The 52,211-nt window shown below is 64.0% G+C and carries 58 protein-coding genes and 2 tRNA genes (2 of these 60 running past the window's edge); 26 read left to right on the plus strand and 34 right to left on the minus strand.

Annotated elements, in window-relative coordinates; translation table 11 throughout:
* A protein-coding gene (locus AC0L3U_RS01355) for an amino acid ABC transporter permease (RefSeq protein ID WP_473360400.1) crosses the window boundary here: on the minus strand, window positions 1–591 show its start. The gene continues 615 nt to the left of window position 1, outside the view; the window shows 591 of its 1,206 coding nt (coding positions 1–591); it begins with the start codon at window positions 589–591; its stop codon lies beyond the left edge, outside the window.
* Window positions 592–616: 25 nt separating this feature from the next.
* Window positions 617–1,633: an amino acid ABC transporter substrate-binding protein gene (locus tag AC0L3U_RS01360; protein ID WP_473360401.1), complete on the minus strand. Its 1,017-nt coding sequence runs from the start codon at window positions 1,631–1,633 to the stop codon at window positions 617–619.
* Window positions 1,634–2,028: 395 nt separating this feature from the next.
* On the opposite strand from AC0L3U_RS01360, the gene metC reads away from it, so the two are divergent.
* Entirely contained in the window at window positions 2,029–3,213 is a 1,185-nt protein-coding gene (metC, locus tag AC0L3U_RS01365) for a cystathionine beta-lyase (RefSeq protein WP_473360402.1), read from the plus strand.
* A gap of 155 nt (window positions 3,214–3,368) precedes the next feature.
* A complete protein-coding gene (locus tag AC0L3U_RS01370; RefSeq protein WP_473360403.1) occupies window positions 3,369–5,060 on the plus strand; it encodes a Na/Pi cotransporter family protein in 1,692 nt (563 codons plus the stop codon).
* A 6-nt stretch (window positions 5,061–5,066) separates the two neighbouring features.
* Here AC0L3U_RS01370 and AC0L3U_RS01375 read toward each other — a convergent pair whose 3' ends face one another.
* The 6 genes from AC0L3U_RS01375 to AC0L3U_RS01400 all read right to left on the minus strand — a co-directional run bounded on the left by AC0L3U_RS01375 (window position 5,067) and on the right by AC0L3U_RS01400 (window position 16,251).
* Window positions 5,067–5,405, minus strand: coding sequence for a lipid-A-disaccharide synthase N-terminal domain-containing protein (locus AC0L3U_RS01375; protein WP_027517911.1), 339 nt, complete (start codon window positions 5,403–5,405; stop codon window positions 5,067–5,069).
* Window positions 5,402–6,148: a glycosyltransferase family 2 protein gene (locus AC0L3U_RS01380; RefSeq protein WP_473360404.1), complete on the minus strand. Its 747-nt coding sequence runs from the start codon at window positions 6,146–6,148 to the stop codon at window positions 5,402–5,404. Before AC0L3U_RS01380 ends, AC0L3U_RS01375 begins: the two co-directional genes overlap by 4 nt.
* 63 nt (window positions 6,149–6,211) lie before the next feature.
* Window positions 6,212–7,057: a phosphatase PAP2 family protein gene (locus tag AC0L3U_RS01385; protein WP_473360405.1), complete on the minus strand. Its 846-nt coding sequence runs from the start codon at window positions 7,055–7,057 to the stop codon at window positions 6,212–6,214.
* 1 nt (window position 7,058) lies between these two features.
* On the minus strand, window positions 7,059–8,801 hold the full coding sequence (locus tag AC0L3U_RS01390; RefSeq protein WP_473360406.1) for an ArnT family glycosyltransferase: 1,743 nt from the start codon (window positions 8,799–8,801) through the stop codon (window positions 7,059–7,061).
* A gap of 50 nt (window positions 8,802–8,851) precedes the next feature.
* Window positions 8,852–10,960, minus strand: a complete 2,109-nt coding sequence (pbpC, locus tag AC0L3U_RS01395) for a penicillin-binding protein 1C (protein ID WP_473360407.1) — start codon at window positions 10,958–10,960, stop codon at window positions 8,852–8,854.
* 86 nt (window positions 10,961–11,046) lie between these two features.
* Entirely contained in the window at window positions 11,047–16,251 is a 5,205-nt protein-coding gene (locus tag AC0L3U_RS01400; RefSeq protein ID WP_473360408.1) for an alpha-2-macroglobulin family protein, read from the minus strand.
* Between the two features lie 402 nt (window positions 16,252–16,653).
* On the opposite strand from AC0L3U_RS01400, the gene AC0L3U_RS01405 reads away from it, so the two are divergent.
* Window positions 16,654–16,730: transfer RNA gene (locus AC0L3U_RS01405), tRNA-Arg, on the plus strand.
* A gap of 155 nt (window positions 16,731–16,885) precedes the next feature.
* The gene (locus AC0L3U_RS01410; protein ID WP_473294165.1) at window positions 16,886–17,128 is read left to right on the plus strand and encodes a hypothetical protein; all 243 of its coding nucleotides are present in this window, start codon (window positions 16,886–16,888) and stop codon (window positions 17,126–17,128) included.
* A 63-nt stretch (window positions 17,129–17,191) separates the two neighbouring features.
* Here the strand turns inward: AC0L3U_RS01410 and AC0L3U_RS01415 are convergent, their stop codons facing one another.
* On the minus strand, window positions 17,192–17,509 hold the full coding sequence (locus tag AC0L3U_RS01415) for a hypothetical protein (protein WP_231170941.1): 318 nt from the start codon (window positions 17,507–17,509) through the stop codon (window positions 17,192–17,194).
* Window positions 17,510–17,572: 63 nt separating this feature from the next.
* Window positions 17,573–18,856 (minus strand): hypothetical protein, encoded by a 1,284-nt coding sequence (locus AC0L3U_RS01420; RefSeq protein ID WP_473360409.1) that lies wholly within the window; start codon window positions 18,854–18,856, stop codon window positions 17,573–17,575.
* Between the two features lie 148 nt (window positions 18,857–19,004).
* Here AC0L3U_RS01420 and AC0L3U_RS01425 point away from each other — a divergent pair, with 148 nt between their 5' ends.
* A complete protein-coding gene (locus tag AC0L3U_RS01425) occupies window positions 19,005–19,232 on the plus strand; it encodes a DUF2171 domain-containing protein (RefSeq protein ID WP_063994351.1) in 228 nt (75 codons plus the stop codon).
* Window positions 19,233–19,580: 348 nt separating this feature from the next.
* On the opposite strand, the gene AC0L3U_RS01430 is transcribed toward AC0L3U_RS01425, so the two are convergent.
* Window positions 19,581–19,730, minus strand: coding sequence for a hypothetical protein (locus AC0L3U_RS01430; RefSeq protein ID WP_197031201.1), 150 nt, complete (start codon window positions 19,728–19,730; stop codon window positions 19,581–19,583).
* Between the two features lie 245 nt (window positions 19,731–19,975).
* Between AC0L3U_RS01430 and AC0L3U_RS01435 the strand changes: the two genes are divergently transcribed.
* Window positions 19,976–20,137, plus strand: a complete 162-nt coding sequence (locus tag AC0L3U_RS01435; protein ID WP_473360410.1) for a hypothetical protein — start codon at window positions 19,976–19,978, stop codon at window positions 20,135–20,137.
* A gap of 106 nt (window positions 20,138–20,243) precedes the next feature.
* Here the strand turns inward: AC0L3U_RS01435 and AC0L3U_RS01440 are convergent, their stop codons facing one another.
* The 3 genes from AC0L3U_RS01440 to AC0L3U_RS01450 all read right to left on the minus strand — a co-directional run bounded on the left by AC0L3U_RS01440 (window position 20,244) and on the right by AC0L3U_RS01450 (window position 21,784).
* Complete coding sequence (locus AC0L3U_RS01440; RefSeq protein WP_473360411.1) at window positions 20,244–21,020, minus strand: hypothetical protein; 777 nt, start codon at window positions 21,018–21,020, stop codon at window positions 20,244–20,246.
* 184 nt (window positions 21,021–21,204) lie between these two features.
* Window positions 21,205–21,453: a membrane protein gene (locus AC0L3U_RS01445; protein WP_473294161.1), complete on the minus strand. Its 249-nt coding sequence runs from the start codon at window positions 21,451–21,453 to the stop codon at window positions 21,205–21,207.
* A gap of 94 nt (window positions 21,454–21,547) precedes the next feature.
* Complete coding sequence (locus AC0L3U_RS01450) at window positions 21,548–21,784, minus strand: hypothetical protein (protein ID WP_247286132.1); 237 nt, start codon at window positions 21,782–21,784, stop codon at window positions 21,548–21,550.
* 268 nt (window positions 21,785–22,052) lie between these two features.
* Between AC0L3U_RS01450 and AC0L3U_RS01455 the strand changes: the two genes are divergently transcribed.
* A complete protein-coding gene (locus AC0L3U_RS01455) occupies window positions 22,053–22,400 on the plus strand; it encodes a DUF6481 family protein (RefSeq protein WP_007591299.1) in 348 nt (115 codons plus the stop codon).
* A gap of 137 nt (window positions 22,401–22,537) precedes the next feature.
* Here AC0L3U_RS01455 and AC0L3U_RS01460 read toward each other — a convergent pair whose 3' ends face one another.
* Window positions 22,538–22,780, minus strand: a complete 243-nt coding sequence (locus tag AC0L3U_RS01460; protein WP_007591301.1) for a pentapeptide MXKDX repeat protein — start codon at window positions 22,778–22,780, stop codon at window positions 22,538–22,540.
* Window positions 22,781–23,136: 356 nt separating this feature from the next.
* On the opposite strand from AC0L3U_RS01460, the gene AC0L3U_RS01465 reads away from it, so the two are divergent.
* The 3 genes from AC0L3U_RS01465 to AC0L3U_RS01475 are packed head-to-tail and all read left to right on the plus strand — an operon-like array spanning window position 23,137 to window position 26,065.
* A complete protein-coding gene (locus tag AC0L3U_RS01465; RefSeq protein WP_247286133.1) occupies window positions 23,137–24,159 on the plus strand; it encodes a TRAP transporter substrate-binding protein in 1,023 nt (340 codons plus the stop codon).
* On the plus strand, window positions 24,156–24,710 hold the full coding sequence (locus AC0L3U_RS01470; protein ID WP_473294159.1) for a TRAP transporter small permease: 555 nt from the start codon (window positions 24,156–24,158) through the stop codon (window positions 24,708–24,710). Before AC0L3U_RS01465 ends, AC0L3U_RS01470 begins: the two co-directional genes overlap by 4 nt.
* Window positions 24,707–26,065 carry a TRAP transporter large permease gene (locus tag AC0L3U_RS01475; RefSeq protein WP_473346103.1) on the plus strand — a complete coding sequence of 453 codons (1,359 nt, stop codon included), beginning with the start codon at window positions 24,707–24,709 and terminating at the stop codon, window positions 26,063–26,065. Before AC0L3U_RS01470 ends, AC0L3U_RS01475 begins: the two co-directional genes overlap by 4 nt.
* Before the next feature lie 119 nt (window positions 26,066–26,184).
* On the opposite strand, the gene AC0L3U_RS01480 is transcribed toward AC0L3U_RS01475, so the two are convergent.
* A complete protein-coding gene (locus AC0L3U_RS01480) occupies window positions 26,185–26,877 on the minus strand; it encodes a GntR family transcriptional regulator (protein ID WP_473360412.1) in 693 nt (230 codons plus the stop codon).
* A 204-nt stretch (window positions 26,878–27,081) separates the two neighbouring features.
* On the opposite strand from AC0L3U_RS01480, the gene AC0L3U_RS01485 reads away from it, so the two are divergent.
* From AC0L3U_RS01485 to AC0L3U_RS01500, 4 genes are all read left to right on the plus strand, one after another.
* Window positions 27,082–27,690 (plus strand): TRAP transporter small permease, encoded by a 609-nt coding sequence (locus tag AC0L3U_RS01485; protein WP_473360508.1) that lies wholly within the window; start codon window positions 27,082–27,084, stop codon window positions 27,688–27,690.
* Window positions 27,690–28,955 (plus strand): TRAP transporter large permease, encoded by a 1,266-nt coding sequence (locus tag AC0L3U_RS01490; RefSeq protein ID WP_473360413.1) that lies wholly within the window; start codon window positions 27,690–27,692, stop codon window positions 28,953–28,955. Before AC0L3U_RS01485 ends, AC0L3U_RS01490 begins: the two co-directional genes overlap by 1 nt.
* Before the next feature lie 24 nt (window positions 28,956–28,979).
* On the plus strand, window positions 28,980–29,963 hold the full coding sequence (locus AC0L3U_RS01495) for a TRAP transporter substrate-binding protein (RefSeq protein ID WP_473360414.1): 984 nt from the start codon (window positions 28,980–28,982) through the stop codon (window positions 29,961–29,963).
* A gap of 73 nt (window positions 29,964–30,036) precedes the next feature.
* Window positions 30,037–30,963, plus strand: a complete 927-nt coding sequence (locus AC0L3U_RS01500) for a dihydrodipicolinate synthase family protein (RefSeq protein WP_473360415.1) — start codon at window positions 30,037–30,039, stop codon at window positions 30,961–30,963.
* Window positions 30,964–31,076: 113 nt separating this feature from the next.
* On the opposite strand, the gene AC0L3U_RS01505 is transcribed toward AC0L3U_RS01500, so the two are convergent.
* The 4 genes from AC0L3U_RS01505 to AC0L3U_RS01520 are packed head-to-tail and all read right to left on the minus strand — an operon-like array spanning window position 31,077 to window position 36,754.
* A complete protein-coding gene (locus AC0L3U_RS01505) occupies window positions 31,077–31,988 on the minus strand; it encodes a hydroxymethylglutaryl-CoA lyase (RefSeq protein ID WP_473360416.1) in 912 nt (303 codons plus the stop codon).
* A gap of 1 nt (window position 31,989) precedes the next feature.
* Window positions 31,990–33,993 carry an acetyl/propionyl/methylcrotonyl-CoA carboxylase subunit alpha gene (locus tag AC0L3U_RS01510; protein ID WP_473360417.1) on the minus strand — a complete coding sequence of 668 codons (2,004 nt, stop codon included), beginning with the start codon at window positions 33,991–33,993 and terminating at the stop codon, window positions 31,990–31,992.
* Between the two features lie 4 nt (window positions 33,994–33,997).
* Entirely contained in the window at window positions 33,998–35,602 is a 1,605-nt protein-coding gene (locus AC0L3U_RS01515) for a carboxyl transferase domain-containing protein (protein ID WP_027517803.1), read from the minus strand.
* 24 nt (window positions 35,603–35,626) lie between these two features.
* Window positions 35,627–36,754: an isovaleryl-CoA dehydrogenase gene (locus AC0L3U_RS01520; protein ID WP_473360509.1), complete on the minus strand. Its 1,128-nt coding sequence runs from the start codon at window positions 36,752–36,754 to the stop codon at window positions 35,627–35,629.
* Window positions 36,755–36,911: 157 nt separating this feature from the next.
* On the opposite strand from AC0L3U_RS01520, the gene AC0L3U_RS01525 reads away from it, so the two are divergent.
* Window positions 36,912–37,940 (plus strand): AraC family transcriptional regulator, encoded by a 1,029-nt coding sequence (locus AC0L3U_RS01525; protein ID WP_473360418.1) that lies wholly within the window; start codon window positions 36,912–36,914, stop codon window positions 37,938–37,940.
* A gap of 73 nt (window positions 37,941–38,013) precedes the next feature.
* On the opposite strand, the gene AC0L3U_RS01530 is transcribed toward AC0L3U_RS01525, so the two are convergent.
* The 3 genes from AC0L3U_RS01530 to AC0L3U_RS01540 form a co-directional block, all read right to left on the minus strand.
* Window positions 38,014–38,313 (minus strand): DUF3551 domain-containing protein, encoded by a 300-nt coding sequence (locus AC0L3U_RS01530; protein WP_027569935.1) that lies wholly within the window; start codon window positions 38,311–38,313, stop codon window positions 38,014–38,016.
* A 208-nt stretch (window positions 38,314–38,521) separates the two neighbouring features.
* Window positions 38,522–39,007 (minus strand): Lrp/AsnC family transcriptional regulator, encoded by a 486-nt coding sequence (locus AC0L3U_RS01535; RefSeq protein ID WP_456769635.1) that lies wholly within the window; start codon window positions 39,005–39,007, stop codon window positions 38,522–38,524.
* Between the two features lie 261 nt (window positions 39,008–39,268).
* Window positions 39,269–39,574, minus strand: a complete 306-nt coding sequence (locus AC0L3U_RS01540; RefSeq protein ID WP_007591346.1) for an ETC complex I subunit — start codon at window positions 39,572–39,574, stop codon at window positions 39,269–39,271.
* Between the two features lie 259 nt (window positions 39,575–39,833).
* Between AC0L3U_RS01540 and AC0L3U_RS01545 the strand changes: the two genes are divergently transcribed.
* Window positions 39,834–41,003 carry an OpgC domain-containing protein gene (locus tag AC0L3U_RS01545; protein ID WP_456764429.1) on the plus strand — a complete coding sequence of 390 codons (1,170 nt, stop codon included), beginning with the start codon at window positions 39,834–39,836 and terminating at the stop codon, window positions 41,001–41,003.
* A gap of 41 nt (window positions 41,004–41,044) precedes the next feature.
* On the opposite strand, the gene AC0L3U_RS01550 is transcribed toward AC0L3U_RS01545, so the two are convergent.
* From AC0L3U_RS01550 to AC0L3U_RS01570, 5 genes are all read right to left on the minus strand, one after another.
* On the minus strand, window positions 41,045–41,239 hold the full coding sequence (locus tag AC0L3U_RS01550; protein WP_007591350.1) for a hypothetical protein: 195 nt from the start codon (window positions 41,237–41,239) through the stop codon (window positions 41,045–41,047).
* 822 nt (window positions 41,240–42,061) lie between these two features.
* Window positions 42,062–42,138, minus strand: a tRNA-Pro gene (locus AC0L3U_RS01555).
* 112 nt (window positions 42,139–42,250) lie between these two features.
* Complete coding sequence (locus tag AC0L3U_RS01560; protein WP_456764431.1) at window positions 42,251–42,736, minus strand: DUF192 domain-containing protein; 486 nt, start codon at window positions 42,734–42,736, stop codon at window positions 42,251–42,253.
* A gap of 111 nt (window positions 42,737–42,847) precedes the next feature.
* On the minus strand, window positions 42,848–43,480 hold the full coding sequence (locus tag AC0L3U_RS01565) for a cold-shock protein (RefSeq protein WP_018457757.1): 633 nt from the start codon (window positions 43,478–43,480) through the stop codon (window positions 42,848–42,850).
* Between the two features lie 198 nt (window positions 43,481–43,678).
* Window positions 43,679–44,440 carry an SIR2 family NAD-dependent protein deacylase gene (locus AC0L3U_RS01570; protein WP_473360419.1) on the minus strand — a complete coding sequence of 254 codons (762 nt, stop codon included), beginning with the start codon at window positions 44,438–44,440 and terminating at the stop codon, window positions 43,679–43,681.
* 307 nt (window positions 44,441–44,747) lie between these two features.
* Here AC0L3U_RS01570 and AC0L3U_RS01575 point away from each other — a divergent pair, with 307 nt between their 5' ends.
* A complete protein-coding gene (locus AC0L3U_RS01575; RefSeq protein ID WP_007610153.1) occupies window positions 44,748–44,912 on the plus strand; it encodes a hypothetical protein in 165 nt (54 codons plus the stop codon).
* A 67-nt stretch (window positions 44,913–44,979) separates the two neighbouring features.
* Here AC0L3U_RS01575 and AC0L3U_RS01580 read toward each other — a convergent pair whose 3' ends face one another.
* Window positions 44,980–45,273, minus strand: a complete 294-nt coding sequence (locus AC0L3U_RS01580; RefSeq protein WP_247398192.1) for a hypothetical protein — start codon at window positions 45,271–45,273, stop codon at window positions 44,980–44,982.
* Between the two features lie 281 nt (window positions 45,274–45,554).
* On the opposite strand from AC0L3U_RS01580, the gene AC0L3U_RS01585 reads away from it, so the two are divergent.
* Window positions 45,555–45,785 carry a hypothetical protein gene (locus AC0L3U_RS01585; RefSeq protein WP_473360420.1) on the plus strand — a complete coding sequence of 77 codons (231 nt, stop codon included), beginning with the start codon at window positions 45,555–45,557 and terminating at the stop codon, window positions 45,783–45,785.
* A gap of 77 nt (window positions 45,786–45,862) precedes the next feature.
* Entirely contained in the window at window positions 45,863–45,988 is a 126-nt protein-coding gene (locus AC0L3U_RS01590; protein ID WP_106943514.1) for a hypothetical protein, read from the plus strand.
* On the opposite strand, the gene AC0L3U_RS01595 is transcribed toward AC0L3U_RS01590, so the two are convergent.
* Both AC0L3U_RS01595 and AC0L3U_RS01600 read right to left on the minus strand, forming a co-directional pair.
* Window positions 45,985–46,182 (minus strand): hypothetical protein, encoded by a 198-nt coding sequence (locus tag AC0L3U_RS01595; protein WP_473360421.1) that lies wholly within the window; start codon window positions 46,180–46,182, stop codon window positions 45,985–45,987. The two genes, AC0L3U_RS01590 and AC0L3U_RS01595, sit on opposite strands and share 4 nt — an antisense overlap.
* A 760-nt stretch (window positions 46,183–46,942) precedes the next feature.
* On the minus strand, window positions 46,943–47,095 hold the full coding sequence (locus AC0L3U_RS01600; RefSeq protein WP_197031199.1) for a hypothetical protein: 153 nt from the start codon (window positions 47,093–47,095) through the stop codon (window positions 46,943–46,945).
* Window positions 47,096–47,388: 293 nt separating this feature from the next.
* On the opposite strand from AC0L3U_RS01600, the gene AC0L3U_RS01605 reads away from it, so the two are divergent.
* Window positions 47,389–47,616: a hypothetical protein gene (locus AC0L3U_RS01605; RefSeq protein ID WP_473360422.1), complete on the plus strand. Its 228-nt coding sequence runs from the start codon at window positions 47,389–47,391 to the stop codon at window positions 47,614–47,616.
* A gap of 251 nt (window positions 47,617–47,867) precedes the next feature.
* Here the strand turns inward: AC0L3U_RS01605 and AC0L3U_RS01610 are convergent, their stop codons facing one another.
* Entirely contained in the window at window positions 47,868–48,044 is a 177-nt protein-coding gene (locus AC0L3U_RS01610; protein WP_007610132.1) for a DUF2934 domain-containing protein, read from the minus strand.
* 173 nt (window positions 48,045–48,217) lie between these two features.
* Window positions 48,218–48,514: an HU family DNA-binding protein gene (locus AC0L3U_RS01615; RefSeq protein WP_007591377.1), complete on the minus strand. Its 297-nt coding sequence runs from the start codon at window positions 48,512–48,514 to the stop codon at window positions 48,218–48,220.
* A 409-nt stretch (window positions 48,515–48,923) separates the two neighbouring features.
* Here AC0L3U_RS01615 and AC0L3U_RS01620 point away from each other — a divergent pair, with 409 nt between their 5' ends.
* The 5 genes from AC0L3U_RS01620 to AC0L3U_RS01640 all read left to right on the plus strand — a co-directional run bounded on the left by AC0L3U_RS01620 (window position 48,924) and on the right by AC0L3U_RS01640 (window position 51,200).
* Window positions 48,924–49,109, plus strand: a complete 186-nt coding sequence (locus AC0L3U_RS01620; protein WP_007591378.1) for a hypothetical protein — start codon at window positions 48,924–48,926, stop codon at window positions 49,107–49,109.
* 246 nt (window positions 49,110–49,355) lie between these two features.
* On the plus strand, window positions 49,356–49,658 hold the full coding sequence (locus AC0L3U_RS01625) for a hypothetical protein (RefSeq protein WP_473360423.1): 303 nt from the start codon (window positions 49,356–49,358) through the stop codon (window positions 49,656–49,658).
* A gap of 176 nt (window positions 49,659–49,834) precedes the next feature.
* Window positions 49,835–50,107, plus strand: a complete 273-nt coding sequence (locus AC0L3U_RS01630) for a hypothetical protein (protein WP_473294119.1) — start codon at window positions 49,835–49,837, stop codon at window positions 50,105–50,107.
* Between the two features lie 186 nt (window positions 50,108–50,293).
* On the plus strand, window positions 50,294–50,470 hold the full coding sequence (locus AC0L3U_RS01635; RefSeq protein WP_007610124.1) for a hypothetical protein: 177 nt from the start codon (window positions 50,294–50,296) through the stop codon (window positions 50,468–50,470).
* Between the two features lie 220 nt (window positions 50,471–50,690).
* Window positions 50,691–51,200 carry a hypothetical protein gene (locus tag AC0L3U_RS01640; protein WP_473360424.1) on the plus strand — a complete coding sequence of 170 codons (510 nt, stop codon included), beginning with the start codon at window positions 50,691–50,693 and terminating at the stop codon, window positions 51,198–51,200.
* A gap of 22 nt (window positions 51,201–51,222) precedes the next feature.
* On the opposite strand, the gene AC0L3U_RS01645 is transcribed toward AC0L3U_RS01640, so the two are convergent.
* A complete protein-coding gene (locus AC0L3U_RS01645; protein ID WP_473294117.1) occupies window positions 51,223–51,603 on the minus strand; it encodes a hypothetical protein in 381 nt (126 codons plus the stop codon).
* A gap of 415 nt (window positions 51,604–52,018) precedes the next feature.
* On the opposite strand from AC0L3U_RS01645, the gene AC0L3U_RS01650 reads away from it, so the two are divergent.
* A protein-coding gene (locus tag AC0L3U_RS01650) for a DUF3072 domain-containing protein (RefSeq protein ID WP_473360510.1) crosses the window boundary here: on the plus strand, window positions 52,019–52,211 show its 5' portion. Its footprint extends 11 nt past the window's final position; the window shows 193 of its 204 coding nt (coding positions 1–193); the start codon lies at window positions 52,019–52,021; its stop codon lies off the right edge, out of view.

Here is a 52,211-nt window from a genome sequence, read left to right on the forward strand (position 1 = left end):
CGCCAGCACCGCAAGAAAGGCCTCGAAGCCGCTCTCGCCGATCGGGCGGGGAATGACGAGACCGCGATTGCTGACGAAGGCGATGCCGAGCAGCGAAATGCTCTGTCGTGGATTGGGCAAGGCCGCGAGCACCGCCAGGTACCAGAACAGGATCTGGAACAGCACCGGCAGGTTGCGGATGATCTCGACATAGATTTCGCCAATGCGCGCGAGCAGCCAGTTGGGCGACAGCCGGCACAGCGCAACGATGAAGCCGATCACGGTGGCAAACACGATGCCCACCACCGAGACCACGAGCGTATTGAGGAGCCCGACCAGGAACACGCGCAGGAACGTGTCCGAGCCGGTATACGAGATCAGCGTCTGATTGACGTCGAAACCGGCGTTGTTCGCGAGGAAACCGAAGCCCGCGGCAATGTGCTGGTTCTCGAGGTTGGCGCGGGCGTTGGAGACGATTTCATAGGCAATCCAGCCCAGGACCGCAGCGAAGGCAAACTGGACGGCGATGCCGTTCCAGCCTGTCTTGCCTCCCAGCACGCGCCTAATCTTCAGCGCGATCTGGGGCGGGGGTTTGCGAGCCTCGATGCTCATCGCCGCGAGCGCGGATCAGGCGGGGTCAGCGGATCGGCGGCGCGTACTGGAGACCGCCCTTGTTCCAGAGATTGTTGAGACCCCGATTGATACCGAGCGGCGAGCCTGCGCCGACGTTGCGGTCGAACACCTCGCCGTAATTGCCGACGGCCTTCACGATGCGCACTACCCAGTCCTTGCTCAGGCCGAGCTGTTCACCGAAATTGCCGTCGGTACCCAGGACGCGCTTCAACTCCGGATTTTCCTGTTTCGTCTTCTCGTCGACGTTCTTCGCGGTCACGCCGAGCTCCTCAGTGGTGATCATGGCAAACAGCGTCCATTTCACGATGTCGAACCATTGGTCGTCGCCGTGGCGCACCATTGGTCCGAGCGGTTCCTTCGAGATGATTTCCGGGAGCACCATGTGATCGCCGGGATTGGCAAGTTTCAGGCGGTTGGCGTACAGGCCCGACTGGTCGGTGGTGAAGACGTCGCAGCGTCCGGCCTCGTAGGCCTTGACCGTTTCGTCGTTGGTGCCGAACGCGATCACCTCGTACTTCATGTTGTTGGCCTTGAAGTAGTCGGCGAGATTCTGTTCGGTGGTGGTGCCGGTCTGGACGCAGACCGAGGCGCTGTTGAGCTCGAGCGCCGAGTTCACCTTGAGCGACTTCTTCACCATGAAGCCCTGCCCGTCATAATAGGTCACGCCGGTGAAGTTGGCGCCGAGCGAGGTGTCGCGCGAGATGGTCCAGGTGGTGTTGCGCGACAGCACGTCGACTTCGCCGGATTGCAGCGCCGTGAAGCGGTCCTTGGCGGAGAGCGGCACGTACTTGACCTTTGTCGGATCGTTGAAGATCGCCCCGGCGATCGCGCGGCAGACGTCGACGTCAAGCCCGGTCCAGTTGCCCTTGTCGTCCGGCGAGGAGAAGCCGGGCAGGCCCTGACTGACACCGCAGGACAGCATGCCCCGGTCCTTGACGGTCTTGAGCGTTTGCGCATCGGCGGCTTGGGCAGTCAGGCCGGCGGCGAGAGCGAGAGTGAGAGCCAGGATTACGCGTTTCATGGGCTTTGGGCCTTTCAAAGTCGTCTCAAGGTCAGGAACGTTGTCTTTGCGATCGTCTCTGCCAGGGCTAGCCGTATCAAGAGCAGCCCTGCAAGAGTCATGCTGGAAAACCTTGCCGATCACCCGCCGATCCCGGGAGGCCCTACCTTAATCCCCGCCGATGGCGCCCGCCGTTGCGGCTGTGGCGCTTGGTCCGGTCAGGCGATGGATCGAAGGTCGCGGCAGGCCCCTCAACATGCGGCGACTGAATAGCACCTGCGATAACAGAACGACTGGCGTGCCGGGTCAAGGGGTTGACGGGACTCTTCTGTGTTCTGTTATTAACAACAGCGGCCTTTCGGCCTGCCCGCGGGCGTAGCGCGCCTGGTGGAAACGCGCTTTTTGAAAGCAGACGCATGGATTCCTCACACCCCTCCGAACAGCACGCCGAGACCCGACTGGTCACCTCCGGCCGCGACACCAAGGCGCAGAAGGGGTTCGTCAACCCGCCCGTCTTCCACGGCTCGACCGTGCTTTATCCGACCGCCGAGGACCTGCACGCCCATCGCGGCGAGTTCCAGTACGGCCGGCACGGCACGCCGACGACCCGTGCGTTCCAGGAGACCCTGATGGCGCTGGAGGGGCCGCAATGCGCCGGCGTCGGCATCGTGCCGTCGGGTCTGTCGGCGATCTCGACCACCCTGCTCTCGGTGCTGAAGGCCGGCGACCACATCCTGGTCTGCGACAACGTCTATCGCCCCTCACGCAATTTCTGCAACGGCATGCTCACCCGCTACGGCGTCGAGACCACCTACTTCGATCCGACGATCGGCGCCGGCATCGACAAGCTGTTCAGGCCCAACACAAGCGCCGTTCTGGTCGAGGCGCCCGGCTCGCAGTCGTTCGAGATGCCGGACATCCGCGCCATCGCCGAGGTCGCGCATGGGCGCGGCGCGCTCGTCATCGACGACAACACCTGGGCGACGCCGCTCTATCACCGTTCGCTCGAACAGGGCGTCGACATCAGCATGCAGGCCGCCACCAAATATATCGGCGGCCATTCCGACATCATGTTCGGCACCATTTCGGCTAATGCCAAGGCTTGGCCGCAGATCGCCGAAGGCATCCGCCTGCTCGGCGTTTGCGCCGGTCCCGATGACGTCTTCCTGGCACTGCGCGGCCTGCGTACGCTATCGGTGCGGCTGGCGCAGCATCAGCGCTCCGGGCTCGACATGGCGCGCTGGCTTGCGAGCCGTCCCGAGGTCGCGCGCGTGCTGCATCCGGCGCTCGAGACCGATCCGGGCCATGCGATCTGGAAGCGCGACTTCACGGGCGCGTCGGGCCTGTTCAGCATCGTCCTGAAGCCGGCGCCGCAGAAGGCGGTCGACACCATGCTCGATACGCTCAAACTGTTCGGCATGGGCTTCTCCTGGGGCGGCTTCGAGAGCCTGGTGATTCCCTTCGATTGCGACGCCTATCGCACCGCGACCAAGTGGGCGCCGGGCGGCCCCACCCTGCGTCTGCATATCGGGCTCGAAAGCGTCGACGACCTCAAGGCCGACCTCGATCGCGGCTTCGCTGCCCTCAAGGCAGCAATGTGAGCCTGCTCACAAGGCATCGCGCCTGCGGACGCGCCAACGCGCGCCGCAGGAACGCGTGGCCGCTGCAAACGTTGACGCCCCTGCGCCAAGAAATGGTTTGAACCTCAAGCATTTGGCGCTAGCCTCACCAATCGACTCCAATCCGGAATCGGAGCATGGGAACGTTGGTACTGCTCGATCTGATGGGCGGCGTGGCGCTGTTGCTGTGGGGCCTGCACATGGTCCACAGCGGGATTCTGCGCGCCTTCGGCCCGGACTTGCGACGGCTGCTCGGCAAGGCTCTTGGCAATCGCTTCAACGCGTTCGCCGCCGGTCTCGGGCTGACAGCGCTGCTCCAGAGCAGCACCGCGACCGCGCTGCTCACGAGTTCGTTCGCAGCCGAGGGCCTGCTCAGCCTGGTCACCGCGCTCGCCATCATGCTCGGCGCCAATGTCGGCACGACGTTGATCGTGCAGGTGCTGTCGTTCAACATCGCCGCCGTCGCGCCTGTCCTGTTCGTGCTCGGACTGGTCGCCTTCCGCGTGGGTCCTCGCTCGCGGATCAAGGATGTCGGCCGTGTCTTGATCGGTCTCGGACTGATGCTGCTGTCGCTGCACATCCTGCTGGACACGCTGGCGCCGGCCGAGAACGCGCCGGGCGTCCGCGTCGTGATGTCCTCCATCACGGGGGATCCCGTTCTGTGCATCGTGATCGCAGCGCTCGTCACCTGGGCGGTGCATTCGAGCGTCGCCAGCGTGCTGCTGATCATGTCACTCGCCTATTCGCAGTTCATCTCGCCTTACGCCGCGCTTGCACTGGTGCTTGGCGCCAATCTCGGCAGTGCCATCAATCCTGTGTTCGAAGGCGCCAAGCGTGACGATCCCGCCAGCTATCGCCTGCCGGTGGGCAATCTCGTCAACCGCGTGATCGGGATCGCGCTCGTCCTGCCCTTCCTGGGCCCGATCGCCGAGCACATGCACGCCTGGCAGCCGGATCTCGCCAGGATGACGGCGGCGTTTCATATCGCCTTCAACGTCGGCACGGCCGTGATCTTCATCGGCCTGCTCGACACCATGTCACGCTTGTTGACCCGGCTCCTGCCCGATCGCGTGCAGGAGGCCGATCCGGCCCGGCCGCGCTATCTCGATGAAACCGCGCTGGAGTCGCCGTCGCTGGCACTGGCCGATGCCGGCCGCGAAACCCTGCGCATGGGCGATCTCGTCGAGATCATGCTGCGCAAGGTGATGGCGGCGATGATGAGCGGCGACCGCGCGCTGGTCGACCAGGTCTCGAAAATGGACAACATCGTCGACGGCCTCGACGAAGCCATCAAGCTCTACGTGACGAAACTCATGCGGGGCAGCCTCGACGAGAGCGAGGGCCGGCGCGCCATGGAGATCATCTCCTTCGCCATCAATCTGGAACATATCGGCGACATCATCGACAAGAGCCTGAGCGAGCTCGCGACCAAGAAGATCAAGCGCCGCTTTCAGTTCTCGCCCGAGGGCGCCGAGGAGCTCGCTGCCTTCCACAAGCGCACGATGGATTCGCTGCGCATCGCCTTCGGCGTCTTCATGTCGGGCGACGCCAACGAGGCACGCAAGCTACTGGTGGAGAAGACGGCGCTGCGCAATACCGAGCTTGCCGCCGTCGAGCGCCACCTCGACCGCCTGCGCGAGGGCCGCCCCGAGACCATCGAAACCACGTCGCTGCATCTCGACGTGCTGCGGGACCTGCGCCGCATCCACTCGCATATCTGCTCGGTCGCCTATCCCGTGCTCGACGCGGCCGGCGAGCCCCATCGCAGGACCGAGACGGAGACCGCCGCCCTGCCCGCCTCAGGCGCGGCGTCAGTGGTGCCGCGCTAGCGTGGATCAGCGCTCCAGCGTCTTTGACGCCCGGCCGCGGTTCTTCACGATCAGCATGATGTTGCGGATGTAGATCACCGTGGCCAGCGCCTGGCCGAGGATGATGACAGGCTCGCGCTTGACGACGCCATAGACCAGCGTCATCAGCCCGCCGCCCATGGAGCAGAACCAGAACGCCATCGGCACCACGCTGTTGCCGGCACGCTCGCTCGCGATCCACTGCACCAGAAAGCGCGCGGTAAAGAACAGCTGCGCGACCAGTCCGAACGCGAGCCAGAAGTCGAACTTGGCCACGAAGACGTCGTAGAAATAGTTGCTCAGCGCCTGACCGTATTGGATGATCATGCCTTCACCTCAGTCACATCCGGCGTCGGCTTCTTGCGGCGGATCAGCCACCACACGCCCACGAGATCCATGATGCCGATCCACAGCCGGTCGAAGAAACCGTAGTTTGACACGCCGGAATGTCGCGGGCGGTCGATTACGTCGACATAGGCGATCTCGTAGCCCTCGCGGCGCATCAGCGCCGGCAAAAAGCGATGCAGCCCGTCGAAATAGGGCATCATCAGGAACACCTCGCGCCGGAACGCCTTCAGGCCGCAGCCGGTGTCGCGCGTACCGTCCTTCAGGATCGCGTTGCGGACGCCGTTGGCGACGCGCGACTGGAATTTCTTGAAGCCGGTATCCTTGCGGCCGACCCGTTGTCCGGCGGCAAGTCCGACCTTGCTTCCGTTCTCGACCGCCGCGATCAGGTCCGGCAGGAAAGCCGGATTGTTCTGGCCGTCGCCGTCGAGCGTCGCCACGATCGCGCCGCGTGCCGCACGCACGCCGCTGCGCACGGCCGCGGATTGGCCGCCTGATTTGGCATGGCGCAGTTGGCGCAGATTGTCCCGCTGCTTCATGACCGCGCCGAGCCGTTCGCCGGTCGCGTCGGTCGAACCGTCATTGACGTAAATGATCTCATAGGCCCAGCGGCCGTCGAGCGCCGCGCCGATCTCCTCGATCAGCGGCACAATGTTGTCGGCTTCGTTGCGCACGGGAACGACGATGGAAACCGAGGGCTGGAAAACCGAAGGCTGGGACGACAAATCGAAGCTCGTGGTTGGAATTGGCTTGGCTCGGGAACCGGCGGGCCCGGCAGGCAGCCGCTTTTATGGGGCGGATGCCCCGTGGGCAACCCTTTTGAGGCGGCCCGAGACCGCCCCTGCAAGAGGCACAATGGTGCCGTCGGCACGGATGGCAAAGCCGAGCCTGCGGGCCGCGAACCAGTAGCGCACCGCCATGGCGCCGACCATGCCGACCAGGGCGCCGGCCACCACGTCGCTCGGATGGTGCGCGAGCAGCACCAGTCGTGTCAGCAGGATCACGATCGCGTAAGTGAACATGAATACGCGCAGGCGCGGCCATAGCGCCGAGACCGCGAACGCCAGCGCGAACGCCGTCACCGCATGACCCGACGGCAGACTGGCATAGGCCCCCGTCCCCTCGAACGGGATGAAGTTGAACGGATTGGCCTTGCCGCCGACGAACGGACGTCCGCGGCCGATGAGATATTTCAGGATCTCAGCGACGAATATCGGCACGGCAACAGACAGAAACATGAACTGCAGCCGCGTGCCGAGGCCGAGCAGCAACGCGCGGCTTGTGCCGCGCAATCCCGCCGCAACCAGCGCCAGCACCACCAGCACGCTCCCGAGCACCGAGAGCACATACTCGTCCTTGCCGAAATCTGTGAGGATGCGGATCGGCCACAGACCGGGCGTGCCACGCGCTGGCATCAGCTGGATCTCGGTCAGGTCGAACACGACCATCAGCGCGATGACCAGGGCTGCGCCCGTCGCACTGAGCCACAGCGAATGCCGCGCCAGCTTTCGCGCGGCCTCGGCGCGGCGCGAATGCGAGGGCGTACGCACGAGTTGCGCCAAAGCGCGCCCCGACAGGGTGAGCAATTGCGCGGGATAGCTCGCGCGCGGCGCGATGTCGGTTGGCGCCGACATCCTACTCGGTGCCTTCCGAGCGGAAGATCGAGATCGAGATCGCACGCCCTTGGGAGAAATTATAGCCGTCGATGCGTGTGCCAACCTTGTAGCGCAGCCCGATCGCCTCGGCACGCTGCACGAAGCCGCGCTCCGAGCGCTGCTCGATCAGCGCGAACCGGCAGCTCCCCTGCCGCAGGAAATCCGCCGCGCCCGAACCGTCGGTGAGCACCGTCTGCGTACCCGTCAGGAAGACGAGGCTTGGCTCGTGATAGCCGGCCGCGGCTGCCTTCGGGCCGACGCAGGTGACGTTGCGAAGTGCGCGTGCGATCTCGATGCTGGGAAACAGCGGCGTCAGCGACGGCAGCACGATGCCGTAGACCGTCACCGCAAGCATCAGGGCGGCGACCAGCGCGTTGAGCAGCGAGCGCTCGGCGTGGTTGTTGTCGTGAAGCCACCAGGCGAACAGGCCGAAAATCAGCGAGGCCGCGATGAACGGCCAGGCCACGAAAGCAGGCTGCCGCGTCAGCATCACCGCGCCGACGACCGCGATGATCGAGCCGCCCACGGGGATTGCAAACCACCAGGCCGAGCCGCGCATCAGCCAGGACCAGGACAGCACGCGCCGCTCCAGCGCGCCCGCGGTGAGGATCGCGATCGCAGGGTACAGCGGCAGCACGTAATGCGGCAGCTTGGTCAGCACCACCTCGAACACGATCCAGGACGGGACCAGCCAGGCCAGCAGGAACTGCGCGCCGGGCTCGCGCCGCGCGCGCCAGACCGCGGGCGCGGCCATCGCCGCGAGCGGCGCGCCGGGCCAGAACGTGATCCAGAACAGCACCAGATACAGTCCGGGCGGCGCGCCGTGGGATTCCTGCGCGCCCAACTTGCTCAACATGTCGCCGCCGACGGAATCGGCGAAGAAGGCATCGCCCGCGCGCCAGAAGATCGCGACGAACCAGGGCAGCACCAGCACCAGCATCCACATCAGGCCCCAGAGCGGGCGCAGCTTCCAGAGCCAGGAGGCATCGCGGTCCTGGATCGCGAGCGCGACGATGGTCAGGCCTGCGAACATCAGGATCAGCGGGCCCTTGATCAGGATGCCGACAGCGAGAGCCGTCCAGAAGATCGCGGGCCAGCTCCAGGGCGGATGCGTCTCGTCCTCGGCGCGCTGCCACGACAGATACGCCCGTGCCATCGCGCCCATCGCGGCGACCACGCAGAACAGCAGCATGGCGTCGGTCTTCGCAAGCCGCGCCTCGACGCCGAGCAGCACGGAGGCGCACATCAGAAGGGCTGCAAGCACCGCGGCGCGCCGTGTGACGAAGCCGAGCGCCGTCCAATAGGTCATGAGCACGGCACCGATGGCGCCGATCAGCGACGGCAGCCGGTAGACCCAAATACGCAACTCGGCCTTCGGCAGACCGAGCGCCGATGCCGTCTCGACCGCGGCCGATTGTAGCCAGTAGATCCCGACCGGCTTCTTGTAGCGGACGTCCTCCTGGAAGCGGATATCGACATAATCGCCACTCTCGACCATCTGCTTGGTGGCTTGCGCAAAGCGCGCCTCGTCGCGGTCAACCGGCGGAATCGTGAAGAAGCCCGGCAGGAATAGCAACAGCGCGCACAGCAGCAGGAAGCTCACCGCGCGGACGTGGCTGGCCGTGGCGATATCGAACATCGACACGAGCCGGCTGCCCGGATTCACCGGGGATTTCGGCTCGCGCGGAGCTCCAAAACGGGGTGTTGGGTAGGTCTCGGCCATCGGTTCCGCTTACGCTGAAACCGCCATCGCCACAACCGCTTGAGGCAGGGTCATTGAATTCGAATGACGACTGTGTCCGCGGCGCCCGTGGCGTCGATGACGGTCAGCCGCGCAAAGCCCGGACCGGGCGGATCGATCAGCCGCTGGCGCCGTCCGTCGATCTCGCCTAGCGCCGTTCCGTTAACCATGACGGTCATGGGCAGGACACCGCCGGCGACCTTGACCGGCATGGCTGCGCCCGCCTCGCCACCTGAGCGATCGACGTCGATCCGCGAGCCGTTCAACGGAAACTGGATGTGCAGGGCCTGCTCGCCCCCCGTCCGCACCAGATCCCCGACTGGGCGGAACCGCCTCAAGGGCAACGGCAGCTTGGCGTTGTTGGCGACCAGGGTCCCCTTCGGTGGCTTCGGCAACGGCAGGAGCGTCTTGCCGGTGCGGGCGAAGGCGTCGAACAGGATAGGCGCGGCGGCGACGCGCCCGATCAGGCCTGGAACTGGGGCGCCGTCGGGCCGGCCAACCCAGACGCCGATGGTCATGCGCCCGTCGAAGCCCATCGACCAGGCGTCGCGGTAGCCGTAGGAGGTGCCGGTCTTGAAAGCGATGCGGTTGTGGGCCGCGTTCTCCGGCGGCGGGGTGCCGAGCAGCACATTGCCGACCTGCCAGGCCGCGACCTGATCGAGCAGCCGCAGCGGCTCGCGGTCGTCCCTTTCGCTCATGATCTCGCGCAGTGGCCTGGTGGTGCCGAGCCGGGCGAAGCCCGCATAGAGCTGGGCGAGATCCTGTAGCGTCACGCCGACGCCGCCAAGGCCCATGGCAAGTCCCGGCGCCTCGTCCTTGGGCAGCACCAGATTGCCGCCGGCCTGACGCAGCCGCGAGGCCAGCCGGCTCGCGCCGACGCGGTCGAGCAGGACGATCGCGGGCACGTTCAGCGACAGCTGCAGCGCCTTCTTTACCGCCACCGTGCCCTGGAACGTCATGTCGAAATTCTCCGGCGCGTAGGAGCCGAAGCGCACGGGCCGATCGTCGATCAGACTGTCGGGGTGGACGAAGCCGTCCTCGAAAGCGAGCCCGTAGATGAAAGGCTTCAGCGTCGAGCCCGGCGAACGGACCGCGCGGGTCATGTCGACCTGCCCCGCCCGGCGATCGTCGAAATAATCCGCCGAGCCGACGCGCGCGAGCACGTCGCCGCTCTCATTGTCGACGACGATGATGCCGACCGAGATGTTCGGCCCCAGCGCAATGGCACGGTCGCGCGCCAGCGGCTCCAGCACCTTTTGCAGGTTGGCATCCAGCGTCAGCTTGATGATGGGGGCGTCCTTGACCGTCGCAAGCGCCGCATCGGAGGCATGCGGCGCCAGGATCGGCATTGGCTTGCGCAGCTTCGGCACGGGTACGGCCTTGGCCTGCATGGCGTCGTCGAGGCTAATTTGTTGTTCCTCGACCATGCGGTCGAGCACGCGGTCACGCGCTTTGCGCGCCGCATCCGGATAGCGATCGAGCCTGCGGGTCTCCGGCGATTGCGGCAGCGCGACCAGCAACGCGGCTTCAGCCAGCGACAACCGCTTCGGCTCCTTGCCCAGATAGGCGATCGAGGCGGCGCGAATGCCCTCGAGGTTGCCGCCGTAAGGCGCGAGCGCCAGATAGAGGTCGAGGATCTGCTCCTTGCTCAAGCTGCGCTCGATCTCGATCGCTCGCACCATCTGCCGCAGCTTTGCATGGAGCGAGCGCTGCCGCCGCGGCTCCATCAGCCGCGCGAGCTGCATCGAGATGGTCGAGCCGCCCGAGACGATGTGGCCGCGCGTCCCAAGCTGAAACGCAGCGCGCCCCAGTGCCAGCGGGTCGATGCCGTCATGTGCGTAAAAGCGCTGGTCCTCATAGGCGAGCAGCAGCTTCAGATAGGTCGGATCGACGTTCGTTCTTGTCTCGACCGGCAGCCGCCACCGTCCATCCGCCATCGCATAGGCACGCAGCAGCTTGCCGTTGCGGTCGACGATGGTGGTGGAAACCTGGCGGGCTTCGTCGAAAGGCAGCGGACCAAGTGAGTAAACCCACGCGACGAAGCCGACGATGGTGAGGATAAACGCGAAGGCGGCTATCGACAAAACGCGACGGCCCCAGCCCCGCGCTCCGTCATGGCCGGGCTCGTCCCGGCCATCCACGTTCTTGCCAATAGCACCTAAGTCCGTGGATGCCCGGGACAAGCCCGGGCATGACGACTGAGTATGTGGCTCGGCTTTCATTTCACTCACTTCGCCGCCCGCACCTCGACCGTGCCGGTCCCGGTGCGGCCGTAGCGCGAGGGATTGTACATGTCCTCGACATGGGCTTGCGGCAGCACGTATTTGCCGGGCGAGACCACACGCACGACATAGGCCACCGTGAACACCGCCTTGGAATCCGAGGCGCGGTCGACGGCCGCCGTGAAGCGGTCGTCGCGGAACTCGGTATCCTCGGGCTCTTCGCCATCTTCGATCCAGCCCAGCGTGCCGCTGTCGCCCGACGACACCAGTTTCGGATTGTCGATCTCGAGGCCGGCCGGCAGATAGTCGGACACCATGATGTGGCCGTACTCGGGCTTGGCCTCGGTGATCTTCAGCACCACGGCGAAGCGGTCGTTCTGCTTGACCTTGCTGATATCGGCGGGCCTGCCGTCGAGCGTGAAGAAACTGCGCTCGATCTTGAAGCCGTTCGAGGCCGCGGGCTCCGGCGTCACCGGCGAGCCCGACACCGAGATCACCGCCTGCACTGGTGCATCGCCGGTGTTGGTGATCTTCAGCGGCTTGCCCTCGAGCGTCACAGCCTTGTAGCTGCGGTACAGCGCGGTCTTGACCGGCTGGCCATCCACCTCCATCGACAGATTCTCCTTGGCGAGCGCGCGCGCCGCCAGCACCAGCCACGCATTCTCCTGCGTGGAGGTGTAGGGCGTCAGCCCGCGCGCGGTCTCGACCCGCGACACCGCCTGCGTCAGCGTCGCCTTCGGCGCGTTGCCTTCGCTGGCAAGCGACACCAGCGCTGCGGCATCGCGGAGCTGCGAGCCGTAGTCGGTGCGGCCGAACTCCAGCACCGGTTTTGGCGCCAGACTGTCGAGCGCTGCGCCATAGACCCGCTCCGCACGGTTGCGGTCGCCGACCAGCGCGAGCGCCGCGGCGAGCTGCGACTTCGCGATGGGAGTTGCGAGGTTGGAGAGCTTGGTGTCGGCGAGATAGCGGAGGTCGCCGATCGGCGCTGCACCGTTGCGCGCCAGCACGTAGAGGCCGTAAGCGAGATCGCGGCCGCCGTCCTTCTCCGGCTCGTTGCCGTTGACGACCGAGTTGCGGATACGATCCAGCGCGGTCTTGAACAGCACATCCGGGACCACAAAGCCCCTTTCGCGGGCGCGGGTCAGGAAGTCGGTCACGTACGCGTCGAGCCAGGCGTCGTCACCGCCTGCGGACCACAGCCCGAACGAGCCGTTCGAGCCCTGGCGCGCCAAGAGCCGCTCGATGGCGTCGCGGATGCGCTGGTCGACCTCGGTGTCCATGGCCAGATGCGCGCCGGCCGCGAGGTCGTTGACATAGAGCAACGGCATGGCGCGGCTGGTGATCTGCTCCGAGCAGCCATGGGGATAGCGGTCGAGCGCCTTGAGGATCGTCGCCGCATCAAGCGCAGTCGACAGGCTGGCCGAGACCGAGACGCTGCCGGTGCCCGGCACGAGATCGGCGAACATATCCGAGGTCAACGTCAGGCTCTCACCCTTCGCCAGCGTCCGGATCGAGCGCCGCGCCAGGACTTGCGTCGCCGCCTTGACGTCGAGCGCATAGTGGCGCGCCAGCGCCAGGCCATTCGGCCCCTTGATGTCGACATCGAGCGTGGCCTGCCCCGCCGCAGTCGCGTCGATAGCGAGCGAGAAGGAGTTGCGCTGCTTGGCGGCGAGCTTGACCGTGGTCGCGGGATTGCCGGTCATCTTCACTGGCCCGCCCGTCTTCACGTTGATGACGTAGTCGCCGGCCTGCCCTTCGACATTGTCGATCTCGAGATTGACCGTGCCGTGGTCGCCGTTGAGCAGGAAGCGCGGCAAGGTCGTGGTCAGCACGACGGGATCGCGGATCACCACATCCGTGTTGGCGCGACCGAGCTTGGTCGCGGTCCACGCCACCGCCATCACGCGCGCGGTGCCGGCGAACTCCGGAATGTCGAAGCTCACTTCCGCTGTGCCGTCAGCGGCAACGGTGACGATGCCCGAATAGAGCGCGAGCGGCTTTTGCGCGGGCGGCGAGCCCTGGAGCTCGGCGGCACCGGCGTCGCCGCCGGACTTGATCTGCCCGCGCGTGCCCGACATGCCGTCGATGAGTTGCCCATAGAGATCGCGGATCTCCGCGCTCAGGCGGCGCTGACCGAGATAATAGTCGTCCGGCGCCGGCGGCTTGTAATTGGTGAGATTGAGGATGCCGACGTCGACCGCGGCGATCACGATCTTGGCGTCCTCGCCCGGATTGAGTCCGTCGAGCTTGACCGGGATCTTCAACATCGCATTCGGCCCGATCAAAGCCGGCGGCGTCAGCTTCACTTGCAACGTGCGGGTCTGCTTGTCGATGCCGAACCATTTGAGGCCGATGGCACGGCCCGGCATGCGTTGCGCGGCCGCATCGAGCGGCCGGCGCAGCGTCGCCACCACATAGGCGCCGGTGCCCCAGTCCTTGCCGACCGGGAGCTTCACCTGCGCGGTGCCTTCCTTGACGTCGATGGTCTGCGTCGTCAGCAGGCGATCGCCGAGCACGTTGACCGTCAGCTTGCCGGCGCTGCGGACGTTGACCGACACGGTCATCGTGTCGCCCGAGGCGTATTGCGGCTTGTCGATCGAGGTCTCCAGGAGGTCCGGCGTGTCGGCGCTGCCGTCGGAATACCAGCCGACATCGAACTGCACCGTAGTCACCGGGCCGTCGGCGTCGTTCGACTTCACGTCCAACCGGTAGCGGCCGGGCCGTGGGGTGAGCGAAATCCGCGACGGCTTGTCCGCGGCAACGGTCACGTCGCCGTCAGAGACGCGCGAGGTCGATTTGACCGGCTCGTACTCCCAGTAATTGCTCTGGCGATACCATTGGTAGCGCGACTCCATCTTCAGGAGCTCATAGCGCAGGCCGTCGCGGCGAAGCCTCTCACCCTCGGGCGAGACGAACACGACATCGAACTCGGCCTTGTCGCCCTCGGCGACGTTCTTGTCGCCGAATAGCGGCTTGATGCCGATCATGGCGGCAGCAGGCGCAACCGGCAGCACGATCTTGCGTTCGACGGCGCGGCCGCCGGTCTCGACCATGCGCACGAAGATCTGCGCCTCCTGCGGCCGCGTCGAGGCCGGCTGCTTGTCGAGCGTGACCGGGAAGGTCGCAACGCCATTGGCATCAGCTTCCGGCAGGTTCTCCAGCGGCGTGCGCTCGTTCGAGGTGGTCTCCTCGTCGGCGATGCCGAACTGGTAACCGGCGAAGCCCGGCCGCTCGGACGCGGGCGCGACCAGCATGTCGCCTTCGAGCGCCAGGCCCGAGGCCGGCGCGCCATAGAGGAAATGACCGTCTGCCTTAAGCTCCACTGGAGCGTTAGCTTTGATCAGCTTGTCCTTGGCAGACAAGTCGAATTCGATCCGATCAGGGACGTAGTCCTCAACCATGAACGTGGTCTCGCCGACCGAAGAGCCCTTCGGATCGGTGAAGGCGCGCACCCGCCAGGTCCCGGTCGGGACGGCCGAGTTGAGCGGCACGGACAGGGTGCGCCCGCCGGCGCCCTGGTCGGCCAGCACGGCGCGGCGGTATTCGACGCCATCAGGGCGCTCGATCACCAGGGTCATCGGCCCGCCGGTGACGGCATTGCCCTGCCCGTCGCGCAACAGCGCGGTCAGATAGACGGTCTCACTGGAGCGGTAGACGCCGCGCTCGGCATAGACGAAGGCGTCGGCGCCCGCAGGCACGGCCCTGCCCGAAACGCCACGGTCGGACAGGTCGAAGGCGGAGGACTTGAGGCTGAGGAAGGCATAGTCGGCCTTCTCACCGGTCACGGTGAGCATCGCCGGCGACAGGCCGCCCTCGCCGCGCGCAAGCCCTGCCTCGAACAGCAAATGGCCGCTCTCATCGGTCTTGCGGGTGGCCAGGATCTCGTTGTTGCGCGCGACCAGCCGCACCTCGGCTTTGCCGACCGGATCGGTCGACGCCAGCGAATTCACGAAGACGTGGATGCCGTCATTGCCGGAATAGGCCGTGACCCCGAGATCGGAGACGATGAACCATTGGGTGGCGAGCTGGTAGTCGTCGTCCGAGCCCGGCCCCTTGGCTGCGGCCGTCATCACATAAACGCCGGGCTGCAGTTCGCCGAGCGCCTGGTCGACCGGGAATGCGGTGGTGACGTCCTGGTTCAGCGTCATCGCGGTCGCAAGCTCGCCGGTCCAGACTTTCACGCCGCGCTCGCCGCCGAGATCACTGAGCTGGTATTTCGAAAGCGTCTTCTGGAAATCGCTGTCGACCACGGTGTTGATCAAATTGCGGTCGCCGATCCGGAACACGTTGATGTTGACGGCTGGCGTGTTGACGCTGACCACGGGAATACCGCGCTGGCCGGTCCTCGGCAGCACATAGGCGCGACTGTTGAAGCGCACGAAGGGCTTGCGGTCGCGCACATAGACGTTGAACTCGGCCGATTTCGGCAGACCTTCCTTCACGGTGGACGGCAGACCGGCGCGCAGATTGATGTTGTAGCGCTCGCCATGCTTGAGCCCATCGACGCAGAGTTGCTTGCCCTCGGCCGACAAAGCCGGCTTGTCCTGGCCCGCCAGCGCGAGGTACGGCGCGAAATCGGTGCGTTTTGCCAGCTCCTCCGAGAACTGAAAGCAGGCGCGTGGACTGGCGGAGTCCGAGTCCACGGTGTAATCGAGCAGCCGAAACCCGTGCTCGTCGCGCATCTTTTCATATTGGCCGCGGACATCGGCGACCTCGCGCATGTCGAGCGACAGCCGCAGCGCATCCAGCGCCGGCCGCCACAGCTTGCGTTCGGACAGCGACTTGCCGAGCACCGCGAGCGCGTCGGCCTCCTCGCCCGCATTGCCGGCGCGCTGGTAGGCGATGTAGGCGGCAGTCGAGGCGCGCTCCAGCAGGAACGTCTGCTCGCTCGAGCTCTTCGGCGATATCTGGAAGATGACCTTTGCCAGCCGCAGCCAGTTGCCGGCGTCCTCCGGCGTGGTCGCCGCGATCTGGCCGAGCACCGACAGGCCGGTGCGATAGTCGTTGCGCCGGAAGGCAGCATCGGCGTCGGTGCGCAAACTTGCGCCGGACTTGGCGACCGGCCCCGCCTCGCCCTTGATCTGCGCCTCCAGCTTGATCGCGGAATCGGCGAGGTCGTCGCGCTTGAAGGCTTTGTCGGCGGCCTGCGCTACGCTAAGGCCGAACGCCAGCGTGGCGCAGAGTGTGACGGCGCGAACAAGACCGATCATGGATGGACTCCCGGAAATCGCGGACGAACGCCGCTTGTCGCATGAAATGCGCGGAAAGGTGACGGACTCAAGGCGATGGAACCAAAGGTGGAGATCGTCGCATTCGCCATGACAAGGCACGCCCAGAGGAGACCGATCAAGCTACCGCCGCGCACGCCGTCCTGATGGCGCAGCAATACCCGACCAGTCGTCCGGCGGCCGTGTCCCGGAAGCTTTCCAGCGTTCCCGGCGATGTGATCCATCGTCCAGTCCGCTGCCGCTCAACCCGGCACCCTGACACCCCACCGTTCCGCTTTGTCGCGGCTTCGAGGAAAACGGTTCGGTTCAGGCTTGGCGAAAGACGATATTTTTCATAATGGCATGGTAGATGAACAGCCGGCCCCAACCAGGGCGGCTCAAGACGGTCCCGTAGCTCAACTGGATAGAGCATCAGATTTCTACTCTGAGGGTTGCAGGTTCGATTCCTGCCGGGATCGCCATTTTCAGTCTCGCACGTTGATCGTGGTCCCGATCTACGGCGCGCACCTGCAGAATCCGCCCTTCACGAACGCGTGGGCCGCCTCGCTCCGGGCTTTGATCTTGGCAAACGAGCCCTATCTATCCGCCGAGCGACGTGCGCCCGATAAGGACTTCGATGCCACTATCCGACTTGACGAGAATGGCTATCGCATCGGCGGTGGCGATTGTGGCAATATCGTTCCTGGCAGTTGACGCGGGAGTCGTGAACTCCGGTGTGGTCACAAAGCCCATCGCGACGGCGCGGGCCACTATCGCGGACGCTGCGGCGAGTCAGCACCAACTCGCCTTCGCCGTTCAGGCGTGGGCGCGTCGCGACCACCAGAAGCCTGCCGTGGAAGAATGCCTGGCGATCGATTGAAGCAGCGCAGTTTGTCGCCGCTCTCGTCTCGCGGATGTATGCGCAACGTAACAATCATGTTTGTTACAGGCCATTATTCCCCCGGATGAAGATCGTCCAAATCCAGCCGAACAGTGCGCTCAAGGCGGCGACCGATGCGGCGATTGCCGCGGTCCGAGTCCACCAGATCTGCCGCTCGTGCCGCTCGATATCCGCCTCGGATTTTTGATTATCTTTCCAGTTCAGCCATTCCTGGGCGAAACCGATCGTCATGACGGGCGCGGTTCCGATCGCAATCGCCCCTGCGGATGCCGCGTCGGTCTGGGCTAGGCGCGCTCGGACGTTGGCTGCACCAGTCTTTTCAAGCACCGCAAGCCATTGCTGGGACTGTTCGTCTGACACATGCCACGTGCATTCCCTGTAAGGAAACGCTTTCGGTCGCTCTGTCATGGCCTTGCACCGTACTCACCCTTCAGTGTCGCCCTGATGTCGCGCCCACCACCCGGCAATCGCCGCCGCGAGATCCTTCCACAACTCGGTCGGCAGATCCGGCACCGCCACCCGGACGCTGTACCGATCCGTAGTCGCGTCGTGAAACCACTCGGTCGCCGCGAAATCAAAACCAAAACTGCCGGCGTGGCGAATGGGGAAGCCTTTGCCGCCGAGGTCGCGGCTCATGTCGTCGGCGGCCCGCCGCGCGGTCGCCTCATCGAGGGCGCGCCTGCCGCGAAGCGTGACATAGAGGCCGTGGGTGAAATGCAGCTCGGCCGAGAGCGACGCGAGCTCGGAGGCGAAATATCGCGCCGTGTGGCGACCGTTACGCAGGATCGCCGCGACGCGCTTTTTCGTCAGGGCCCAATAGGCCGCTGAGCCCACGAATGGCGGAAAGTGCGCCGGCAGCGCCGCGCCACCGAGAAGCCGGACGGCATTGCGGGTTTCCGTCGCCAGGCTTTCAGACAGCAGCTGGCCTGCCTTGAGGTCCTTCCGGCTCCAATGCACGAAGACGGCAGAGCCGAGCCGGCCGTATTCCACCCCGAGCGAATCCAGCTTGTTGTGGCTTCGCACCAACACGACGGGAATGTCCCATCGCGCCGCCCATCTCAGGACGCGCCGGATGCGCCCCGATCTGCCGGCGAAACATGTCGTGTCGAAAATCAGCAGATCGAGCCCCGAACCGTCGCAACGCAGAGCCGCTTCGAACGCTCCGGCAGGGGCGCATGAATCCAGCAGGAGAAGCCGCGGCGAGGCCGCCGCAGCGAACGCTTCGCCCAGCGGGAGCCTGGCGGTCACAAGCCGTAAATGGGGAACGAGGCTCTCGATCAGCTCCAGTGTCTCGCCGTAGGTGCCCTCCAGCACCACGACGTCTGCCTTGCCGATGATTCGTGCGGACGCGAGCAGCAGCGCGGAAATCGCGGCCATGCCGGAGGCGGTATAGATCGCCTCGCTCCCGCAGCCCCGCTCGAGTTCATAGAACGAGGGACCGCGCACCTTGAGGTCCGCGCGCTGATAATCGTAGCTGAACACGAACGGACCGCTGCTGGGAGACGCCGCGTGCGACCAGGCCGTTTCCGTCGCCTTCCAGTCCTGCAGCGCATGTTCCGCGCGTAGCGCGGCGGCGAGCTGAAACTTGGAGTCCACGACCTCGTCGACCGATTGCGGACGAGCCAAATGCAGCGGGCTCCTCAGGCAATCGTTCAGCAGCCCGATTTCCCTGTGCTTTCGTTCGAGATAGGCCTCGGTGGTCTCCATGCGGATCTTGATAAGGGTCTTGATGCGGATCTTGGCAATTGCGACTGCCTTTCAACGTTCGGCGAACGCATTGGCTCCAACAGCAGGGTCCGCTCATCCTTGCAACGAAGACCGGTCCTCGCCGTTGACACTGCACAAGGAGAACAGCATGAGCGAGATCAGAGAGCACATGAAGATCATCGGCAAGGACGGCGCACCTGTCGGCACTGTCGACCGCGTCGAGGGCAACCGCATCAAGCTGACGCGGAAGGACAGCCCGGAAGGTCACAAGGACCATCATCATTACATCGACACGAAATATGTGGGTGCCGTCGAAGGCGATGTCGTCAAGCTCTCCGTGAATGCCGACGCGGTGCCGAAGTCGGAAGCTGCCTGACACAGTGCAGCCCTTCGGGGACCTTTTGTTTGTTCACGGTCCTGCTTCGCTTCGTTCCCCGAAACGAATCGCGATCGGAAAATCGTCGTCCGAACGAGTCTTAACGTAGCGTTTCGGCGGCTCGCGTCAGGCGTCGACCGTCACGAGCACGGCCGCAGCCGATGGGCGTCGATGGCGGCGTTCTGGCGCGAAAAGAATTGAGGGGGCGGGGAACGAACCTGCGATCGGCGCGTTCGAAATTCAGTGGTGCCGATTTGCCAGCCCCGATCGGCTCTCGAGAACCCCGTGCTTGTCCCCCCGAGCACGGGGTTTTTCTGTGAATACCGGTTCTCTCGTAAGAGCGTGGCCTCAGTCCGTCCGCTCTTCGCGCCGGTCGCGGGCGAGTTGATGCCAGGCCAGGGCCAGCTCGATGAGACGTTGCCGGTCAGGACCTTCCGCCGCCACGGCGCGCTTCATCGCCGCCTCGGCTTCATGCTGTGGATCGTACTTGGTACACATGAAGCCAATTCTAGCCGGACGATCTGGACAAGCGCGTGGCAATTTCGTCCGTATGATTGCGGGGTTAATGCCGTCGTCGTGGATTTGCGACGCGATCCAACTCACGCATCTGTCGAACGAGCGGCAACCATTGTGGGCTTGATGCCCGTCGATCTGTGAAGTGCGTCACAGCCGGCGCCCGGCGTCTCCGCTAAACAGTCCTCAGCGCTCCCAGAGAGCGAGAAGGCTTGGGAGATATTCCCGTCATGACGCAAGAAGCCGCAGCCGAAATTGCCGTCCCGACGCGGCGCGAACGATCCGACCCACTCGGCATTGCATATCTTGCGACCGTCGGCATCGTGATGCTGGCCTGGATCGCAGGCCTGGTCTGGGCCGCGATCGCGTTCTTCGGCTGGCTGGTGTCCTGACGCGGGGGCGATCCCCGTTCTATCCGCGCCGGCTGACGGCCAGCGCCAAAACGAAATGAGGCGGGCTCTTGGCCCGCCTCATCGCTTCAGGTCTCGCCTGGCGTGCTCAGTAACACGCGCGGGGATCAGCCTGCACATACTGGCCGCTCGGATAGCGGTAGTAGCAGTTGCCTTGGGCCAGATAGTAGCCGGGGCGCGAAGCAGCCGTCGCGCCAGCGATCGCGCCGGTGGCACCGCCGATCACGGCGCCTGCGGCCGCACCTGAGGCGTTGCCCGAGATCAGGCCGCCCAGCACGCCGCCGACGATGGCACCGCCAAGGGCGCTCGCGCCGGGGTCGGCTGGCGGTGGAGGCGGCGGCGGTTCGTAGGCGACGGGCGGGGCGTAGGCTACCGGAACGTCGTCGTAATAATCCTCAGAAATGTAGGCCGGAGGCCCCTCCATCCGCTGCGGATAATAATACCGCGCGCCGCCCACATCCCACCACCAGCCGGAGCGGCCGTTGTGGACTTCGTGGCGCCAGCGTCCGCCATCCCAGGCGAGATGGCCGCGATAGGCGTGTCCGTCCCAATCGCGCGCCGGCGCGGGACCCCTGGCGTAATTGCGTCCGGGCGGCGGACCGCCGGCATTGCGCGGCGCAGGACCTGCACCTGCATGACCAGGACCGCCACCGTGGGGCTGGCCGGCCTGTGGCGCAGGCCGGACGGCCTGCTGCGGCGGCGGACCCTTGCGCATATTCTGAGGCGGAGCGCCGGCGCCTGGCCCGGCCGATGGCTGGGCGGCGTCTCTCGGCGGCCTAGCGTCCTGAGCTTGCGCCGGGACGGCGAGCAATGCCATGGCCGAAACCAAGGGAATGATGATCTTGATGCGACTGGACGCACTCATGCGTGCTTGCCCCCTACTCTCTCGATTGCCGTCAATGGCCGTGATGCCTCGCGCGATAGACGATTCGGCTCGCGCTGAGCTGATGCCGGCCGACATGACTGACCTGCTTTGGTCGCCCAAGTCCCGTTACAAATGATTAAGATCACGACATTTTTTCGTCCGGGCGGGCCGCTCCGGAGTGCCTCTAGCGGGCCGGCTCGATCACATTGCAGTTGCTTCGCCCGGACATCAGGCAGTCCTGCATCTTGCTCGCGGAGGTGAGATCGCGGGCGAGCCACCAGCCGACGCCGAGGATCACGATCGCGATGATCAAGCCGGCGATGGCGCCGCGGCGGTTGTCACCGGATTGAGGTTTTGGAGGGGATTTGAGCTTAGCGCCCGGTTCGGGCTTAGCTTCGGACTTAGGCTCGGAATTGGCTTCGGACTTGGACATGGCAGACCGGATCACGGGGCGAGCGGGCTTTATCACCTCTGCGGCGTGGCGTCACATCCTGCCCAAGCTTCTCCCGGTTAGCCTCTTCTCCCGGTTAGCCTCGGGTCGGCCGGATCGCTTCCTTGCGCGAGGTTTCGACCGCCGGGATCGCCTGCTGGACCCGCGGTGCGCAGGTCGTAAGTACAAACGCGGTCTGGGTGCATTCCCAATCTGCACCCAGGACGGCACTTTCGATCGGCTGCGGGCCAGCGAGGAGCAGCGCGGCGCCGGCCAGGGCTGCCACCGCGACGGCGATTGCGAGCGCCTTCAGGCTCAGTCTTGAGATCGTCATACCCGTGCTCCGCGTCTCATACCCGGGCGGACGCTAGGCACCGCCCTGGTGCCCCCTTATGAGGGACATCACAATTCGGCAGTTTTTCGGGGCTACGAGAGATCGTCGGGGGCGGCGATTTTCGTCTACCTGATCGGCTGCGATTATAGGTGGCATCACGACGCGCGCCGATGTACACGCATCTGCGTCGCGCGGCGCCCGCTATGCCCAGCCGACGTACCAACAGGCAGTGATGTAGGATCGAAAGCGAGGATGACAAGGTTCGCCGATGAGTGGATTTAGGGAACCAGGCTTCTCCGACCGACAAAAGGCGGCACAGGAAGCACGCAAAAACCTTTTGAACAAATTCAAGTCGCAGCCGGGGCCGGATGATCCCGCGGTTGTGGCGAAGCGTGCGGAGCGCGAGGCCCTTGCGGCCAAGCGCGCCGAGGCAAAGGCTGCGCGCGAGACGGAAAAGGCCGAGCAGAAGCGCCTTCAAGAAGAGGCTGCCGCGCTCGAGGCCGCGCGGATCGCCCGCGAAGCCGAAGAAGCCGTCGCGAAGGCGGCCGAAGCCGAGGCCGATCAAAAGGCCAAGCGAGACGCCCGCTACGCCGCCCGCAAGGCAAAGCGCAAGTAACGTTCGCAAGTCTAGCGCTCGCAAGTCACGTTCAATTGAATTTGGACTGAAACAATATCCGGGGGCGGTCTACGTGACCGCCCCCGGATTTTTGGCGCGCGCCTGCCTGGCGCAAGCGCCTCCTCGACGATGGAAGATCAGTGCTTCTTCATCATCCCGTCGTCTTTCTTCATCCCGTCCTTCGACATCGTGTCCTTCTTCATGCCGTCGTCCTTGGACATGGTGTCCTTCTTCATGCCGTCCTTGGACATCGTGTCCTTTTTCATCATGCCGTCATCCTTGCCCATCTTGTCCTGAGCAAAGGCGGCCGGCGACAGCGCGAGGCCGAGCGAGAGAACGGCCGCCGAAACGCCGAGCGCGATGCGGGTACGAATGGTCATGACTGGTCTTCCCTTCGAGATGATGTTTGTCAGCGACGGACGCCGCTATCTGATCTCGACGGATTGCCACGGGGCGTTGTTACGCGCCCGCCGATAAATTTCTGCGGGCCGGCCGGAATCCTTGGTTCTGCGGATGTAGGAAATCAGGAGTGTGCAACGCAACATGACGAACACTTGCCGCGGCATTCGGTCTCGAACTATCAGACTAGAGAACATTGTCTAAAAGACCCGCTAGGATGAGCCTCAATGCGGTCTCGAAGACCAGCCCAAGATCACGGCAAACAAGAACCCTCCAAAGAACCGTCCAAGAAACCGTCCAAGAAACCGTCCAAGAAACCGTCCAAGGGAATCACGCCATGCTCACGCGCCGCCACCTGATCGCGACCGCCGTCGCCGCACCCGCCATTCTCCGTTTCGGCACCGGCACCGCGCATGCCGCGACCACGCTGAAGATCTCGCATCAATTCCCCGGCGGCACCGTCGACAAGGGCGATTTCCGCGACCGGCTCTGCCGCATGTTCGCCGCCGAAGTCGCCAAGCGCAGCAACGGCGACATCGCCGCCGAAATCTATCCGAACTCCTCCCTGATCAAGACCAACGCGCAGTTCTCCGCGATGCGCAAGGGCGCGCTCGACATCAGCCTCTACCCGATGCCCTATGCCGGCGGCGAATTGCCGGAAACCAATATCGGCCTGATGCCGGGCCTCGTCACCACCTACGACCAGGGCATGCGCTGGAAGAAGGAGCCGGTCGGCAAGGCGCTGACCGACTTCCTCGCCGACAAGGGCATCATCCTGCTCAGCTGGGTGTGGCAGGCCGGCGGCGTCGCCAGCCGCTCCAAGCCGATCGTGGCCCCCGAAGATGCCAAGGGTCTCAAGGTGCGCGGCGGCTCTCGCGAGATGGACATGGTGCTGCAGACCGCCGGCGCCTCGGTGCTGTCGGTGCCCTCGAACGAAATCTACGCAGCGATGCAGACGGGTGCCTGCGATGCCGGCATCACCTCCTCGACCAGCCTGATCTCGTTCCGCCTCGAAGAGGTCGCGAAATCGCTGACCTCGGGCGCAGGCGCGTCCTACTGGTTCATGCTCGAGCCGCTGATGATGTCGAAGGCGATCTTCGACAAGCTGCCGAAAAACCAGCAGGACGTCCTGCTCGCAGTCGGCACCGAGCTCGAAGCCTTCGGCCGCAAGGGCGCGCAGGACGACGACGTCGAGGTCGCCAAGGTCTACGAAAAGGCCGGCGCCAAGGTCTCGGTGCTCGATGCCGCGACCGTCGGCAAGTGGCGTGACATCGCCCGCGACACCGCCTGGAAGGACTACGGCGCCAAGACCGCGACCTCGGCCAACCTGCTCAAGCTCGCGACCGACGTCGCCGCATGAGCCACGGTCCGCTTCCGGATCGTGACGACCAGGCAAACGCTGCCGCAAGCACCGGCCTTGCGGCGGCGATCGATCGCGGTCTCGCCATCCTCAACAACATCATCGTCGTGTTCGCCGCGATTGCGCTGATCGCCGCCTGCGCCATCCTGAGCTATAGCGTGCTGAGCCGCGCCTTGTTCAAGGCTGCCAATTACTGGCAGGACGAGGCCGCGGTGTTCCTGCTGGTCGGCGCGACTTTCATGACGGCCGCCTACGTGCAGCAGAACCGCGGTCACATCGGCATCGAGGCCTTCGTCGGCCTGCTCTCGCCGCTGGCGAACCGGATCAGGCTCTGGCTGGTCGACGCCGTGACGCTTCTGTTCTGCGCTTTCTTCGCCTGGAAGTCCTGGACGCTGGCGCATGAAGCCTATGTCGACGGCCAAGTCTCGAACTCGATGTGGTCGCCGCCGCTGGCCATCCCCTATTCGCTGATGGCGTTCGGCATGAGCCTGCTCTGCGTCCAGATCCTCGTGCAGCTTGCGCTGCCTTTCGCTGGAGCCAGGCGTTCATGAGCGTTTTCGGTATCGGCCTCGCCTACGGGATCGCGACGTTGGTCGTGATGTTTTCGGGCATGCCGATTGCGTTCGCGCTCGGCGCGGTCGCGGTCGTGTTCATGGGCATCTACATGCCCGCCGCCTCTCTCGATACGGTGACGCAGAACGTCTACGAGGAAATGGCCTCGATCACGCTGCTGTCGATCCCGCTCTTCATCCTGAAGGGCGCCGCGATCGGCAAGTCGCGCGCGGGCCAGGATCTCTACTCGGCTCTGCACGCCTGGCTGCACCGCGTCCCCGGCGGCCTCGGGGTCGCCAACGTGTTCGCCTGCGCGCTGTTTGCGGCGATGGCGGGCTCCTCTCCCGCGACCTGCTCGGCAATCGGCTCGGCCGGCATCCCCGAGATGCGCAAGCGCGGCTATTCCGGCGGTTTTGCCGCCGGCATCATCGCCGCCGGCGGCACGCTCGGCATTCTGCTGCCGCCGTCGATCACCATGATCCTGTTTGCCGTCGCCGCCGAAAAATCACTGGGACGGCTGTTCCTCGCCGGCATCGGACCCGGCCTGCTGCTGGTCTCGCTGTTCGGCATCTACGCCGTGATCCGCTTCCGCCAGGAATATGCCGCGGCCGAAGCGATCTACAAGAACGGCGGCCCGGAAGCTGCGATCCTCGCCCGTGACGAATACACGCTCGCGGAACGCTTCAGCGTGCTGCCCCGCGTGATCCCCTTCGTGCTGCTGCTCACCGGCGTCATGATCGCGCTCTATGGCGGCTACGCCACGCCGTCGGAGACTGCCGGCCTCGGCGGCCTCTTGGCGCTGGCATTGATCGCAGCGATCTACAGCGTATGGCGGCCGAGCGACCTCGCCCCGATCCTGAAATCGACGATCCGGGAATCGACCATGCTGATGATGATCATCGGCATGTCGCTGCTCTACTCCTACGTGATGAGCTATCTCCACATCTCGCAATCGGCCGCTGAATCCGTCGTCGCGATGCACCTGCCGCGCTGGGGCCTCTTGTTCGCGATCCTCGTCATGGTCGTCGTGCTCGGCTTCTTCCTGCCGCCGGTCTCGATCATTCTCATGACCGCGCCGATCATCCTGCCGCCACTCCGCGCAGCGAACTTCGATATCATCTGGTTCGGCGTCGTCATGACCATCGTGATGGAGATGGGGTTGATCCATCCACCCGTCGGCCTCAACATCTTCGTCATCCGCAACGTCGCGCCGGATATTCCCCTGCGCGAGGTGATCTGGGGCACCTTGCCGTTCGTGCTCTTGATGATGCTCGCGGTGCTGCTGCTGTGCTTTGTGCCGGGCATCTCGACCGCGCTGCCGGACCTGGTGATGGGGCCGGACGGGAGCAGGTAGCGGCAAGCGCAATTGCTGTAGGGTGGGCAAAGGCGCGCAGCGCCGTGCCCACCATCTCTCCTTGATTCCGCGAAAAGTGGTGGGCACGCTTCGCTTTGCCCACCCTACCAGCGCGTCGATTACGACTCGCTCTTCCGCCGCCCCTTCGGCGCGATCGTGCTGCCACCGACCACCTGCAACAGATCCTTACGCACGGCTTCGATGTGCCGCTCCAAAAACCGGCAGGCTTCCTCGACCTTCTGCGCGCGACAGAGCGCGATCAGATGGGCGTGCTCCTTCTCGGCGGTCCCCATCGCCTTGGTGTTGGAGAGCTGAAGGCGCGTGTAGCGGTCGCTGGTCTGGAGCAGTGACAGCACGATCGCGCGGGTGCGTGGCTGCGGGGCATGCATATAAAGCGCCAGATGGAAGTCGGCGTTGAGCTGGCCCCAGTCGCTGACATTCTTGGCCTTGATGGCCTTCTCGAATTGCCTGTGGATGTCATCGAGCGCGTCGAAATCGTCCGCGGAGAAATGCGGCGCCGACTGCGCCAGGAGGCGCGGCTCCAGGATGCGGCGCAGGTCGAATACGTCGTTGATCTCCTCCAGCGACAGCTCGGAGACGATGGCGCCCTTCTGCGGCACGATCCGCACCAGCCCCTCGGCCTCGAGCTGGAACAGCGCCTCGCGCACCGGAATGCGGCTGACGCCATAGGTCTCACCAAGCGCATCCTGCCGCAGCTGCGATCCGGCCGGATAGCTGCCGTCGAGGATCGCCTGCCGGAGCTGGTCGACGATCGCAGCCGACAGGGTGCGATGCTTCAGAGGCACTTTCATCCGATCTTCCGTCCCTCTCCGACTCGGCCGGCCGGAACGGTCCCTGTCTTGCATGTTGAGGTCATCTCGTCCCCGCAAAAAGTGCGGGCACGCCTTCGACGCAGCCCGCAATTCCATTTGACAGCTAAAATGTATAAATTATACATTCGGCTATCGCACGACAAATCTTGCGGGCAATGGGGCCTCTTCATGATCGAGCAGACGATGCCGGCTACGCGCGCGTTCAGCGTTCGACGCATGGTCGTCCGCGCTTCCAGCGCCCTGCTCGCCGTCGAGCGCATCGCATTGATGGGCCTGATGTACCTGCTCACCGGCCTGATCCTGGTCAACGTCGTCACCCGCTACTCGCATTTCCCGATCTACTGGATCGACGAGTCCGCGGTCTATTGCGTGGTCTGGCTGACATTCGTCGGCGCCTCCGCGATGACGCGGCTGCGGCTCGATTTCGCGGTGACGATGCTGACGGAACGTCTTTCGCTCCGCGCCCAGAAGATCGCGAAGGTGATCTCGACCGGCCTCGTCGTGGTGTTCGGCCTCGCGCTGATCGTCACCTGCGTGCTCTGGATGGACCCGATTGGCCTCGCCCGCGCCGGCTTCGACGGCCGCAAGCTCGCGGCCAACACCTTCAATTTCCTCTACACGGAGCATACCCAGACGCTGAACTGGCCGACCTGGGTGCTCTATCTGACGCTGCCGATTTTCGCGGTCTCGATGACCGTGCACGGCCTCGCCAATCTGCTGGAAGATCTCGAGCTGGTCCCGCGCACGGCGCCGAAGGGCTTTGCGCTCTCCGAGCTCGACGGGGTCAACTGATGATCACGTCGGCAGCCTTCCTCGCCATCATGCTGGTCGGCGTGCCGATCGGCCTCTGCCTGTGCCTTGCGGGCCTCGTCTACATCGCGGCGTCCGGCAATCCGGTGCTGTTCCAGTCCTATCCTCTCCAGCTGTTCGGCGGCGTCGACAGCTACGGCTTGATCGCCATCCCGCTCTTTATCCTGATCGGCGAGATCATGAACGGCGGCGGCATCACGCGGCGCATCGTCGACATGGCGATGGCCTTCGTCGGCTCGCTCAAGGGCGGGCTCGCCTACGTCAACATCCTCGCCAACATGTTCATCTCCTCGATCCTGGGATCTGCGACCGCACAGGTTGCGATCATGGCCCAGATCATGGTCCCGGAGATGGAGAAGAAGGGCTACGATAAGACGTTTGCAGCGGGACTGACCGCCTATGGCGGCATGCTCGGTCCGATCATTCCGCCGTCAGTGATGTTCGTGGTCTACAGCGTGCTCGCGCAGGTCTCGGTCAGCGACATGCTGATCGCCGGCATCGTGCCCGGCGTCATCCTCACGGTGATGTTCTGCGTCGTCATCGCGCTGATGGGATACGTCTACAACTATCCGCGGGCGGACTATCAGACGCCGCGCCAGCGCGTCATGACGATCCTGCGGACCTCGCCGACGCTGCTGATCCCGATCGTCATCGTCGGCACCATCTTGGGCGGCCTCGCCAACGCGACGGAATCCGCCGCTGTGGGCGCGGTCGCCGCGGCCCTGGTCGGAAAATACTGGACCAGGGAATTCGAATTCTCGCAGCTGCCGCAGATGATGCTGCGAAGCGCGATCTATTCGGCAATCGTGCTGTTCCTGGTGGCCGCCGCGGCGGTGTTCTCCTGGGTGCTGATCTTCGGCAAGGTGCCGCAGGAAACCGCGGCCTGGATCCAGACGGCCGCCAAGGACCCGATTAGCTTCATGCTGATCTGCAACGTCATCCTGCTGGTGATCGGCACGGTGATCGACGGCATTCCCGGCCTGATCATGACGGTGCCGATCCTGCTGCCGGTCGCAACCGACGTCTATCACATCGATCCCAGGCATTTCGGCGTCGTGGTGGTGATCAACCTCGTGCTCGGCCTGCTGTCGCCGCCGGTCGGGCTCTGCTTCTTCGTCGCGGCCGCCGTCACCGGCGCCAAGCCCGGCAAGATGTTCATGGTGACGCTGCCCTTCTTCGTCATCTCCTGCGTCCTGCTGGTGCTGCTCTCGCTCTATCCGTCGCTCTCGCTGATCCTCATCAAATAGGCCCGTCCAAAAGGAAGCCCGAACATGCCGCTTTCACGCCGCCGCTTTCTCGCAGCCAGCGCCGCCGCATCGGTGTTTGCGCCGTCGTTGGCGCTCGCCCAGGCCAAGGAATTCCGTCTCGGCCTGATCACGCCGAACGGCCATTCCTGGAACAAGGCTGCGCTCAAATTCGGTGAAGATCTCAAGGCGGCTACCAACGGCCGCCTGACCCTGACCGTGTTTCACTCCGGCCAACTCGGCAACGAGCCCGCGATGATGCAACAGTTGCAGTCCGGCGCCCTCGACATGGGCTTCATCCAGGCCGCAGAGCTCGGCTCGCGCGTGCCGCATATCGCCGCGATCAACGCGCCCTACATCGTCCGCTCGACGCCCGCGGTCGCGAAATTCGTGCGGCATCCGGCGGCGGTGAAGCTGTTCGAGGTGCTGCCGCAGGAGACCGGAACGATCGGGCTCGGCTGGGGAATCACCGGCATGCGCGCGGTCTTCTCCTCCAAGGATCTGAACTCGCTCGCCGATATCAAGGGCATGAAGCTGCGCATCAATCCGACGCCGGTCTATCGCGATTTCTATTCCTCGCTCGGCGCCGCGCCAACGCCGATCCCGACGCCGCAGGTATTCGATGCGATGGCCAACGGTCAGGTCGACGGCCTCGAGGCGGACCTCGAATTCTCCTGGAACCAGCGCTTCGACAAGGTGTCGAAGGTGATCCTGCAGATGAACGCCGTCTTCATGCCGATGGCCGCAGTGGTCTCGGGCCGGGTCTGGCAGTCGCTCCCCGCCGCCGACCGCGAGCTGATCGCCAAGACCGTCAAGTCGACGCTGGATGCGCAGATCGACGAGTTGGTCTCCAACGAGCCCGCACTGATCGAGAATTTCCGCAACGCCCCGATCCCGATCCGCCAGGTGCCGGCCGGCGATACCGAAGCTGTCATTGCCGAGTTCGACAAGATCTGGCTGCCCAAGGCACCTGTCCTCGCCGAGCTGCGCAAGGTCGGCGCCACGCTCTGATCTCACCCGCCATTCCGTTCAAAACACCCGGCGGATCCAGCCCCCGCCGGCAAAATCCACTCGGAGTAAAACCATGAGCCGCCGTGTTTCCTGGGAAGGCGTCTTCCCGGCCGTCACCACGCAATTCCACGACGATCTCTCGCTCGACATCGACGCGACCGCAAAGGTGATGGACGGGCTGATCCGTGACGGCGTCTCCGGCCTGATCGTCTGCGGCTCAGTCGGCGAGAACACGTCGCTGGAGCGCAAGGAGAAGGTCGCGATCATGGAGACGGCGAAGTCCGTCGCGGCTGGCCGTGTGCCCGTGCTGTGCGGTATCGCCGAATTCACCACGGCCTTCGCCGTTGAAACTGCGAAAGAGGCCGCGCGCGTCGGCATCGACGGCGTGATGGTGATGCCGGCCCTGGTCTATTCGTCCAAGCCGCACGAGACCGCCGCGCATTTCCGCGCCGTCGCCACCGCGACGGACCTGCCGGTGATGCTCTACAACAATCCGCCGATCTACAAGAACGACGTCACCCCCGACATCCTGGCCACGCTCGCCGATGTCGAGACCGTCGTCTGCTTCAAGGATTCCTCCGGCGACACAAGGCGCTTCATCGACACCAGGAACATGGTCGGCGATCGCTTCGTGCTGTTCGCCGGCCTCGACGACGTCATCGTCGAGAGCATCGCCATGGGCGCTGTGGGGTGGGTCTCCGGCATGTCCAACGCCTTCCCGCGCGAAGGCGAGACGCTGTTTCGCCTGGCCAAGGCAGGACGCCTTGCCGAGGCGATGCCACTCTACGAATGGTTCATGCCGCTCTTGCATCTCGATGCGCGCCCGGACCTCGTCCAGTGCATCAAGCTGTGCGAGCACATCATGGGCCGCGGCACCGCGCTGACCCGCCCGCCCCGCCTGGCTCTGCTGCCGCAGGAGAAGGCCGAGGTCGAGGCGATGATGGCCAAGGCACTCAGGAGCCGGCCGCGCCTGCCGGATGTCGGGCTGAAGGCAGCCTGATCCCACGCAAGCTCTCTCCGTCGTCATTGCGAGGAGCCCTTGCGACGAAGCAATCCAGACTTTTCCCGCAGAGGGACTCTGGATTGCTTCGCTGCGCTCGCAATGACGGAGAACTAGGAGCTGGCGCGCCTCTTCTTCGCGTTCAGCGCGGATGCCACACGGCTGACAGGCGGCTTGCCCAGCAGACCGCTGATCTCGTTCGTCGCTGCCAATAGCTTCGCCATGTCGACGCCTGTTCTGATTCCCATACCCTCGAGCATATAGACGACGTCCTCGGTCGCGACATTGCCGGTCGCGCCCGGCGCGTAGGGACAACCGCCGAGGCCGCCGGCGGCGGCGTCGATGACGCGGACGCCCTGCTCCATCCCCGCATAGAGATTGGCGAGCGCCTGGCCGTAGGTGTCGTGGAAATGCATCGCGAGATTGGCGGGAGGGATGTTGGCGCTGACCGCCCGCAGCATCTCTTTGGCTTTGGCCGGCGTGCCGACGCCGATGGTGTCGCCGAGCGAGATCTCGTAGCAGCCGAGATCCCACAGCGTGCTGGCGAGATCGGCCACCGCCTTCGGCTTGATCTCGCCGTCGAACGGACAACCGAGCACGCAGGAGATGTAGCCGCGCACCTTGAGACCATCGGCCTTGGCGCGCGCCAGCACCGGCTTGAACCGTTCGATGGACTCCGCGACCGTGCAATTAATGTTGGCCCGCGAAAAGCCCTCGGAGGCCGCGGCGAACACCGAGACGATCTTGGCGCCAGCCGCGCGCGCGGCGTCATAGCCCTTCTCGTTTGGCACCAGCACGTGGAATTCGGCGCCGGTCAGGTGGGCAACGCCGCGCAGCACGGCGTCCGAGCTCGCCATCTGCGGGATCGCCTTGGGCGAGACGAAGGCGCCGACTTCGACCGTATTGAGGCCGGCCGCGACCAGCGCCTCGATGAAGGCGATCCGGGCCGCGACGCTGACCGCCGTCTTCTCGTTCTGCAGGCCGTCGCGTGGCCCCATTTCGATGATGCGGACCTGATCGCTCATCTCATTCTCCGGAAGGCTCGACCACGGCGAGCTCGACGCCCTCCTGGACGATGTCGCCGACCTTGCATTTGATGGACTTCAGCACGCCGGCATACGGCGCGCGCAGCGTCTGCTCCATCTTCATCACTTCCAGCGTCAGGATCGGCGCGCCCTTCTCGAGCTTGGCACCCTCCTCCGCCAGCACCGCGACGACGGTACCCGGCAAGGGCGCCGCGATCTTGTCCGCGCCGGCCTGCTCCTCGGTCTCGCCACCGAACGGATCGACCCAATGCAGGTCGAATCGCCCGTTGCGCGTGCGCAAATACAGCTCATGGCCGTCGATCACGGCCGCGACCGACGTTTTGACGCCGTCGAGCGTCAGATCGAAGCCGCCGTCCTTCACCACGATCGTGAACGCCAGCTCGCGCTCGCCGATCACCAGCGTGGACGGTCCGCTGCCGTAGTTGAGCGTGATCTTTTGCTCCGGTCCATGGCCGACGCGGAACGCAAAGCCGCGCTGGCGGCGGCCGACCGGTTGCCAGCCAAAGGTTTGCCAAGGCGAATTCGCTTCCGCCTGCGCGGCCTGCCGCTCGTTGTTGATCACGGCGGCCACCGCGGCACACAGCTCGAGCTCGCCCGGCGCCGGCGTGGCCTGCGTCAGCACCGCCAGCTCGCGTTCGATAAAGCCGGTATCGATCGCGTTCGCTCGCACCTTAGGATGCGTCATCAGCGCCGACAGGAACGGGATGTTGGTGCCGATCCCACGGACGTCGGACTCTTCCAGCCCGCGGTTCAGCCGCTCGATCGCGACATCCCGCGTCGGCGCCCAGGCGATCATCTTCGCTAGCATCGCATCATAGTACGGCGAGACGGCATCGCCCTCGCGATAGCCCGCGTCGATGCGTAGCCCCCCCGTTTCAGCGGGCAGACGCCAGGTGGATATCTTGCCCACCGACGGCATGAAGTTCTTGGTCGGGTTCTCCGCATAGACCCGCGCCTCCACGGCGTGGCCGTGAAGCTTGATCTCGTTCTGCTTCAGCGGCAGCGCTTCGCCGAAGGCGACGCGCAACTGCCACTCGACCAGGTCGATGCCGGTGATCAGCTCGGTCACGGGATGCTCGACCTGAAGGCGCGTGTTCATCTCGATGAAGAACACGTCCTTGCCATCGGAGACGAACTCGATGGTGCCAGCGCCGACATAGTTCACCGCGCCCGCTGCTTTTCGCGCGGCGGCACAGACCGTCTCGCGCTGGGCCGCATTGAGCGTCGGCGACGGCGCCTCCTCGATCACCTTCTGGTGGCGGCGCTGCAGTGTGCATTCGCGCTCGAACAGCGACAGCAGATTGCCGTGGCTGTCGCCGATCACCTGCACCTCGATATGCCGGGGATTGTCGACATATTTCTCGATCAGCATGCGGTCGTCGCCGAACGCGGCTTTTGCTTCCCGCTTCGCGCTGACAATCGCAGGCGCGAGTTCATCCGCCGAGCGAACGATGCGCATACCGCGGCCGCCGCCGCCGGCGGATGCCTTCACCAGAATGGGGAAACCGACCTTCTCGGCGGCCTTCGCAAGTGTCGCATCGTCCTGGGCCTCGCCGTGATAGCCGGGCACCAGCGGTACGCCGGCCTTTTCCATCAGCGCCTTGGAGCCGGACTTCGAGCCCATCGCGGTCATCATCGCCGCGGTCGGGCCGACGAAGACCAGGCCAGCGTCGAAACACGCCTGTGCGAATTCGGCATTCTCCGACAGGAAGCCATAGCCGGGATGTATCGCCTCCGCGCCGGTCTTGCGCGCGGCTTCGATCAGCCGCTCGACGTTGAGGTAGCTGTCGCGGGCACGTGCGGGGCCGAGCAGCACGGCCTCGTCGGCGAGCGCGACATGCATCGCGTCACGGTCCGCCTCGGAATAGACTGCGACCGTGCGCAGGCCCATGGCGCGCGCGGTGCGGATGACGCGGCAGGCGATCTCGCCACGGTTGGCGATCAGGAGGGTGCGAAAACGGCGGTAGAGCTTTGAGCGGTCCATCGCATCACATCCTGAACAGGCCGAATTTCGTCGGCTCGATCGGCGCATTCGACGCCGCCGAGAGTCCGAGGCCGAGCACCAGCCTTGTATCGGCCGGGTCGATCACGCCGTCGTCCCAGAGCCGCGCGGTCGCGTAATACGGGTGCCCCTGGCTCTCATATTGCGCGCGGATCGGCTCGCGGAATTTATCCTCGTCTTCTTTCGACCAGCTGTCGCCCTTGGCCTCGATATTGTCGCGGCGGACCTGGCTCAGCACCATCGAGGCCTGCTCGCCGCCCATCACCGAGATGCGCGCGTTCGGCCACATCCACAGGAAGCGTGGTGAGTAGGCGCGTCCGCACATACCGTAATTGCCGGCGCCGTAGGACCCGCCGATCACCACGGTGAATTTCGGCACAGAGGCGGTCGCCACCGCCGTCACCAGCTTGGCGCCATCACGCGCGATGCCGCCGGCTTCGTATTTCTTGCCGACCATGAAGCCCGTGATGTTCTGCAGGAACACCAGCGGAATGCCGCGCTGGCAGCACAGCTCGATGAAATGCGCCCCCTTCAGCGAGCTCTCGCTGAACAAGATGCCGTTGTTGGCGATGATGCCGACCGGAAAACCCCAGATGTGGGCGAAGCCGCACACCAGCGTCGTGCCGTAGAGCTTCTTGAACTCGTCGAACTCGGAACCATCAACGACGCGCGCAATGATGTCGCGCACGTCGAACGGCTTGCGCCCGTCGACGGGCACCACGCCGTAGATCTCCTCCGCCGCGAACAAGGGATCACGCGGCGGATGCATGTTGAGGTTCGGTCGCACGGATGGCTTCAGCGTGCCGACGATGCGGCGGGCGATGCCGATCGCGTGGGCGTCGTTTTGGGCGTAATGATCGGTCACGCCCGATTGCCGCGAATGCACGTCGGCGCCACCGAGCTCCTCTGCGGTCACCACTTCGCCCGTCGCCGCCTTCACCAGCGGCGGCCCGCCGAGAAAGATCGTGCCTTGATTGCGCACGATGATGCTCTCATCCGACATCGCGGGGACATAGGCGCCGCCGGCGGTGCAGGAGCCCATCACGATGGCGATCTGCGGGATTCCTTGCGAGGACATCTGGGCCTGGTTGTAGAAGATGCGGCCAAAGTGACGCTCGTCCGGAAAGATCTCGTCCTGCAGCGGCAGGAAGGCGCCGCCGGAATCGACCATGTAGACGCAGGGAAGATTGTTCTGCCGCGCCACGTCCTGCGCGCGCAGATGCTTCTTCACGGTCATGGGATAATAGGTGCCGCCCTTGATGGTGGCGTCGTTGGCGACGATCACGCATTCGCGGCCCGCGATGCGCCCGACCCCGGTGACGACGCTCGCCGAATGCACGTCGCCGCCATAGAGGCCATAGGCCGCGAGCGGCGACAGCTCCATGAAGGCGGTGCCGGGATCGACCAAGAGGTCGACGCGCTCGCGCGCCAGCATCTTGCCGCGTGAGGTGTGGCGGTTGCGCGAGACCTCACCGCCGCCGCCGGCGACCTGGCTCAGCTTTTCGCGCAGATCCGCGACGAGGGTGCGCATGGCCTCGGAATTGCGCGCAAAGTCCGACGAAGACGTATCGATGCTGGAATGGAGCGGCATGTTGATTCCAATTGCGTGAAGGTTTTAAGCCGTCTCAGCCATCAATTCGCGACCGATCAGCATGCGCCGGACCTCCGAGGTGCCGGCGCCGATCTCGTAGAGCTTTGCATCGCGCCACAGGCGTCCGACCGGAAATTCGGAGGTGTAGCCGACCCCGCCCAGCGCCTGAATCGCCTCACCCGCCATCCACGTCGCCTTCTCGGCGGAATAGAGGATCGCAGCGGCGGCGTCCTTGCGCAAGCTGCGCGCGTGATCGGCGCGGTCGCAGGCACGCCCCACGGCATAGACATAGGCGCGCGTGGCCTGCCAGGTCGCGTACATGTCGGCAAGCTTGCCCTGCATGAGCTGGAAGTCGCCGATCGGCTGCCCGAACTGCTTGCGCTCGTGCATGTAGGGCACCACCGCGTCCATGCAGGCCGCCATGATCCCGAGCGGACCGCCCGAAAGGACCGTGCGCTCATAGTCGAGGCCGGACATCAGCACCCTGACGCCCTCGCCGACCTTGCCGAGCACGTTCTCCTCCGGCACCTCGCATTCGTCGAAGAACAGCGGATAGGTGTTGGAGCCGCGCATGCCGAGCTTGTCCAGATGCTGGCCGTGGGTGAAGCCCTCGGCCCCCTTCTCGACCAGGAAGGCGGTCATGCCGCGCGGGCCCGCTTCCGGATCGGTCTTGGCATAGACCACCAGCACGTCGGCATCGCCGCCATTGGTGATCCACATCTTCGAGCCGTTGAGCACGTAACGGTCGCCGCGCTTGTCGGCGCGCAGCTTCATCGAGACGACGTCCGAGCCGGCGCCGGGCTCGGACATCGCGAGCGCGCCGACAAACTCGCCGGAGATCAGCTTTGGCAGATAGCGCTCGCGCTGCGCATCATTGCCGTTGCGGCGGATCTGGTTGACGCAGAGGTTGGAGTGCGCGCCGTAGGAGAGCCCGACCGCGGCCGAGCCGCGCGAAATCTCCTCCATCGCGACGATGTGGGCGAGATAGCCCATGTTGGAGCCGCCATATTGCTCCGGCGCGGTCATGCCAAGAAGGCCGAGGTCGCCGAAGCGCTTCCAGAGGTCCGCCGGGAATAGATTGGCTTTCTCGATCTCGGCGGCACGCGGGGCGATCTCCGCCTCCACGAAGGCGCGCAGCGTGTCGCGCAACATGCTGATGTCTTCGCCCAGATCGAAATCGATGCTCGGGATATTCAAGGCGATTCCTCCCTCTTTTGGGGACCGAACCTAGCGGCATCGGGGCCCTTCTGCGGTCGAAAAGGTTGCATTTTCCGCCAAACTTGGCGAGGATTTTCCCAGAGGATGTCCGATGCCTTTTCAAGTCGCAACCGCGATCCCGCGCCGTGCCGTGACCCCGGCCGCCTTCGTCCGCGGCGTCGTTGCCGCTTACGAACGCTACGGCCGCGATCCAACCGAGGCACTGATCCGGGGTCAAGTAACGCCAGACCTTGTCAATTCTCCGGAAGGGCGGGTCACGGCCGGCCAGTTCGAGGCGCTGGCGGGCCACGCCATGCGCGAGCTCGACGACGAGGCGCTCGGCTGGTTCTCGCGGCGGCTGTCCTTCGGCACCTACGGCATGCTGTGCCGCGCCTCGATCACCGCCCCGACGTTGGAGGTCGCGCTCAAGCGCTGGTGCCGGCACCATCGCCTGCTCACCGAGGACGTGCTGCTCGATCTCGCGGTCGGGGAGGAAACCGCGGTTGTGTCCATCCGCGAACAGCGCGACCTCGGACCTCTGCGCGAATTCTGCCTGGTCACCCTGCTCCGCTATGTCCTGGGCTTTTCCTGCTGGGCTGTGGATTCCAGGATCGCGCTCCGCGCAGCGGAATTTCCGCACCCCCAGCCCGGCCATGTCTCGGTCTATCCGACCATTTTTTGCCGAAACATTCGCTTCGATGCGGACCGTGCTTCCATCACCTTCGACAAGCATTACCTGTCGCTGCCGCTCACCCGCAGCGCGGCGGACCTCGACAACATGCTCAAGGGCGCGCTGCGGCTGACCGTGCTGCCCTATCGGCGCGACCGGCTCCTGGTCGAGCGCGTTCGCCGCGTGCTCCGCAATGCGCGCGGACGCAGTCTCGGAGCCGAGGATGTCGCAAGCGAGCTGGCACTCTCCACCCGCACCATGCATCGGCGCCTGCGCGATGAAGCGACCTCGCTGCGCGACCTCAAGGAAGAGGCGAAATTCGAGCTCGCGAAGCAGGAGCTGATGCGTGGTCGTAACCCGATCAAGCGGATCGCCGAGATCGCGGGCTTCCGCAACGAGAAGAGCTTTTCCCGCGCCTTCCGCACCTGGGCCGGCGCCTCACCGCGCGAGTTTCGCGGCAGGTATCGCTGACGCGCGGGCTGTCATGCTGTTGCGGCCTCCCAGATCCAACTCGGAGGCCGCAACATTTCGAAACCGGTCTCGATCAGTTCGAGTTGGTCTGCCCACCCGGGCGAAGCTTGGTGCGCGACTGCGTCTGCTTCGGCTGGAAGGCAAGCGCGTCGGTCGAAGTCTTCGCGCCGCCGCTCTGCGAGCACGAGCCGCCGATCCCGCCGGCCGCGGCCCGGCAGGCCTCCATCGTCGGATAGCCGCAGCCGTGTGCGGCCTGGGCGCCATTGGTAATGCAGTAGTCTTCTGCCTGGGCAGCCGGCGCGGTCATCATGAGAAACGCAGATGCAAACAGCGTCGCAGCGGATGCGACGAACGTCTTCGAGGTCGGGGTCATGTTGTCTTTTCCTGCTTCAGGGTCCCACAAAAGAGGCCTCGGCATGCGACGCAGGCTGAGGTTCACAGCTCGCATGTAGGCTGGCGCCAGGAACCGGCAATCACGGCTCGGCGCATTGCAGAACTTCCCAAATCACATGTCACAGTTAGGTGAGTTACTTAGCTTCTTATCCGTCTTATCCGAACGCCTTGGCCCCGTCCCCGCCGAACTATCCTGCCGCCACGATCTCCTGCAACGGCAGCGGCACGTCCTTCGCCACGCCCAACACCGGGAAGCTGCGGACGTTCTTCACGTTCGGCATCGCTGCGAAATGCAGGAGCTGCTGGCGCATGCTCTCGACGCTCGGCGCCACGCATTTGAGGAGATAGTCGGTGTCGCCCGAAATCCGCCAGCACTGCTGGATGCGCGGGATTGCGGCGATCGAGCTCTCGAACGCCGCCAGCACCGGCTGGGCCTGGCTGCCGAGCTGGATCGAGACGAACGACACCACCTCGTAGCCGAGCAGCCGCTCGTCGATGACGGCGCGCACCGCCCGGATCACGCCGCGGCTGAACAGCGATTTCAGCCGCCTCACGCAGTTGGGCCCGGACACCCCGACGCGCAGCGCCAGCTCGTTGTTGCGAACCCGCCCGTCCTGCTGCAATTCGGAGAGTATCTTCAGATCGACGCCGTCGAGCTGGTCACGCCCCGCCATAGCCCACCTCGTCATGGTCGTCTCATGCGAGGCAGCGAAGCACGGGGCGGAATGGCTGCCAAGGGCAGGACCATGGGAAGAACCGGCGTGATTGACCGAGCTTGTCCCGGCCGTCCGCGGCTTTTCACGCGGAGGCTAAAACGTAGATGCCCGGGACCCGGCTCCGCCAAGGCTTCGCCGGGCATTCGGTGTTGGGCCGGCGAAGCTTCAGCGAAGACGGCAAGCCCGGGCACGACGAGAGTCTCGAAGCGTGGCCCGCTTTCAATGCGTCCAGGGCTCGCCGCGGCGGAACGAGAAATTGTCCGCATAGGCGACCGGGCGGCGCACCGATTCCTTCGGCTCGATCACCTGGTAGGCGATGCCCTTGCGCTCGCAATAGGCGACCGCCTCTTCCTTGCTGTGGAAGTGCAGCGTGATCTGCTGCTTCATGTCGCCGGACGAGGTCCAGCCCATCAGCGGCTCGACCGCGCGCGGCTGCTCGGGCTCATAGTCGAGCTGCCATTCCTTGGTCTTGGACCGGCCGGATTGCATCGCGTTCTTGGCGGGCTTGAAAATGCGTGCGGTCATGGATGGTCCGGGCCTCTTGTTCGTCTTTTCGTTCGATTTCGATGCGTCACGGTAGCAGTTGGTGGAAACCGCGGGCATAGTATAGAGACACCTTTTGGGAACTGATCGGTGATTCCGGCCCCCGGGATGGCTCGCCGATGGGTATAATCATTATGCTGCATCGTGACAATTGCGTACCCGCCTTCCGCGCCGGGGTCTCGCCCGGCGGCCCTGCTTCGTTGACATCTCCCTGTCCGTCCCCTCCGAAAGCTCCCGTCGCATGTCCTTCCTGAACATCAACGCCACGCTCCCCGAGAAGGGCCGTGACCTCAGGCTCGACCTGTTTCGCGGCATTGCGAACTGGGCGATCTTCCTCGACCATATCCCCGACAACGTGGTGAACTGGATCACCACCCGCAATTACGGCTTTTCCGACGCCGCCGATCTGTTCGTCTTCATCTCCGGCTACACCGCCTCCTTCGTCTATGCGCGGATGATGCTCGAGCGCGGCTTCCTGGTCGGCGCCACGAGGCTGACCAAGCGGGTCTGGCAGCTCTACGTCGCCCACATCATCCTGTTCGTGATCTACATCGCCTCGATCAGCTATCTGGCGTTGCGCTTCGGCGATTCCGAGATGATCAACGAGTTCAACGTCGCCGGCCTGGTCGACAACGCCACCGAGACGCTGCGCCAGGGCCTGTTCCTGCGCTTCAAGCCACTCAATCTCGACGTGCTGCCACTCTATATCGTGTTGATGGGACTGTTTCCGCCGGTGCTCTGGTTCATGCTGCGCAAGCCGGACCTGACGATGGCACTGTCCATCGTGCTGTGGCTGACGGCGCGCCATTTCGGTTTGAACCTGAACGCCTATCCGGCCGGACAGTGGTACTTCAACCCGTATGCCTGGCAGGTGCTGTTCGTGTTCGGCGCCTGGTGCGCCCTGGGCGGCGCGCGGCGCTCGATGGCGCTGATCAATGCGCCGGTCACGCTCTGGCTCTGTCTCGGTTACATGCTGTTCGCGCTGGTCATGACCATGGCTGGTCGTTTCCCAACCATCGGCGGCATGTTCCCGGAATGGCTATTCTCGGCGTTCAACCCGAACGACAAGACCAACCTCGCGCCCTACCGCTTCATCCATTTCGTCGTGATCGTGATCCTGGTGATCCGCTTCGTGCCGAAGGACTGGCCGGGCCTGGAATGGAAAGGGTTCGACCCCATCATCGTGTGCGGCCAGCAGTCGCTCGCCGTGTTCTGCGTCGGCGTATTCCTGTCCTTCGTCGGTCATTTCGAGCTGTCGATGAGCTCGGGCTCGCTGTTCGCGCAGATCTTCGTCAGCGTCGCCGGCATCGCGATCATGACGACGGTGGCCTATTACATCTCCTGGTCGAAGAAGCAGGACAAGCCGCTGAAGCCGCCGCCGCCCAAGCCTGCGGCCGCAAAGGCCGCTTGAAGGGCAGCAGCGATACCGCGCCGGATCCCAGCGACGCCGCGTCAGGCCGCCGCTTCGCTGTCGTACTCGGTGAACTTCTTGTAGATCCAGTCACGGCCGTCGTGGCGGCGCCAGACCTTGCCGTAAACCAGCTGCCCGTTGATCGAGCGGCGCGGCACGAACACGGTCCAGAGGTGCCAGATCTCGGTCCAGCTCGCCTGCGGACCGATGGTTCGGACGTTGCGATCGAAAGACATGATGCAGTACTCACGGGATACGAGCGCTGCGACGAACTGTGATGCCGTGTGAGCACGAATTTCAGGCAGCCATCGCAAGCCGGATCGATCTGATAACAGTCACGAAGGCGGCCGCAACAACCGCTCGCCCTTAACCTAACCGATCAACCTTACTTCCTGTGAGCGCGCGGTAAGACCGGTTGAAAGCGGTCGCCGATTTTCCTAGACTGTGTGTGATTTGAGAATGAGCGCGTCGTTTTGAGGACGCGCGGTTATTTCCAGGCTGACGCGAATTTTTGAAAACGATTGACGGGCGGGGGCCACCACGATGAATTTGCAATGTGCATGTCTGCGCCTGGCGCTGCGATCGACGCCGCCTGCTCTGCCGGCGAAGACGCCGGAGCAAGAGTCCCGGAAAGCCGCCAACGACAATCAGCTGGCCTGGCCGTTCCTGCCGTTTCCGTTCGGCTGGTACGCGACGAACTGATAGTCGGAAAAGCGTAACGCCGCGCAAGCGGAATATCATCGCTTGGCGGCGTCCGTTAGGCATTGGGCGCTGAAATCCCCCAACACCTATATGTCTAGGGCGACGCCTAAAGGTTCGACAAAGTTTTACGATTTCCCCGCCGTCCGACCCGCCCAATGCCTTGAAAAATCGCGCAGAAGTCGCGTTGCGCGGGGAATGAGCGCCGAGGGTTTAGGAAGGCTTTGGCAGCTGCGGGCGTCGGCACGGAACGCGCCGTGTCGGCTTGGCCGGGATCGCCATGCTCGGCTGGAGCTGCGCTCGCCTAGCGCCTCGCCGATTGGCTGTTGTCTGAGGCGCGGTTCTGCCCACCTCGGGACTGGTCGGGGCAGCTGGATTCGAACCAACGACCTGCAGTACCCAAAACTGCCGCGCTACCAGGCTGCGCTATACCCCGAGTGTCCGGCGAGCCCCGTCGATACACGCTTCCCAAAGCGCCAGCAAGCCTTCCAAAGGCACCAGCAAGCTTCCCAAGAGACCGCCAGGACGGGGCAATAAGCCCCTTCCGCCTACTTGCTGCCGAACAGCGGGTGGCCGACGCGATCACCGGGGCGGATGCCGTATTTTTGCGCCGTTCCCGCCACCACCTCCAGAACAGCCCGCGCTGGCCCCTGGGACGAGATGATCCTGGTCGACAGCGGCTTGGTGTTCTCGGCGATGCGCAGGATGCGACCGTCGGCACGGATGAAGATCATGTCGAGCGAGACATAGGTGTTCTCCATCCACATCGACACCTCCTGCTCGGGATTGAAGTCGAACAGCATGCCTTTGCCGTCCGCCAGTTCTTTGCGGTACATCAGGCCGGTATGCTTCTCCTCCTCGGTGGTTGCCATTTCCACCAAGAACACCTGCACGCCGTTCCTGGTGACGATCTCGAGCGGCTGGAAGCTGGCGGCGCGGACGGGCGCGCTCGCAACGGCACAGCTGGCGATGACGAGGATGGCGGCAAGCCAGCCCTTCGCAACGGCGAAGACGGCCTTTCGATCGAAATTCATGGATGGCTCTCGAGGCGTGGGACTGGACCAGTCCTTACGTGGCGGTCGCCGGAAAAGCCAGAGGCGCGCCGGCCAGCCAGCGCGCCTCTGCTCACGATCGCGGGAATGGAGTTAGTGGGACGAGACCGGCGATCCCGTCTCGGGATGGATCTCGGCCGCCATCATGCCCTTGGAGCCGGGTCCGAAGCGGACCAGGACATACTGGCCGGGCCGCAACTCGGTCATGCCGAAGCGGCGCAGCGTCTCCATGTGCACGAAGATGTCGGGCGTGCCCTCGCCGCAGGTCAGGAAGCCGAAACCGCGCAGCCGGTTGAACCATTTGACCTGGGCCCGTTCCAGCCCGCTGGTCGCCGTGACCGTGACATGAGTGCGCGGCGGCAGCATCTGCGCCGGATGGATCGCAGTCGACTCGTCCATCGAGACGACGCGAAACGCCTGATAGCCCTTGGCGCGCTGGATGCACTCGACGACGATGCGGGCGCCCTCGTAGGCGGTCTGGAAGCCGTCGCGCCTAAGCACGGTAACGTGCAGGAGCACGTCGGGCCAGCCATTGTCGGGAACGATGAAGCCGTAGCCCTTTGAGGCGTCGAACCATTTGATGACGCCATGAACCTCGACGAGGTTGGCGCTGCTCTCACCAAGTCCGGTGAATGGACTGAGAGCGCTGTCGCGACCGCCACCGCCGTGTTCACCCACCGCGGGAACTCCGACCTTCTTGGACTCAAATCCGTCGGACGACCCCATAACCCCGGACCCCACACATGCCATGCAACCCGCCTGAATGGCGGCGCCGAATCACGCGTCTTTAGAGAATCTTCTCAACTCGACGCGACGCGAATCTTTCGACTCAAAAGATAACACTCCCGGTTGCGAGGCATAGACAAAAAAGAGATTCGGCGGAACCTATGAACAGCTTGCACAGCCGCGAATCAAATTGCTGCCTCAATTGCCGACAAAGGGTCCGAGCGTTTCGCCGATGTCGTGGCGGATCACGAGGTCGGCGATGTCGTCCTGCTCGGTGGGCTCGCGATTGACGATCACCAGACGTGCGCCTGATCTCTTCGCCATCATCGGAAAGCCCGCGGCCGGCCATACCACCAGCGAGGAACCGATCGCGATGAAGAGGTCGCAGTCTTGCGACAGTGCGGTCGCGCGCTGCATCTCGTCCTCGGGCATCATCTGGCCGAAGGAGATCGTGGCGGTCTTCACCGGCTCGTCGCACACCGTACAGTTGGGCGCGGCGCCCTCCTCGTCGAAGCGGCGCTTCACCCAATCAAGCGGATAGGCCTGCCCACATCCGATGCAGCGCGCATACGTGGTGTTGCCGTGAAGTTCGATGACGTGGTCGCTCGCGACGCCGGAGGCCTGGTGCAGATTGTCGATGTTCTGGGTGATGATCGCGGGAACCTTGCCCGCACGGTAGAGCGAGGCGAGCGCGCGATGGCCGCGGCCGGGCCTGGCCGCCGCAAAGACCTCCTCCATCGCGAAGCGCCGGCGCCAGGATTCGTCGCGCGCCTCCTGGCTGGCGACGAACTCGTCGAATGGGATCGGACGGTTGCGCGTCCAAATTCCGCCCGGCGAGCGGAAGTCGGGGATGCCGCACTCGGTCGAGATGCCGGCGCCGGTGAACGGCACGATCCGTTTGGCTTCGGCGATCATGTCGCCGAGACGCTCGACGCCGCTGCGAAGATCCGATGCAATCAACGCGGCCTCCCGTTTTGCTTTGCCGACTGGTTTGGCCGATTGGTTCTGCCGATCGGTTCTGCTGATTTGTTTTTGCGCTAGCTGCAACATGCGCAAGCGACAAGATTGTTGACGCGGTTATCCACTGCGGCGCACGACGTGGTCGGCAATTTTTTCCGACCCTCGCTTATCACAATCCTGCAATGTCTCCTCCCCATTGACGCCCCAATCAGAAGCGCCAATGCATGTGTTGACGCGACTCAACGTGATTGCGGCGGCAGTGCTTGAGTTCAGTAGGACACATACTCACGTGCAGAGGGGATTTGAAATGACCGAGGACGAACAACGTAAAATCCGCGAACGCGAAGAGATCGCCGCCCGTGTCGCCGCCTTCCGTGCCACCCAGGAAAAATTCAAGCGCGAGCGTGACGAGTATTTCGTGTCGACGCTCGACAACGCGCGCAAGGTGGAGCGGCCCTCGCTCTGGCCGTAACGACACCGGATCACCGAGCATGAAAAAAGCCCGGAGCGTTGCTCCGGGCTTTTCATTTGGTCAGCCGTTACCAGTGACGGTAATAATGGTGGCGGCGGTAATACGGTCCATCGCCGTAATAGGCGTACGGACCGGGGCCGTAAGCATAGGCGGGGCCGCCATAGTAGCCATACCCCGGGCCGTAGCCGTAGCCATAAGGATGGGACGCGGCGACGGCGCCCGCGGTGATGGCGCCGGCGGCGAGGCCGAATGCGAGGCCCGGACCGATGCCGCGGCCGCGCGCCTCGGCAGGCGCAGGCGCCGCGACCGCGGTCACGCCGACGGCCGCAACGGTAGCCAGAACTGCCAGTGTCTTCCTCATCATGAATCTCCTCCTTCGTATCTCGCATAGACAACGCCGGCGCGTTACGATGGTTGCGCGCAAGGCTGTGGAACCGAGCTCGGATTAATTCCGCCACGCATGGAACAGCCGCGCGTTCCGCGAATTGTTTGTCCAAGTGCGGACGCCTCCGCCATCCGGTTGAGGCAACAGCACGAAGACCCCGTCAGCATCACCAATGCTGGCGGGGTTTTCAGTTTGACGGACGGCAAATTGGCAACGCAGCCCAATTGCTGCCAGCGGGGAGCGCCTAGGAGGATAAAGTGCCGATATCCAAATTGCTCGCCCGTATCCGCAGGCTGGTTCCCAGATCCGGCGATCAGCATTACGACGAGATCGTCCGCAGTTTCGGTATCGGCACGCTGCGCCCGCCGCCGACGCCAATGAGCGACGGCGAGTTGGCGCGGGCCATTGCCGAGTTCCTTAAGGAACAGCCGTCGAGCGAGTCCGTAGGCGCCCTCGGCCGGCGGCTCGACCCCACCACCCCGCTTTGAGGCGCCAGTCCGTCTTGTCCGGGAACATGCGCTTCGCGCGCACGTTGCCGTAGCCTTCAAGGAGAAAAGAGGCCGACATGCCCGTTTGGCTCGAAGTCCTGCTCAACCTGTCCGGTTATGCCGGTTTCGTGGCGCTCGCCTCACATGGCACCGCGTGTCCAGGGAATTGCGCCGACCATCAGATCTCCGGCGACGACCGTTAATTCGTGTGCGGTGGCTGGCCCGCCGTGCGCATCAGCCTGTCGGCCTTGACCGCGACAGGCGTGTCCTCGAGCTGTGGCCGCAGCGAGATGCTGATCACCACGAAAGCCAGGCAAAAAAGCGTGCCGACGATGGCGACGCGCCGGTAGGTGTGGCGGTCGCCCTGATAAAAGCTCGGTTCTGAAAAAGGTGTCATGAATTCGTTCTTGGCAAAATTGCTTGTTGGCCAAAGTCGCTTGTTGGCAAAGTCGTTTCCAGACGTCGCCAGACACACCTATCCCAAGCAGCGGCAAGCGCAACGCGATTGGACTTTTAACCTAACCGAATAGGGTTATCGGCTTCGCGGCAAGCTTCCGTTAGGAGTTCGCGAAGCGTCTCCAGAACTCAGCGAGCCGCTTCAAGCTCGCGCGAAAGCCGAGGCTGCGGAGCTTGTGGCGATCCGCCGTTCGGCTTTGTTCCAGCTTCACCTGCCTTTCGTTCTCGAAGAACGAATCGGAATCGCAGAAATCGGCGCGAAGCAAGTCTTAACACTTCGTTTGTGCGCAAACGATCGCATAATCGCCAACGATCGCGCGCTCACATCGCGTCTTCGGATTTAGATCGCGGTGGCACCTGCGGCACCGACGGCCTGCCTTTGCGCAAGCGCGGGTGCCGGTCGTACCAAAACACTTTTGCGATCTCGGCAAACATCTCGAGAAACCAGCACGCATCCATGTCGCGTCTCCCTCGCCTGATCTCGTAGCGAGGAGACGCGAACGGGACTGTGCCAAGCATCACGCCGGCTTGGTCAGGAGGGCGTGTCCCGCATCGACACAGAAGCCACGGCTTGTTCTGCATCCGACTCCATTTCGTTCGCAAAGAACGAATCGGAGTCGAGGAATCAGCGCAAAATGATTCCTAACGATCGGTGAAGGCAGGCGCGATGGCCTGTTATCATCGACGTAGTGCGACGCTCATCACGCCGCGCGCTTCACCGTCTCCTTCCCCGACAGATCCTTCTCCGAAAAGCATTCGAGGATCTGGATGCGGAGTTCTTCCGCGGCCGGACCTTCGAGCTTCCTGAGCTGATTCCAGAGCCTGATCACTTCGCGTTGTTTCTCGACAGTCATGGGCACCTCCCAAAAGACATTGGTCACCGCCAAAAGAGACGCCCACTAGAACAAAATAGGAACAAAAAGTCCAGCCCCTCCCCGCGAAATTCGCTCGCCACATCGCCTTGAGCCTTCCGCGCGCCGGCGCGGTTGCTTTTTGGGTTTTCAACCTTAAGTTCGAGAACGCGGCCGGCGGCGCGGCGCTGAAATCCCATCGCAGCCAGCCAGGAAGGCCCCGTGCGAAAGCGCGGGGTTTTTCTTTTGGGGAACGCGCCATTGCCCTGCCCGTTAGTCATTCCGGAGCGAGGACCGTGACCAGAAAATACTACGCCGTCGAAGTGGTGCGTCAGATCGAGGAGACCGTGGAGATCATGGTCGAAGCGCCGGATCAGACCGCCGCACATGATGCAGCGCTCGTGCACCTGAAGGCGCGCGGCTCCGAATATCAGTGGCTCAATCCCAAATGCGATCTCGTCGTTTGGCGCGAGCGCCAGGTCGATACGCCGGCGATCATCGACGTATCCGTGTCGCCGGACTAGCGGCCGGAACGAATTTTCCCGTCTCGCGTTGTCAGGTTGAATTCAGTGGTGCTGGCGGCATGTCGCGACGCGGCCGACCAGCTTGAAGAGCCCCGGTCCCCAAGACCGGGGTTTTTCTTTGAGGCGGCCGCACGGAGCGCCGCCATTCGAACGGGGGTCCGAACAGCAAAGCAGCCACCCGGGTGTCACGCCGGATGGCTGCTTTGAGAACTGTCGACGCTCGCCTCTGTCCGCCTGTTAGATCAGCAAAGTCAGACCGGCAAATTGTCGGTCATCCCGGGTGGGACTTCGCCTTGCTTGGTCCGCTCGGCGAGAAGCTCCTTTTCGGCCTCGTACCAGAAGGTGTCCATCGTACCCGCGGGCTCGCCGGCCTCCTTCCAGAGGTGATAAGCCCGATTTCGAATCTCTTCTTCGCTGAGACCAGTCATGTGATTTCTCCCTTTCGGAAGCAAAGCCTGACGACGCCCGAGAGTTCCTTACGAGAGTTCCTTACGAGAGTTCCTTATTGGTTCAGCACAAGCAAGCAGTCATTGCAGCACTCCGCGGCAGCATTCGCGAAAAGGAGCGTCCACAACGAAAAACGCGAGCCCTTGGCGAGCCCTTAGACGGAGTCCTTGGCCACCTTCAGCGGCGAGGCCTTCACCGACTTGCTCGCCGGCTTCGCGGCGAACTGCATCGGCTCCTTGGTGAAGGGATTGACGCCCATCCGGGCTTCGGTCGCCGGCTTGTTCACCACCGACATCTTCACGAAACCGGGAATGACGAACTCGCCGGACTCATTGAGCTCCTTGTAGCCGACCGTCGCCATGTACTCGATGACCGACTTCACGTCGTTCTTCGACAGCTGCGTGCCCTCGGCAATTGCATCGATCAACTGAGTCTTCGTCATCTTCGCCATGTCTGAATTTCCTTCTGTGCGCGCGAGCAAGCTTTGCTCAGGACGCGGTCCGACCGCGCAACGCGCTTCTGTTTCATGCCAACTTTCATGAAGTGACGGGGCTTAGAACCCATCGACGCCCAAAACGCAAGCAGGGGGTTCTGCGGAGGGCCGCACGCCCCGGCAAAGATGCCGCAGCTTGCGCCGTTTTCGCGTTGAACCATTTTCTCCCGGAGGCGTCTAACTCTTTGAAGTCCCCAAGCTTCACCCCCATCAGAGAGCCCCGCTTCCCCCAGGCGGGGCTTTCGCCTTTTCTGGGGACCCGGCCGCGCAACGCGGATCAGGCTGGACCCCGAGCTCTGCGCCCGGGCCACGAGATGACCGTCACAAGGCAGGTTCTCTTTTCCGGCCATCTCCTGCATAATGCGGCATGGCAAAAACAAAAGTGACCTTCAAAACCGTCCGCATTGCAGACAACGACTGGAAAATCCTGGCGGATTACCCGGACAGCGAACAGCGCGAAATCAAGGGCTTCACCAGCAAGGCAGACGCCGACGACTGGATCAACGGCGACCGCAAGATCGCGTGGCTCCGCTCCCAGGGATATGCCAAGTGACACGCGCATAAGTCACGCGCGCATCGTGTGACGCCCTTAGGGTATGAAGAGCGCGCTTCCTCCCTCCCCGCTCCATATGTTCTTTCCGTGCCGGCCCCTTGCCGAGCAGGCGGCAACGCCCGCGCGTCTATCAGACTGACGGGGGCGCCTGGTCGATAAACCTGCAGCTGGGCATGCGCCGTTGAGACTTCAGTAACCTAACGCCTCCAAGCTCCTCTCAGTATCGTTGCGTTGGAGTACCTCACAGTGCTGGATTTTAACGAGCTGCGTGAACTCGCGGCCGATGTTCGCGTGTTCGTCGAAATTGCCGAAGACAAGGCCGAAGCGCTTCGCGCCGTCATCACGGCTTATGACGTGGTGCTCGCGATCTTTCCATCCGGAGAGGGCATGGGCCTCCACGTCATCAAGGGCGGCGAGATCCTGGACAGGATTTCGAAATCACGAACCCATGCGAGCTACAGCCACACCGCCATTGCGGTTCCCGACCTGGAGCATGCGGAAGTGCTCAAGCACCTGACGGGCCCCGTCGACCAGCGGCTTGCGGCGTAGGGCGTTTTCAAGTTCGCGCGAAGAAAACGCGTCACAACAATCTGGAGCGGTTCTGAGGCAATCAGAACCGAAAGTACCCTCGTTGCAGACGAGAATTTTTGCACTCCGGAACGCCGAGTTTTAGGAACACGGCTTCTGCGCTCCCGTTGGCCCACACAACCAACCAGGAGTTTGAGATGAAGAAGCTCATCATTGCGACCGCCGCCCTCGGCCTCATGTGCGGCTCCGCCTTTGCGCAGAACCAGACGGGCCCTGCCCCGCAGTCCGACAACATGCAGAAGCCCGGCATGACGAACACGGACAAGGGCACGATGAGCAGCGGCACGACCGGCATGAGCCATGACGGCGTGAGCAAGGGCGGAACGGTGAGGCCCGACGCCTCCGGGCAGGGTGGCTCCGGCCCCGGCAGCGACCAGGGCGGCACCAGGACCCGCAGCAACATGAAGTAAGCCGGTTGCCTGTACGGCTGCTCCCGGCCGCGTCGCTTCCACAAGCGGCGCGGCCATTTCATGACAAGGGTCTTTCATGACAAGGGTCTTTGGAACCTGCCGCGAATGCACTCCTCACAATCGTGCGCGCACCGGAACGGTCAGCTCTCGCCGCGAGTTGCCCCATCTCCAGCAAGGGAGATCGTCATGAGCGTTGAAGGCAAAGTGAAGGAAGGCGCCGGGTTCATCAAAGAAGAGATGAACGAACACGGCAAGTCCCCCGAGAGCCAGAAGAAGGCTCAGGAAGGTCGCGACCTGCGCAACGAAGGCCGGATCGAAGACGGCAAGCCGCCGAAGACGACGAAGCCGGGTACCGGTCACTAGATCGCGTTCGAAAACCCCGTTTGGTGAGAGCCGCCCCTGGTCATGTCAGGGGCGGTTTTCTACGTCCATGACCAGCCGATACGTGCCCATGCGATCTTCCGAAGCTGCGATCTTCCGAGCTGCGGTCCTACAAAGACAGCGGGCGGCTCGAACCATGCAGGGCAATCGCTGGTAGAACGCTTCGGCTGTTGTATGGTCGGACGTTTCTTATGAGGGGCTGATGAAGATTGCCATTGTTATCGCCGGCTTGATCGTTGTTGCTGCTGCCGTTCTCGTGTCGGTACAGCCCGGTTTTCTGAAGCCTTCGTCTCTGGCACTCGTGAAGAAGTCCGACATTCTCGGCTTTTCACCCGGCATGACATTCGACGAGACCAACAAACTCATCACGCAACGTCGCTACCGCTGCCGTCAGCTTCGCGATTCCTACGTCCTCGAATGCGCAGTCGACGGCGCCAAGGTCACGATCTTTGCCGATGACGTTGACCCCAGAAATCCGGACCCCAAACATCCCATCTGGCGCGTCAATGCGGAGTTGAACAATCCGGGCGCAGAAGACGCTGCCGTCAAATCGATATCCGACCAGTTCAATGCCCAGCCAACCAGGGACGCCCGGGAAGGATGGACATGGACCGTCGGCCGTGGGCTGAAGCTGACCTACGACGGCACAACCTTGAAGCTCGTGGACGAAGCTGAGGATATCAGGCGTGGCAAGCAGGAAGCAAAGCGCTAGGGAGCGCGACGCTGGATGCCCTTCAGTGACGAAGCCGGTTGACGGCCCATAGCGGCAGCCACGATCCCAGCACCATGCAGATCGCAATGGCTGCGACCAGGACGTATTTCAGGGGATGTTGCGAGGACGCGAGCGAACCTTCGAGATGAAGGTAAGGCAGCATCGCCTCCATGGCCATTCCGATCAGGGCAACCGCAACCAGCCCGCCAACCACCGAAGCGAACAAATTGACGATCCATCCCATCGCGCCGCGCTTGTTCGACCACGCCTCGAAGATCGCGACAGCCAGCATCACGAGCACGAAGATCAGCATGAAGCTCATCGAGCCGCCGACGCTCGCCTTCGACCCGAAGACTTCCACCAGCAGCATGGCCGCCACCGCGAGCAGCGTGATCGCCTTCACGACATTCCTCTTTAGTGTCTCGGCACATGGGCCGCGAAGCCAGTTCGATGCCAGGCAGGCTTTGCAGCATGGCGGTTGGTCGCGCCGCGCTTCGCCCGGGTTCAATCGTGATAGATTTCCGCTCGGCAACTGATGAGTGCGCTCCGCACAGTTGCGGGCACTCTATCCTGCTCTCCATTGGTCTCGCCGCCGCCTCGCACGTCGCCGTTGAGGCACCGATCCTCGATTGGGGGCGCAAGCTAAGTCTGATGCGCAGACGCCGATCGATGCCGGCCGTTTAGTGATCATCTCCCGACGCTGATCCGGGCAAAGAGCGCCCCAGCCGCGTCATGGGCCAGCCACGAACAGATAAGGAACAAAAAGCATCAGTCAGCATTGAGCCTGAAAAGGAGAGATCGCTGTGACTGACAATAAGATGGCTGGCAACACCGCAGGCAACACCCAAAAGGATCCGAAGGATTGGGTCTCCGGGGACGACCCGATGACCGGCGCCCAGGAATCCTACCTCAAGACCCTCGCCGAGCAGGCCCACAAGACCCTCCCCAAGGAGGATCTGACCAAGGCAGAAGCGTCAGAGCTGATCGACACGATGCGGCAGAAGGCCGGGC

Source organism: Bradyrhizobium sp. Kon69 (genome assembly GCF_055807515.1).

What these genes read in the sequence shown, in the direction of transcription:
- AC0L3U_RS01360 (WP_473360401.1), bottom strand. Translation starts at nt 1,633, where the DNA reads ATGAAACGCGTAATCCTGGCTCTCACTCTCGCTCTCGCCGCCGGCCTG.
- metC (WP_473360402.1), top strand. Translation starts at nt 2,029, where the DNA reads ATGGATTCCTCACACCCCTCCGAACAGCACGCCGAGACCCGACTGGTC.
- AC0L3U_RS01370 (WP_473360403.1), top strand. Translation starts at nt 3,369, where the DNA reads ATGGGAACGTTGGTACTGCTCGATCTGATGGGCGGCGTGGCGCTGTTG.
- AC0L3U_RS01375 (WP_027517911.1), bottom strand. Translation starts at nt 5,405, where the DNA reads ATGATCATCCAATACGGTCAGGCGCTGAGCAACTATTTCTACGACGTC.
- AC0L3U_RS01385 (WP_473360405.1), bottom strand. Translation starts at nt 7,057, where the DNA reads ATGTCGGCGCCAACCGACATCGCGCCGCGCGCGAGCTATCCCGCGCAA.
- AC0L3U_RS01390 (WP_473360406.1), bottom strand. Translation starts at nt 8,801, where the DNA reads ATGGCCGAGACCTACCCAACACCCCGTTTTGGAGCTCCGCGCGAGCCG.
- AC0L3U_RS01400 (WP_473360408.1), bottom strand. Translation starts at nt 16,251, where the DNA reads ATGATCGGTCTTGTTCGCGCCGTCACACTCTGCGCCACGCTGGCGTTC.
- AC0L3U_RS01410 (WP_473294165.1), top strand. Translation starts at nt 16,886, where the DNA reads ATGCCACTATCCGACTTGACGAGAATGGCTATCGCATCGGCGGTGGCG.
- AC0L3U_RS01420 (WP_473360409.1), bottom strand. Translation starts at nt 18,856, where the DNA reads ATGGAGACCACCGAGGCCTATCTCGAACGAAAGCACAGGGAAATCGGG.
- AC0L3U_RS01425 (WP_063994351.1), top strand. Translation starts at nt 19,005, where the DNA reads ATGAGCGAGATCAGAGAGCACATGAAGATCATCGGCAAGGACGGCGCA.
- AC0L3U_RS01430 (WP_197031201.1), bottom strand. Translation starts at nt 19,730, where the DNA reads ATGTGTACCAAGTACGATCCACAGCATGAAGCCGAGGCGGCGATGAAG.
- AC0L3U_RS01435 (WP_473360410.1), top strand. Translation starts at nt 19,976, where the DNA reads ATGACGCAAGAAGCCGCAGCCGAAATTGCCGTCCCGACGCGGCGCGAA.
- AC0L3U_RS01440 (WP_473360411.1), bottom strand. Translation starts at nt 21,020, where the DNA reads ATGAGTGCGTCCAGTCGCATCAAGATCATCATTCCCTTGGTTTCGGCC.
- AC0L3U_RS01445 (WP_473294161.1), bottom strand. Translation starts at nt 21,453, where the DNA reads ATGTCCAAGTCCGAAGCCAATTCCGAGCCTAAGTCCGAAGCTAAGCCC.
- AC0L3U_RS01450 (WP_247286132.1), bottom strand. Translation starts at nt 21,784, where the DNA reads ATGACGATCTCAAGACTGAGCCTGAAGGCGCTCGCAATCGCCGTCGCG.
- AC0L3U_RS01455 (WP_007591299.1), top strand. Translation starts at nt 22,053, where the DNA reads ATGAGTGGATTTAGGGAACCAGGCTTCTCCGACCGACAAAAGGCGGCA.
- AC0L3U_RS01460 (WP_007591301.1), bottom strand. Translation starts at nt 22,780, where the DNA reads ATGACCATTCGTACCCGCATCGCGCTCGGCGTTTCGGCGGCCGTTCTC.
- AC0L3U_RS01465 (WP_247286133.1), top strand. Translation starts at nt 23,137, where the DNA reads ATGCTCACGCGCCGCCACCTGATCGCGACCGCCGTCGCCGCACCCGCC.
- AC0L3U_RS01470 (WP_473294159.1), top strand. Translation starts at nt 24,156, where the DNA reads ATGAGCCACGGTCCGCTTCCGGATCGTGACGACCAGGCAAACGCTGCC.
- AC0L3U_RS01475 (WP_473346103.1), top strand. Translation starts at nt 24,707, where the DNA reads ATGAGCGTTTTCGGTATCGGCCTCGCCTACGGGATCGCGACGTTGGTC.
- AC0L3U_RS01480 (WP_473360412.1), bottom strand. Translation starts at nt 26,877, where the DNA reads ATGAAAGTGCCTCTGAAGCATCGCACCCTGTCGGCTGCGATCGTCGAC.
- AC0L3U_RS01485 (WP_473360508.1), top strand. Translation starts at nt 27,082, where the DNA reads ATGCCGGCTACGCGCGCGTTCAGCGTTCGACGCATGGTCGTCCGCGCT.
- AC0L3U_RS01490 (WP_473360413.1), top strand. Translation starts at nt 27,690, where the DNA reads ATGATCACGTCGGCAGCCTTCCTCGCCATCATGCTGGTCGGCGTGCCG.
- AC0L3U_RS01495 (WP_473360414.1), top strand. Translation starts at nt 28,980, where the DNA reads ATGCCGCTTTCACGCCGCCGCTTTCTCGCAGCCAGCGCCGCCGCATCG.
- AC0L3U_RS01500 (WP_473360415.1), top strand. Translation starts at nt 30,037, where the DNA reads ATGAGCCGCCGTGTTTCCTGGGAAGGCGTCTTCCCGGCCGTCACCACG.
- AC0L3U_RS01505 (WP_473360416.1), bottom strand. Translation starts at nt 31,988, where the DNA reads ATGAGCGATCAGGTCCGCATCATCGAAATGGGGCCACGCGACGGCCTG.
- AC0L3U_RS01510 (WP_473360417.1), bottom strand. Translation starts at nt 33,993, where the DNA reads ATGGACCGCTCAAAGCTCTACCGCCGTTTTCGCACCCTCCTGATCGCC.
- AC0L3U_RS01515 (WP_027517803.1), bottom strand. Translation starts at nt 35,602, where the DNA reads ATGCCGCTCCATTCCAGCATCGATACGTCTTCGTCGGACTTTGCGCGC.
- AC0L3U_RS01520 (WP_473360509.1), bottom strand. Translation starts at nt 36,754, where the DNA reads ATGTTGCGCGACACGCTGCGCGCCTTCGTGGAGGCGGAGATCGCCCCG.
- AC0L3U_RS01525 (WP_473360418.1), top strand. Translation starts at nt 36,912, where the DNA reads ATGCCTTTTCAAGTCGCAACCGCGATCCCGCGCCGTGCCGTGACCCCG.
- AC0L3U_RS01530 (WP_027569935.1), bottom strand. Translation starts at nt 38,313, where the DNA reads ATGACCCCGACCTCGAAGACGTTCGTCGCATCCGCTGCGACGCTGTTT.
- AC0L3U_RS01535 (WP_456769635.1), bottom strand. Translation starts at nt 39,007, where the DNA reads ATGGCGGGGCGTGACCAGCTCGACGGCGTCGATCTGAAGATACTCTCC.
- AC0L3U_RS01540 (WP_007591346.1), bottom strand. Translation starts at nt 39,574, where the DNA reads ATGACCGCACGCATTTTCAAGCCCGCCAAGAACGCGATGCAATCCGGC.
- AC0L3U_RS01545 (WP_456764429.1), top strand. Translation starts at nt 39,834, where the DNA reads ATGTCCTTCCTGAACATCAACGCCACGCTCCCCGAGAAGGGCCGTGAC.
- AC0L3U_RS01550 (WP_007591350.1), bottom strand. Translation starts at nt 41,239, where the DNA reads ATGTCTTTCGATCGCAACGTCCGAACCATCGGTCCGCAGGCGAGCTGG.
- AC0L3U_RS01560 (WP_456764431.1), bottom strand. Translation starts at nt 42,736, where the DNA reads ATGAATTTCGATCGAAAGGCCGTCTTCGCCGTTGCGAAGGGCTGGCTT.
- AC0L3U_RS01565 (WP_018457757.1), bottom strand. Translation starts at nt 43,480, where the DNA reads ATGGGGTCGTCCGACGGATTTGAGTCCAAGAAGGTCGGAGTTCCCGCG.
- AC0L3U_RS01575 (WP_007610153.1), top strand. Translation starts at nt 44,748, where the DNA reads ATGACCGAGGACGAACAACGTAAAATCCGCGAACGCGAAGAGATCGCC.
- AC0L3U_RS01580 (WP_247398192.1), bottom strand. Translation starts at nt 45,273, where the DNA reads ATGAGGAAGACACTGGCAGTTCTGGCTACCGTTGCGGCCGTCGGCGTG.
- AC0L3U_RS01590 (WP_106943514.1), top strand. Translation starts at nt 45,863, where the DNA reads ATGCCCGTTTGGCTCGAAGTCCTGCTCAACCTGTCCGGTTATGCCGGT.
- AC0L3U_RS01595 (WP_473360421.1), bottom strand. Translation starts at nt 46,182, where the DNA reads ATGACACCTTTTTCAGAACCGAGCTTTTATCAGGGCGACCGCCACACC.
- AC0L3U_RS01600 (WP_197031199.1), bottom strand. Translation starts at nt 47,095, where the DNA reads ATGACTGTCGAGAAACAACGCGAAGTGATCAGGCTCTGGAATCAGCTC.
- AC0L3U_RS01610 (WP_007610132.1), bottom strand. Translation starts at nt 48,044, where the DNA reads ATGACTGGTCTCAGCGAAGAAGAGATTCGAAATCGGGCTTATCACCTC.
- AC0L3U_RS01615 (WP_007591377.1), bottom strand. Translation starts at nt 48,514, where the DNA reads ATGGCGAAGATGACGAAGACTCAGTTGATCGATGCAATTGCCGAGGGC.
- AC0L3U_RS01620 (WP_007591378.1), top strand. Translation starts at nt 48,924, where the DNA reads ATGGCAAAAACAAAAGTGACCTTCAAAACCGTCCGCATTGCAGACAAC.
- AC0L3U_RS01630 (WP_473294119.1), top strand. Translation starts at nt 49,835, where the DNA reads ATGAAGAAGCTCATCATTGCGACCGCCGCCCTCGGCCTCATGTGCGGC.
- AC0L3U_RS01635 (WP_007610124.1), top strand. Translation starts at nt 50,294, where the DNA reads ATGAGCGTTGAAGGCAAAGTGAAGGAAGGCGCCGGGTTCATCAAAGAA.
- AC0L3U_RS01640 (WP_473360424.1), top strand. Translation starts at nt 50,691, where the DNA reads ATGAAGATTGCCATTGTTATCGCCGGCTTGATCGTTGTTGCTGCTGCC.